51 protein-coding genes and 1 tRNA gene (1 of these 52 running past the window's edge) are annotated in these 56,927 nt (G+C 71.0%); 32 read left to right on the forward strand and 20 right to left on the reverse strand.

The genetic code is table 11. The features are described from left to right. Positions 1-50: 50 nt before the first annotated feature. A complete protein-coding gene (locus ABD250_RS16770) occupies positions 51-899 on the reverse strand; it encodes an MFS transporter (RefSeq protein ID WP_241730684.1) in 849 nt (282 codons plus the stop codon). A gap of 104 nt (positions 900-1,003) precedes the next feature. Between ABD250_RS16770 and ABD250_RS16775 the strand changes: the two genes are divergently transcribed. Continuing rightward, entirely contained in the window at positions 1,004-1,540 is a 537-nt protein-coding gene (locus ABD250_RS16775) for a hypothetical protein (protein WP_194306370.1), read from the forward strand. Positions 1,541-1,557: 17 nt separating this feature from the next. Here the strand turns inward: ABD250_RS16775 and ABD250_RS16780 are convergent, their stop codons facing one another. After that, complete coding sequence (locus tag ABD250_RS16780) at positions 1,558-2,577, reverse strand: TIGR03620 family F420-dependent LLM class oxidoreductase (RefSeq protein WP_182658849.1); 1,020 nt, start codon at positions 2,575-2,577, stop codon at positions 1,558-1,560. Between the two features lie 153 nt (positions 2,578-2,730). Here ABD250_RS16780 and ABD250_RS16785 point away from each other — a divergent pair, with 153 nt between their 5' ends. The 11 genes from ABD250_RS16785 (at position 2,731) to ABD250_RS16835 (ending at position 15,111) form a co-directional block, all read left to right on the forward strand. Further along, positions 2,731-4,023, forward strand: coding sequence for an acyl-CoA dehydrogenase family protein (locus ABD250_RS16785; protein WP_182658850.1), 1,293 nt, complete (start codon positions 2,731-2,733; stop codon positions 4,021-4,023). 133 nt (positions 4,024-4,156) lie between these two features. Next, positions 4,157-5,020, forward strand: coding sequence for an SDR family oxidoreductase (locus ABD250_RS16790; protein ID WP_241730685.1), 864 nt, complete (start codon positions 4,157-4,159; stop codon positions 5,018-5,020). A gap of 2 nt (positions 5,021-5,022) precedes the next feature. Continuing rightward, positions 5,023-6,927 carry a glycoside hydrolase family 15 protein gene (locus tag ABD250_RS16795; RefSeq protein ID WP_182658852.1) on the forward strand — a complete coding sequence of 635 codons (1,905 nt, stop codon included), beginning with the start codon at positions 5,023-5,025 and terminating at the stop codon, positions 6,925-6,927. Beyond that, complete coding sequence (locus ABD250_RS16800; protein WP_182658853.1) at positions 6,924-7,886, forward strand: TIGR03885 family FMN-dependent LLM class oxidoreductase; 963 nt, start codon at positions 6,924-6,926, stop codon at positions 7,884-7,886. Before ABD250_RS16795 ends, ABD250_RS16800 begins: the two co-directional genes overlap by 4 nt. Positions 7,887-7,968: 82 nt before the next feature. After that, positions 7,969-8,445 (forward strand): hypothetical protein, encoded by a 477-nt coding sequence (locus tag ABD250_RS16805; protein WP_182658854.1) that lies wholly within the window; start codon positions 7,969-7,971, stop codon positions 8,443-8,445. 444 nt (positions 8,446-8,889) lie between these two features. Beyond that, a complete protein-coding gene (gene atzF / locus ABD250_RS16810; protein ID WP_182658855.1) occupies positions 8,890-10,701 on the forward strand; it encodes an allophanate hydrolase in 1,812 nt (603 codons plus the stop codon). Then, positions 10,695-11,651 (forward strand): ABC transporter substrate-binding protein, encoded by a 957-nt coding sequence (locus ABD250_RS16815; RefSeq protein WP_182658856.1) that lies wholly within the window; start codon positions 10,695-10,697, stop codon positions 11,649-11,651. The genes atzF and ABD250_RS16815 overlap by 7 nt, the downstream gene beginning before the upstream one ends. A 48-nt stretch (positions 11,652-11,699) precedes the next feature. After that, a complete protein-coding gene (locus ABD250_RS16820; RefSeq protein WP_182658857.1) occupies positions 11,700-12,581 on the forward strand; it encodes an ABC transporter permease in 882 nt (293 codons plus the stop codon). 82 nt (positions 12,582-12,663) lie between these two features. Beyond that, positions 12,664-13,503 (forward strand): ABC transporter ATP-binding protein, encoded by an 840-nt coding sequence (locus tag ABD250_RS16825; protein ID WP_241730686.1) that lies wholly within the window; start codon positions 12,664-12,666, stop codon positions 13,501-13,503. Next, the gene (locus ABD250_RS16830; RefSeq protein ID WP_182658858.1) at positions 13,500-14,195 is read left to right on the forward strand and encodes a GntR family transcriptional regulator; all 696 of its coding nucleotides are present in this window, start codon (positions 13,500-13,502) and stop codon (positions 14,193-14,195) included. The genes ABD250_RS16825 and ABD250_RS16830 overlap by 4 nt, the downstream gene beginning before the upstream one ends. A gap of 28 nt (positions 14,196-14,223) precedes the next feature. After that, positions 14,224-15,111: a PhzF family phenazine biosynthesis protein gene (locus ABD250_RS16835; protein WP_344393428.1), complete on the forward strand. Its 888-nt coding sequence runs from the start codon at positions 14,224-14,226 to the stop codon at positions 15,109-15,111. A gap of 4 nt (positions 15,112-15,115) precedes the next feature. On the opposite strand, the gene ABD250_RS16840 is transcribed toward ABD250_RS16835, so the two are convergent. The 7 genes from ABD250_RS16840 to glnT all read right to left on the reverse strand — a co-directional run bounded on the left by ABD250_RS16840 (position 15,116) and on the right by glnT (position 23,082). Continuing rightward, complete coding sequence (locus ABD250_RS16840) at positions 15,116-16,378, reverse strand: NAD(P)/FAD-dependent oxidoreductase (RefSeq protein ID WP_241730582.1); 1,263 nt, start codon at positions 16,376-16,378, stop codon at positions 15,116-15,118. Between the two features lie 29 nt (positions 16,379-16,407). After that, a complete protein-coding gene (locus ABD250_RS16845) occupies positions 16,408-17,664 on the reverse strand; it encodes an allantoate amidohydrolase (protein ID WP_182658337.1) in 1,257 nt (418 codons plus the stop codon). Between the two features lie 193 nt (positions 17,665-17,857). Beyond that, positions 17,858-18,514, reverse strand: a complete 657-nt coding sequence (locus ABD250_RS16850) for a helix-turn-helix domain-containing protein (RefSeq protein ID WP_182658344.1) — start codon at positions 18,512-18,514, stop codon at positions 17,858-17,860. Between the two features lie 96 nt (positions 18,515-18,610). Continuing rightward, positions 18,611-19,993 (reverse strand): FMN-binding glutamate synthase family protein, encoded by a 1,383-nt coding sequence (locus ABD250_RS16855; RefSeq protein ID WP_241730583.1) that lies wholly within the window; start codon positions 19,991-19,993, stop codon positions 18,611-18,613. A gap of 33 nt (positions 19,994-20,026) precedes the next feature. Next, complete coding sequence (locus ABD250_RS16860) at positions 20,027-20,776, reverse strand: GltB/FmdC/FwdC-like GXGXG domain-containing protein (protein ID WP_182658338.1); 750 nt, start codon at positions 20,774-20,776, stop codon at positions 20,027-20,029. Positions 20,777-20,826: 50 nt separating this feature from the next. Then, a complete protein-coding gene (locus ABD250_RS16865) occupies positions 20,827-21,723 on the reverse strand; it encodes a class II glutamine amidotransferase domain-containing protein (protein WP_182658339.1) in 897 nt (298 codons plus the stop codon). Positions 21,724-21,789: 66 nt separating this feature from the next. Continuing rightward, entirely contained in the window at positions 21,790-23,082 is a 1,293-nt protein-coding gene (glnT, locus tag ABD250_RS16870; protein WP_241730584.1) for a type III glutamate--ammonia ligase, read from the reverse strand. A gap of 404 nt (positions 23,083-23,486) precedes the next feature. Here glnT and ABD250_RS16875 point away from each other — a divergent pair, with 404 nt between their 5' ends. Next, complete coding sequence (locus ABD250_RS16875; RefSeq protein ID WP_182658341.1) at positions 23,487-24,842, forward strand: ammonium transporter; 1,356 nt, start codon at positions 23,487-23,489, stop codon at positions 24,840-24,842. A gap of 94 nt (positions 24,843-24,936) precedes the next feature. Here ABD250_RS16875 and pntB read toward each other — a convergent pair whose 3' ends face one another. The 3 genes from pntB to ABD250_RS16890 form a co-directional block, all read right to left on the reverse strand. Further along, positions 24,937-26,361 carry a Re/Si-specific NAD(P)(+) transhydrogenase subunit beta gene (gene pntB / locus ABD250_RS16880; RefSeq protein ID WP_179524038.1) on the reverse strand — a complete coding sequence of 475 codons (1,425 nt, stop codon included), beginning with the start codon at positions 26,359-26,361 and terminating at the stop codon, positions 24,937-24,939. Between the two features lie 4 nt (positions 26,362-26,365). Then, positions 26,366-27,949: a Re/Si-specific NAD(P)(+) transhydrogenase subunit alpha gene (locus ABD250_RS16885; RefSeq protein WP_182615856.1), complete on the reverse strand. Its 1,584-nt coding sequence runs from the start codon at positions 27,947-27,949 to the stop codon at positions 26,366-26,368. A 420-nt stretch (positions 27,950-28,369) separates the two neighbouring features. Beyond that, positions 28,370-28,455 (reverse strand) — tRNA-Leu (locus tag ABD250_RS16890). Positions 28,456-28,644: 189 nt separating this feature from the next. On the opposite strand from ABD250_RS16890, the gene ABD250_RS16895 reads away from it, so the two are divergent. The 7 genes from ABD250_RS16895 to pknB all read left to right on the forward strand — a co-directional run bounded on the left by ABD250_RS16895 (position 28,645) and on the right by pknB (position 38,053). Then, a complete protein-coding gene (locus ABD250_RS16895; RefSeq protein ID WP_179524037.1) occupies positions 28,645-29,523 on the forward strand; it encodes an FHA domain-containing protein in 879 nt (292 codons plus the stop codon). A gap of 87 nt (positions 29,524-29,610) precedes the next feature. Continuing rightward, the gene (locus ABD250_RS16900; protein WP_107747200.1) at positions 29,611-30,069 is read left to right on the forward strand and encodes an FHA domain-containing protein FhaB/FipA; all 459 of its coding nucleotides are present in this window, start codon (positions 29,611-29,613) and stop codon (positions 30,067-30,069) included. Next, positions 30,066-31,562, forward strand: coding sequence for a PP2C family protein-serine/threonine phosphatase (locus ABD250_RS16905; RefSeq protein WP_344393435.1), 1,497 nt, complete (start codon positions 30,066-30,068; stop codon positions 31,560-31,562). Before ABD250_RS16900 ends, ABD250_RS16905 begins: the two co-directional genes overlap by 4 nt. Positions 31,563-31,565: 3 nt before the next feature. Then, the gene (locus ABD250_RS16910) at positions 31,566-33,008 is read left to right on the forward strand and encodes an FtsW/RodA/SpoVE family cell cycle protein (RefSeq protein WP_182644383.1); all 1,443 of its coding nucleotides are present in this window, start codon (positions 31,566-31,568) and stop codon (positions 33,006-33,008) included. Positions 33,009-33,015: 7 nt separating this feature from the next. Next, a complete protein-coding gene (locus ABD250_RS16915) occupies positions 33,016-34,488 on the forward strand; it encodes a penicillin-binding transpeptidase domain-containing protein (protein WP_182658563.1) in 1,473 nt (490 codons plus the stop codon). Beyond that, entirely contained in the window at positions 34,485-36,047 is a 1,563-nt protein-coding gene (locus ABD250_RS16920) for a serine/threonine-protein kinase (RefSeq protein ID WP_344393438.1), read from the forward strand. The genes ABD250_RS16915 and ABD250_RS16920 overlap by 4 nt, the downstream gene beginning before the upstream one ends. Next, a complete protein-coding gene (gene pknB, locus ABD250_RS16925) occupies positions 36,044-38,053 on the forward strand; it encodes a Stk1 family PASTA domain-containing Ser/Thr kinase (protein ID WP_344393440.1) in 2,010 nt (669 codons plus the stop codon). The genes ABD250_RS16920 and pknB overlap by 4 nt, the downstream gene beginning before the upstream one ends. 204 nt (positions 38,054-38,257) lie before the next feature. Here the strand turns inward: pknB and ABD250_RS16930 are convergent, their stop codons facing one another. Continuing rightward, complete coding sequence (locus ABD250_RS16930; protein ID WP_182653882.1) at positions 38,258-38,938, reverse strand: aminodeoxychorismate/anthranilate synthase component II; 681 nt, start codon at positions 38,936-38,938, stop codon at positions 38,258-38,260. Positions 38,939-39,027: 89 nt separating this feature from the next. Between ABD250_RS16930 and crgA the strand changes: the two genes are divergently transcribed. Together crgA and ABD250_RS16940 are read left to right on the forward strand one after the other, a co-directional pair. Next, a complete protein-coding gene (crgA, locus tag ABD250_RS16935) occupies positions 39,028-39,294 on the forward strand; it encodes a cell division protein CrgA (protein WP_179524031.1) in 267 nt (88 codons plus the stop codon). Positions 39,295-39,628: 334 nt separating this feature from the next. Continuing rightward, a complete protein-coding gene (locus ABD250_RS16940) occupies positions 39,629-40,165 on the forward strand; it encodes a PH domain-containing protein (RefSeq protein WP_241730820.1) in 537 nt (178 codons plus the stop codon). On the opposite strand, the gene ABD250_RS16945 is transcribed toward ABD250_RS16940, so the two are convergent. Together ABD250_RS16945 and ABD250_RS16950 are read right to left on the reverse strand one after the other, a co-directional pair. Continuing rightward, entirely contained in the window at positions 40,155-40,889 is a 735-nt protein-coding gene (locus tag ABD250_RS16945) for a rhomboid family intramembrane serine protease (protein WP_182659417.1), read from the reverse strand. The two genes, ABD250_RS16940 and ABD250_RS16945, sit on opposite strands and share 11 nt — an antisense overlap. Positions 40,890-41,022: 133 nt before the next feature. After that, positions 41,023-41,553 (reverse strand): peptidylprolyl isomerase, encoded by a 531-nt coding sequence (locus ABD250_RS16950; protein WP_179524029.1) that lies wholly within the window; start codon positions 41,551-41,553, stop codon positions 41,023-41,025. Between the two features lie 71 nt (positions 41,554-41,624). Between ABD250_RS16950 and ABD250_RS16955 the strand changes: the two genes are divergently transcribed. The 5 genes from ABD250_RS16955 to ABD250_RS16975 all read left to right on the forward strand — a co-directional run bounded on the left by ABD250_RS16955 (position 41,625) and on the right by ABD250_RS16975 (position 47,063). Then, on the forward strand, positions 41,625-42,338 hold the full coding sequence (locus tag ABD250_RS16955) for a hypothetical protein (protein ID WP_179524028.1): 714 nt from the start codon (positions 41,625-41,627) through the stop codon (positions 42,336-42,338). Between the two features lie 10 nt (positions 42,339-42,348). Beyond that, positions 42,349-42,831 carry a GNAT family N-acetyltransferase gene (locus tag ABD250_RS16960; RefSeq protein ID WP_182641097.1) on the forward strand — a complete coding sequence of 161 codons (483 nt, stop codon included), beginning with the start codon at positions 42,349-42,351 and terminating at the stop codon, positions 42,829-42,831. 40 nt (positions 42,832-42,871) lie between these two features. After that, entirely contained in the window at positions 42,872-44,227 is a 1,356-nt protein-coding gene (locus tag ABD250_RS16965) for a TrpB-like pyridoxal phosphate-dependent enzyme (protein ID WP_182610381.1), read from the forward strand. Positions 44,228-44,388: 161 nt separating this feature from the next. Further along, the gene (locus tag ABD250_RS16970; RefSeq protein WP_179524025.1) at positions 44,389-45,318 is read left to right on the forward strand and encodes an SDR family oxidoreductase; all 930 of its coding nucleotides are present in this window, start codon (positions 44,389-44,391) and stop codon (positions 45,316-45,318) included. A gap of 80 nt (positions 45,319-45,398) precedes the next feature. Further along, positions 45,399-47,063 (forward strand): alpha/beta hydrolase, encoded by a 1,665-nt coding sequence (locus ABD250_RS16975; protein WP_344393446.1) that lies wholly within the window; start codon positions 45,399-45,401, stop codon positions 47,061-47,063. Positions 47,064-47,137: 74 nt separating this feature from the next. On the opposite strand, the gene ABD250_RS16980 is transcribed toward ABD250_RS16975, so the two are convergent. Further along, positions 47,138-49,003: an ABC transporter ATP-binding protein gene (locus ABD250_RS16980; RefSeq protein ID WP_182609954.1), complete on the reverse strand. Its 1,866-nt coding sequence runs from the start codon at positions 49,001-49,003 to the stop codon at positions 47,138-47,140. Positions 49,004-49,232: 229 nt separating this feature from the next. Here ABD250_RS16980 and ABD250_RS16985 point away from each other — a divergent pair, with 229 nt between their 5' ends. Together ABD250_RS16985 and ABD250_RS16990 are read left to right on the forward strand one after the other, a co-directional pair. After that, positions 49,233-50,807: a fatty acid desaturase gene (locus ABD250_RS16985; RefSeq protein WP_194306918.1), complete on the forward strand. Its 1,575-nt coding sequence runs from the start codon at positions 49,233-49,235 to the stop codon at positions 50,805-50,807. 43 nt (positions 50,808-50,850) lie between these two features. Further along, the gene (locus ABD250_RS16990; RefSeq protein WP_241730643.1) at positions 50,851-51,486 is read left to right on the forward strand and encodes a TetR/AcrR family transcriptional regulator; all 636 of its coding nucleotides are present in this window, start codon (positions 50,851-50,853) and stop codon (positions 51,484-51,486) included. A 49-nt stretch (positions 51,487-51,535) separates the two neighbouring features. Here ABD250_RS16990 and ABD250_RS16995 read toward each other — a convergent pair whose 3' ends face one another. Continuing rightward, complete coding sequence (locus ABD250_RS16995) at positions 51,536-52,294, reverse strand: PaaI family thioesterase (protein ID WP_182658637.1); 759 nt, start codon at positions 52,292-52,294, stop codon at positions 51,536-51,538. 12 nt (positions 52,295-52,306) lie between these two features. Between ABD250_RS16995 and ABD250_RS17000 the strand changes: the two genes are divergently transcribed. After that, positions 52,307-53,128, forward strand: coding sequence for an SDR family NAD(P)-dependent oxidoreductase (locus ABD250_RS17000; RefSeq protein ID WP_187700525.1), 822 nt, complete (start codon positions 52,307-52,309; stop codon positions 53,126-53,128). 90 nt (positions 53,129-53,218) lie between these two features. On the opposite strand, the gene ABD250_RS17005 is transcribed toward ABD250_RS17000, so the two are convergent. From ABD250_RS17005 to ABD250_RS17015, 3 genes are read right to left on the reverse strand one after another with little or no spacing between them, the layout of a single operon-like run. Beyond that, positions 53,219-53,917: a PaaI family thioesterase gene (locus ABD250_RS17005; RefSeq protein ID WP_182617359.1), complete on the reverse strand. Its 699-nt coding sequence runs from the start codon at positions 53,915-53,917 to the stop codon at positions 53,219-53,221. A gap of 40 nt (positions 53,918-53,957) precedes the next feature. Continuing rightward, positions 53,958-54,689, reverse strand: a complete 732-nt coding sequence (locus ABD250_RS17010; RefSeq protein ID WP_304815966.1) for a PaaI family thioesterase — start codon at positions 54,687-54,689, stop codon at positions 53,958-53,960. Beyond that, positions 54,689-56,140, reverse strand: a complete 1,452-nt coding sequence (locus tag ABD250_RS17015) for an FAD-dependent oxidoreductase (protein WP_179524020.1) — start codon at positions 56,138-56,140, stop codon at positions 54,689-54,691. Before ABD250_RS17015 ends, ABD250_RS17010 begins: the two co-directional genes overlap by 1 nt. Positions 56,141-56,193: 53 nt before the next feature. On the opposite strand from ABD250_RS17015, the gene ABD250_RS17020 reads away from it, so the two are divergent. Together ABD250_RS17020 and ABD250_RS17025 are read left to right on the forward strand one after the other, a co-directional pair. Continuing rightward, positions 56,194-56,748: a nuclear transport factor 2 family protein gene (locus ABD250_RS17020; protein ID WP_182658638.1), complete on the forward strand. Its 555-nt coding sequence runs from the start codon at positions 56,194-56,196 to the stop codon at positions 56,746-56,748. A 10-nt stretch (positions 56,749-56,758) separates the two neighbouring features. Next, positions 56,759-56,927: the beginning of a hypothetical protein gene (locus ABD250_RS17025; RefSeq protein WP_182658639.1), read on the forward strand. Its footprint extends 302 nt past the window's final position; the window shows 169 of its 471 coding nt (coding positions 1-169); the start codon lies at positions 56,759-56,761; the stop codon falls past the right edge of the window.

Here is a 56,927-nt window from a genome sequence, read left to right on the forward strand (position 1 = left end):
CTAGGATTCAGAGACATATACGAACTCGCCGCTTAATTGCAGTGGCCACTTTAGCGGGAACACTCCAAGGCGATGTTGGTCAACAGGACCGGTCGGCGGGCCGCCACCCTCAGGTCGATGAGCGGGGACGGGTGACGCAGCACCCACCAGCCCCACACTGGAAACGCGACGGCCGCCAGCGCGAACAGCCCGAGGGTCAACGCCGAGAGCCAGCCCCAGTCCGCGCCTTTCGACACCGCCAGCAGGAGCGAGATCAGACCCACCGCGAGTCCCACGGCTCCGATCGGGTCCAGGGTCCCGTCGGGTTTGGCGGCCGGGAGCGACCGGATGCGCAGGGCCATCATGGCGATGATCCCCACGCCGAGCACCGCCGTACCCCAGAACATCCACTGCCAGGAGCCGTATTGGGCCAGCGCCGCGGCTGCCGGGAGCCCGAGCGCACCACCGACCCCCAACGAGGAGCTCATGAGGGCGATCGCCGGGCCGAGTCGCACGGCGGGCAGCACCTCGCGCATCGTCGCGATGCCGATCGGGATCACGCCGATCCCCACGCCCTGGAGCGCCCGCCCGATGAGCATCGGCCACAGCGAGGTGGACAGGGCGCACAGGACGGAGCCGACGACCATCACCGCGGTGACGCCGATCAGGACGTTCTTCTTGGGATAGAGGTCGCCGAGGCGGCCCATCACGGGGCCGGCCACCGCTCCGGCGAGCAGGGTCACCGTGACGACCCACGCGGCGTTGGTCGCCGAGGTGCCGAGGATGGCGGGCAGCATCCCCAGCAGCGGGATCACCAGGGTCTGGGTGAGGGACATGACGATCCCGCCGAAGGCCAGGACGACGATCAGTCCGTTCTGCTCCGCCCGAACAGCGTCCCCGCCCCGCGTCCTGCCGCCCATTGATGTGTCCTCTCGGAAACCCTTTAGTCGGACACTACAGACAGGTGTCGAACGCGTTCGCTGTCGACCCCGGACCCTTGTGATCCACCTCACCCGGTGCCAGCATGGGGGTGGTGAACACCACCGGCACGACCCGGCGGGCCATCCGCCGACCCACCGCCACCGTGACCGCGACCCTCGCCGCCACGGCAGTCGCACTGGCCGCCGCCCTCGCGGCCCCGGCCACCGCGAACGCACAGGACTCCTCCGAGGCCCTCGTCCAACTCCTGCCCGCCCCGAACCGTCTGGTCGCCTGGGGCGGATCTCCCACCGGTGCGTGCGCCGGTGCCGTGTCCACCTCACTGCGAGGTGACGGCTATCCCGGGTCGGCCAGTGTGAGCTGGGCCTTCGCGGTCGTCGGCGTGGGTCCGTGCGCACTGACCGCCACGCTCTCCTGGCGCAACCTGGACACCGGCACGAGCGGGCAGAAGGTCGCGCAGATCCCCCACCCGCGGATCTCCCTCGGGATCCCGGACCCCATCGCGCACCCCTACGACGCGATCATCCCCACCGGATCCGGCCGGGTCGAATACCGGCTCACCACCACCGGGGGTGCCGTGGCGGGACCGGTCGTCGTCGACACCGTCGCCTACACCGGCTGACCCCGCACCGGGTCCCGTCAGCCCAGGAGGCCCTCGTACGCGTGCCGCCAGTCCTCGACCGGCGGGACCAGGATGTTCTCCCCGAGCACCTGCACGAGCACCGTCGAGGCGCCCGCGTCCAGGTGTTCCTGTACCCGCGCCCGGGTGGCCTCGACCCCCCGGGTCACCATGGCCGACTGGAGGCGGTCGCTGCCGCCTCGGACGTAGTCGGACTCGTCGAAACCCTGGCGGGTCCAGGAGTTCCGGTAGTTGGGCAGCCCGGTGTAGATGTTCAGGTGGTCCCGGGCCCGCGACCGCCACAGCTCGTCGTCGTCCTCCACGCCGGCGGCGACCACCGCGGCGTGTTCCACGACCAGGGCCGGTCCGTCCTCCCCGGTTCCGCCGAGGATCTCGCGCGCCCGCGCCGTGTGCTCGGGGAGGGTCAGATAAGGGTGCGCGCCGGCGGTCCGGTCCCGGGACAACTCGAGCATCTTGGGTCCGAGCGCGGCCAGGACCACGGGCGGCATGGTGTCCTCCCCCGCCGCCATGGGCTGGGTCCGGTCGAGCGCGTCGAGGTACTCGCGCATCGCCGACAGCGGGCGTCCGTAGTTGTGCCCGCGGTGCCGTTCGACCAGCGGGGCGTGGGACACGCCCAGGCCCAGGACGAAACGGCCGGGGTGCATGGCCTCGATGGTGCGCGCGGCCGCCCCCGCCGCCGAGGCGTCCCGACCGTAGATGTTGGCGATGCCCGTACCGATGGCCATACGGCGGGTGGCCCCGAGGTAGAGCTGCGCGGCGGTGAACGCCTCGCGCCCCACGGCCTCGCCGAACCACAGCGACCCCCAGCCCTGCTCCTCGAGCTCGCCGAGCAGATCCGGGATCCCGGCCGGCGGCACGCCCTCCAGGGAGCCCGTCCACAGGCCGACCCTGCCCAGTTGGCCGCGGCCCGCCTGGTTGTCGCTGGCCCGGTTGACGCTGGCCCGGTTGTCGCCGGCCCGGGTGCCGCCCGCCTGGGTGTCGCCGGCCCGGTCGGATGCGTGGTCGAGGGAAGCACTCATGCACCCGAGTGTGCCCGACCGCGCGAAGGTTCTGCGGGGATCGCCCGGCGGGAGAGGTTTCACGGGAAACCCCGTCCCACGCCCCGGGGCGCGACAGACTGAACCGGAACATGTTCCAGCGGCGGCCTGGGGCACCGAGGAGACGAGACACCGATGTACGAGTGGTCCGAGACCGATCTGATGATCCGGGAGGCCGTGCGGGCCTTTATCGCCAAGGAGATCCGCCCCAATCTGGACGCCCTGGAGAGCGGGGAGATGCCGCCCTACCCGATCATCCGTAGGTTGTTCGCGGAGTTCGGGATCGACACCATGGCCGCCGACGGCGTGGAGAAGATGCTCGCCAGGCAGCGGGCGCGGGAGTCGGGAGCTTCGGAGACCTCGGCCGGGTCGGGCGGGTCGGGCGGGTCGGGCGGGTCGGGCGGAGCGTTCGAGGGCCAGGACTCGTTGATGGCGGTGGTGATCAGCGAGCTCGCGGGGGCCTGCATGGGCCTGGTGTCGGCGCTCGGGGTGAGCATCGGGCTGGGCGCCACGACCATCATGTCGCGCGGGACGTTGGCCCAGAAGGAACGCTGGCTGCCGGGCATCGTGACCATGGAGAAGGTCGCGTCGTGGGCGATCACGGAGCCGGACTCGGGGTCCGACGCGTTCGGCGGGATGCGGACCTACGTGCGGAGGGACGGCGACGACTACATCCTCAACGGCCGCAAGACGTTCATCACCAACGGCCCGCACGCCGACGTGATGATCGTCTACGCCAAGCTCGAGGAGGGCGCGGCGGCGGGTGCCGACGACCGCGACGCCGCGGCGGCCAAGCGCGACCGCAGGGTCCTGACCTTCGTCCTGGACACGGGGATGGACGGCCTCACGCAGAGCGCGCCGTTCAAGAAGATGGGTCTGCACAGCTCCCCCACCGGCGAGTTGTTCTTCGACGACGTCCGGCTCGGCCGCGACCGCCTCCTGGGGGAGACCGAGGAACACCGTGGTGGCGACGGTCGCGAGTCCGCCAAGTCCAGCTTCACCGCCGAACGCACCGGGGTGGCGATCATGGCGCTGGGCATCATCCAGGAGTGCCACCGACTGTGCGTGGACTACTCGCGCGAGCGCACCCTCTGGGGCCAGGAGATCGGGCGGTTCCAGCTGATCCAACTCAAGCTGGCCCGGATGGAGGTGGCGCGGATCAACGTGCAGAACATGGTGTTCCACTCCATCGAACGGGCCCGCGCCGGAAAGCCCCTGACCCTGGCCGAGGCGTCGGCGATGAAGCTCTACTCCTCCGAGGCGGCCACCGAGGTCGCGATGGAGGCGGTGCAGCTCTTCGGCGGCAACGGCTACATGGCGGAGTACCGGGTCGAACAACTCGCCAGGGATGCCAAGTCGCTCATGATCTACGCCGGTAGCAACGAGATCCAGGTGACCCACATCGCCAAGGGGTTGCTGGGTCGCTGACGCACGGGAGGTCGACGCCCGCTGACCCGCTCGGGGCCTCCGGACGCCGTCCGGCCCCGGTGGCGGAAGCGTCGGCTTTACGTACGTTGGAGATATGAGCACCACGAGCGATATCACACGACGCGCCGAGGAGATGACGAACGACAGCGGCGGGTTCCCGCCCCAGGAGCAGCGGCCCCCCGGGCTCAGCTCCGAGATGACCCCGGTGCCCGATCACGGGGAACAGACCTACCGCGGATCAGGCAAGCTTCAGGGGATGAAGGCCCTGATCACCGGTGGCGACTCCGGCATCGGGCGGGCCGCGGCCATCGCCTACGCCCGCGAGGGGGCCGATTTGGCGATCTCCTACCTACCGGAGGAAGAGTCCGACGCCCAGGACACCCGGGGCTGGATCGAGGACGCGGGCCGGCGGGCGGTACTCCTCCCCTGCGACCTGCGCGACGAGACCCAGTGTCGTCAGATGGTCCGGGATGCCGCCCAGCAGCTCGGGGGCTTGGACATCCTCGTCAACAACGCCGGTTACCAACACGCTCGCGGCGAGGGTCTGGAGACCATAGACAGCGAGAACATGGACCCGGTGTTCAAGACCAATCTCTACGCCACGATCTGGGCGAGCCAGGAGGCACTGGACCACCTCGGACCCGGGTCGTCGATCATCACCACCACGTCGATCCAGGCCTACCAACCGGCCCCGCCGCTGCTCGATTACGCGGCCACCAAGTCGGCCCTGAACAACTTCACCGTCAACCTCGCCTCCGAGCTCGGGCCCCGGGGCATCCGAGTGAACGCGGTCGCCCCCGGCCCCATCTGGACGCCGCTGCAGCCGGCCACGCAGCCCGGCGAGAAGCTGGAGGAGTTCGGTTCGGACACCCCGCTCGGTCGCGCGGGTCAGCCCGCGGAATGTGCGGGAGCGTTCGTCTTCCTCGCCTCGCCCGCCGACGCCGGTTACGTCTCGGGCACCGTGCTCGGGGTGACCGGCGGCAAGCCGGTCTTCTAGAGATGGCCGGCTCGACCCGCAGCACCCCCCTCGAGGACTACGCACTGCTGTCCGACCTGCGTACCGGAGCACTGGTGTCGCGGGGCGGGAGCATCGACTGGCTCTGCCTGCCCAGGTTCGACTCCCCCGCCGTGTTCTCGGCCCTGCTCGGCGGGCCCGAGGACGGCCGGTGGTGCCTTTCCGTGGTCGACGGCGAGGTGACCGATCGCCGGTACATCCCGGAGACCTTCGTGCTGGAGACGACCTGGCGGTCGCCGACCGGCACCGCCCGGGTGACCGACTGCCTCCTGCGCAGCGACTCCCAGGGGGACCTGATCCGCCGGGTCGAATGCCTCGACGGCGAGGTGACCGTCCAGCACGACCTCCGCCTCAGGTTCGACTACGCCCGGGCCACACCGTGGACCCGGGAGATCGCCAGGAACGGTCAGGACCGCGCGCTGCTGGCCCTGGCCGGGCCCGACGGCATCCTGGTCACCGGGCCGATGTTGCACTGGCCGGACGAGGACGACGACGACTCGTCGCCCAGCGACGACACCCATGCCCGCGCCGCCGTGCGCGACGAGGGCCGGTCACACGAAGGTGGGCGCGCCCGGCGACTCGAGGGGTCGTTCGATGTCCGCGCCGGAGAGCGGCTGGACTGGGACCTGACCTGGTTCCCGTCCCACGAGGAGGTCCCCGACCCGCCCGACGCCGACGAGACGATCGCCGCGACCATCAGCGCCTGGACCGAGTGGTCGTCCCAGCTGGAGGTCGACTGCGATCCCCAGCCCGAGGTGACCCGGTCGCTACTGGTCCTACGGGCGCTGACCAATCTGGACACGGGCGCCATCGTGGCCGCGCCGACCACCTCGCTGCCCGAGTACTTCGGCGGCGAGAGGAACTGGGACTACCGCTACACCTGGCTCCGCGACGCGGCCTTCACCATCGAGGTCGTGGTGGCGCACGGTCTCACCGAGGGTGCCGCGCTCTGGCGCGACTGGCTCCTTCGTGCGGTCGCCGGTGACGTGGACGACGTCAAGATCATGTACGGCCTGGGCGGGGAACGCCAGCTGATCGAGATGGAACTGGACCACCTCGACGGCTACGAGGACTCCCGGCCGGTGCGGATCGGCAACGGGGCGGCAGACCAGTACCAGGCCGACGTCGTGGGAGAGGTCATGATCGCCCTGCACGACCTGCGCGAGGCCGGTGTCCACGAGGACGAGTACACCTGGGGCCTGCAGAAGGGTCTCCTGCGCTACGCGGAGAAGCACTTCGACCGCGAGGACCACGGGATCTGGGAGATGCGCGGGTCCACCCACCACTTCACCCACGGGCGGGCCATGATGTGGGCCGCGTTCGACCGGGGCGTCCGCGCGGTCGAGGAGCACGGGCTCGACGGGCCCGTCGAACGGTGGCGCGAGCTCCGGTCCCGCCTGGCCGAGGAGATCGACGAGCACGGATTCGACGCCGAGCTGGGTAGCTTCACCCAGACCTACGACAACTCCGAGGTGGACGCCTCCCTCCTGCAGTTGCCCCACACCGGATTCCTGGACTATGACGATCCCCGGATGCTCGGCACGGTGGCGTGTATCGAACGTGACCTCGTCACCGAGGAGGGTTTCGTCCACAGGTACCGGGTGGACAGCGGGATCGACGGCCTGGAGGGTGGCGAGTACCCCTTCGTCCTCTGCACCTTCTGGCTGGTCGAGCAGTACGCCGGGAGCGGCCGCATCGACGACGCCCGGAGCCTCATGGAGACCATGGTGTCCCGGGGCAGCGACCTGGGTCTGTTCTCCGAGGAGTTCGACCCCGCATCCGGCCGCCTGGCGGGGAACTTCCCCCAGGCGTTCAGTCACATCGGGTTGATCCGGGCGGCCGACGCCCTGCAGGCAGCCCGGAAGCGACGACAGGAAGGCGAGCGATGACCACCTACGGATTCCACGCCTCACACGAACAGATCTCCCCGGGCCGGTTGCTGCGGGACGTGCAGCAGGCCGAACGCGCGGGCTTCCGGATCGCGATGTGCTCCGACCACTTCTCACCCTGGTCCACGCGCCAGGGCCACTCGGGCTTCGCCTGGTCGTGGTTGGGCGCCGCGCTGGCCACCACCGACATGACATTCGGCACCGTGTGCGCGCCCGGCCAGCGGTACCATCCCGCCGTCGTCGCACAGTCGTCGGCGACGCTGGCAGAGATGTTCCCCGATCGTTTCTGGGTGGCCTTCGGCAGCGGCCAGAACATGAACGAACACATCACCGGTGACAAGTGGCCCGACAAGACCACCCGGCAGGCCCGCCTGGAGGAGAGCGTCGACATCATCCGTCGCCTCCACCGCGGCGAGGAGGTCACCCACCACGGACTCGTCGACGTCGAGAGTGCGCGGGTCTACTCGCTCCCGGAGACACCACCCCGGATCATGGGCCCGGCGCTCACCCCGGGCACCGCCGCGCGGGCGGCGGACTGGGCGGACGGGCTGATCACCATCAACGACGAGCCGGAGTCGGTGGAGAAGATCCTGGAGGCCTACCGGACGGCGGGCGGCCGGGGGACGCTCGCCCTGCAGGTCCACGTGGCGATCGAGGACACCATGAGCCGCGCACGCGAGGTCGCCCGGGATCAGTGGCAGAACCACGCCGTGGACCCGCCGGTCGCCTACGACCTGCCCACCCCCGAGGAGTTCGACCTGGTCGCCCGGTACATCCCGGACGAGAAGATCGAGGAGTCCGTGATCGTCACCGACTCGACCGACCACCTCGTCGCCCGATTGCGCGAGTTCGAGGAACTGGGATTCGAGGAGATCTACCTGCACCACGTGTCCCAGGACCAGAGCGGGTTCCTGGAGCTGGCGGAGAACGAGCTGCTCCCCGCGCTCGAGCGCCGCTGATCCGACTGCCACCGATCCGGCGGTCGCCGGTCGGCGATCTCGCGCGGTTGCCGCTCCGCGAGGAGGACGTACCGTCGGACCCATGGCCACCGAGATGTTGCACACGTACATGCAGGACCACCACGCCGGTGCCGCCGCCGGGGTGGATCTCTTCCGACGTGTCGCCTCCGACCAGGAGGACCCCGAGATCCGGGCCGTCGTCTCACGGATCGGCGACGAGACAGAGGACGACCTGCACAGCCTCGAGGAGCTCATGACGCTGGCGGGGACGTCGCCGTCGGCACTCAAGGACCTCCCGGCCCAGGCCGCCGAGAAGCTGGGGCAGCTCAAGCCGAACCAACGGTTCGCCGAGAGGTCCCCGCTCAGTGATCTCCTGGAGTTGGAGGCGCTGACCATCGCGGTACGGGGCAAGGAACTCGGATTCAGGGCCCTGCTCGACATCCGGGATCCGCGGCTGCCCCGGCCCACCCTGGAGGCACTGGTGGAGCGCGCGGTCGAGCACGGTAGGCAACTCGAGGCGCTCCGCCTGCGGTGCACGGACGCGCTGCACGAGACCTGAGCCCGGCGAGGACAGGACGAGAGCCGGCCCCGCATCGCGGGTGCCGGCTCTCGTCCTTGACCGGAACCGCCCGAGGGGCGCTCCGTGAGATCGCGGTGAGCTCGCGCTGTCAGGCGCATCGGCTCAGAACAGCTCGGCGGAGCCGATGATGCCGGAGCCGGTGGTGATGGTCGTCGAACCGACCTGGAGGAGTCCGAGGCCCTGGTCAATGCTGCCCACGTGAACGTCCTCTCCTCGATGTCGCCGGTACCCACGCCGTAAAGCCGGGGGAGGAGTCCACCGGTCCGAACGACGGGCTCGGATCGGCAGTCCGCCGGCCACGGCCCCGGTGTTAACAGACCGGGGCGGTACGAAACACGGTGGATACGCAGGGCTCCCCTGGCGGTAACGCGTACACAGAATCGTATACAGCATCGTATCCCCGCAGTTCAGACAGGAAAACCGATGCTCACGCCACCGCCGCCGCCCCGGTCCAACCCGACCTGGATCCACCGTCGCCCCGACGCCCTGGTCACGACGTCCGTCGCGGACTCGCTCGAGCGCTCCCGCCGTGGCGAGCGGCTTCCGCTGGCGGGCCTGACCTTCGCCGTCAAGGACAACATCGACGTGGCCGGGGTTCCGACGACGGCGGGCTGTCCCTCCTTCGCGACCGTGCCGACCCGCAACGCGACCGTCGTCCAGCGCCTGCTGGACGCCGGCGCCACGTTCGTCGGCAAGACGAACATGGACCAGTTCGCGACCGGACTGGTGGGGACGCGGAGCCCGTACGGGGCGGTCCACGCCTCGGGGATGCCCGAGCACGTCGCGGGCGGTTCCAGTTCGGGCTCCGCGGTGGTGGTGGCCGACGGCGAGGTCGACCTCGCGCTCGGCACCGACACGGCCGGGTCGGGCCGCGTCCCGGCGGCGTTCAACGGGGTCGTCGGTCTCAAACCCAGCCCGGGCCTGGTACCCACGACCGGCGTCGTCCCCGCGTGTGCGGACTTCGACTGCGTGAGCGTGTTCGCCCGCACCGTCTCCGCCGCGACGCTGGTCCTCGCCGTGATCGCCGGGCCGGACGGGGTGGACCCGCGATGCCGGACCCGACGTGAGGACATCCCACTGGGCGCGCCCGCGCGGCCGGTGCTGGGTGTGCCCGACGAGCAGCACCTCAGAGCACTCTCCCCCGCGTACCGCGAGGCGTTCGCCCACACGATCGATCGACTCGAGGCGTCCGGGGTCGAGACCACCGTCGTCGACATCGCCCCCCTCCTCGACGTCGCCCGGTTGCTCTACGACAGCGCCCTGGTGGCCGAACGATACTCGGCCGTCGGCGACGCGGTGTCCCGCCGGTCACCGGACATCGACCCCACCGTCGCGGAGATCATCCTCGGCGGGCGGGACGCGGGGGCCGTGGAGTTCGTCGGGGATCTGGAATGCCTCGCCCACGCCGGATCACATGCCACCCGGATGCTCGCGGGAATCGACGGGCTGTTGCTGCCGACCACCACCGAGCACCCGACCCTCGCCGAGGTCGCCGCGGAACCCCTGGAGGTCAACCGCCGACTCGGGACGTTCACCAACTTCTGCAACCTCCTCGGTATGTGCGGCGTGGCGGTCCCCGGGGCCTCGACGACCGGCAGGTTCGGTGTGATGGTCCTGGCGGAACAGGACCACGACCAGGTAATCGCCGACCTCGCGGCCCGGATCCACGCCACGACCTCCGACGAGGCGGGCGGGGCCCTCGATGAGTCAGGGCCCCGGGACCCCGAGGCCTCCGCGCGCTCCGGGGCGGCCGGTGTTCCCGAGATCTGGCCTGACGACGACTGCCGGCTCGCGGTCTTCGGCGCGCATCTGCGGGGACAGCCCCTCCACCACCAGCTCGAGACCCTGGGTGCCCGGTGGACGGCCGACATCCGCACCTCCCCCGACTACCGACTGTTCAGTCTGCGGACCGAGCCTCCCAAGCCCGGGCTGGTGCCGGCCCGGCCCGGCGAGGGTGGAGGCTCGATCCACGGGGAGCTGTACCGACTTCCCCACTCCGCCCTGGGACGACTGCTCGCCACGCTCCCGGCGCCCATGAGCCTGACCAGCGTGACGCTCGAGAACGGCGACACCGTCGTCGGGTTCGGGTGCACCGCCGACGCGCTGCCCGGCGCCGAGAACATCACCGACTGGGCCGATTGGCGCAGCTACCGCCGCGGGACCACGTCCGTGGTGACACCTGCCGCCGCCCACTCCCCCTCCACCGATCCCCGAGAGGACAGCGTCCGATGCTGACCCCGTTCCGACGCCTCGTCATGGCACTCGTCGCACTGCTCACCCTGTCCGCGACGGCGTGCTCCACCATCGATTCCACCTTCACCACCCTCGGCTCCGGGAGCGACCTTGAGCGGGTGACCATCGGGACTCTCCGGGGGCAGCCCCACCTGTTCGCGCCGTACTACTACCAACAGTTCGCGCCCGACGTGACAATCGAGGTGGCCACATTCGACTCCTCGCCGGACATCAAGAACGCCCTCGTCAGCGGTCAGATCGACTTCGGCGTGGTCGGCATCCCGGCTTTGCTCGCCGGCGCCGCCGCGGGTGAGGACGTCCGACTGCTCGCCGTGGCCGCCGACGGCGGGTCCGGCCTGGTCGGCACCCCCGACATCCGTGAGGTCGAGGACCTGCGCGGTCGTACGGTCGGTTATCCGCGCGGTTCGTCCCAGGAGATCCTGCTCCGGCTGACGCTCGCCGCGCACGGCCTCGACGCGGACCGGGACGTCACCCTCGTCAACCTGCCCTTCTCCGACATGGCGACCTCCTTCGGTGGCGGACGAATCGACGCCTTCCTCTCCGCGGAGCTGGGCCCGTCGACCGCGCGGGAGAAGTCGGGGGCGGTGGAGATCGCCTCGCCGTACGAGACACCGGTGGGCAAGGTCAACATCGGCCTCGGGGCGACCCAACGGACCATCGACGCCGACCCGGACATGGTCGAGATGATCGCCGGGGTCCACCGTCGGGCCGTGGAGTACATGGGCGCCAATCGCGGGGACTGGCAGCACCGGGTGGCCGAGCAGTTCTCGCTCGACCCGGACGTCACCGCCCTCGCGGTGGCCAACACGTGGCCCCGCTGGGAGATCGACGACGAGTTCCGCGCCCAGCTCGCGGCCCTGGCCGACCAGATGGTCCGCGTCGGACACATCCCCACCGCCCCCGCCATCGAGACCTTCGTCCACACGAGCTGACGCCCTGCCCGCTCAGCGCACCAGTCCTTTCCAGAAAGAGTCCCGGACATGACCACTCTCTCCCCCGCGGCGATCGACCGACGGACCACCTCGACGCCCCACGTCGTCCCCGCCACCGCGACACGACGTCGCCACGGCGGCCTCCGCCGGCTGCTGCTGGCCCTGCCCATACCGTTGGCGATCCTCGCCCTGTGGTGGATCGCCGTGCGACAGCAATGGGAGCTCCCGTTCGGTATCGACATGCGGTTCCTCAGCGATCCCGTCACCGTGGCGCAGACCTGGGCGGGGCTGGCCTTCGGCACCGCCTCGGACTCCCTGTCCGGTTCGCTGTGGCGCCACACCGCGGCGAGCGCCCTGCGGGTGCTCAACGGGTTCCTGCTCGCGGCGGTGCTGGCCATCCCGCTCGGCATCCTCATGGGTCGCCTCCGGGTGGTCCGGGAGCTGCTCGACTCGACCATCGGGATCCTCCGCCCCATCCCCGTCACCGCCTGGGCCCCCCTGAGCCTGCTGCTGATCGGGTACGGCGACCGCTCGACGATCTTCCTGGTCTTTCTCGCCGCCTTCTTCCCGATCCTCATCAACACCATCGCCGGGGCCCACGCGGTGCCACCGCGGCTGCTCGAGGCCGCCCGGATGCTGGGGGTCGACCGGGTCCGCATCCTGGTCGACGTGGTCCTGCCGTCCGCGATGCCGTCGATCACCGCGGGCCTGCGGGTCGCCCTGGGCCTGTCCTGGGTCGTCCTGGTGGTCGGCGAGACCGTGGGCATCACCACTGGCCTCGGCGCCCTGATCACCCAGGCCAGGGACATGAGCCGCACCGACGTGATCATCGCCGGGATGCTCACGATCGGCGTCGCCGGGATGCTCTCCGACGCGGCCCTGCGCCGGGTCCTGTCGCTGATCACACGTGGTCGACCCGGGCTCACCTGACCGGTCCCGCCCCGGACCCACCTGTCGGCCCCGCCCCGGCAGCACCACTCACGCACCACCATCCACCCGAAGGGACACCACCATGACCACAGGATTCGCCCCCCGCCCCACCGGCCTGTCGACCCCCTCGCCCGCCACGGGCGCCCCCACCCGCGGCGCCGCGATCTCCGTCCGCGGGGTGGAGATGCGGTTCCCCGGCAAGGACTCCGACGTCCTCGCGCTCTCCGGGCTCGACCTGCGCATCGAACAAGGTCAGTTCGTGAGCATCGTCGGCGCCAGTGGCTGCGGCAAATCCACGCTCCTCCGCCTGCTCGCGGGTTTCGAGACCGCGACGGACGGCGTGATCGAGCTCGACGGCGTCCCCGTCCGCGGGCCCGGACCCGACCGCGGCGTCGTGTTCCAGGACTACGGGCTCTTCCCCTGGCGGACCTCCCTCGAGAACGTGGCCTACGGCCCCCGGCGGAACGGCATGTCGAGGAGGCAGGCCTCGGCGGTGGCGCAGGAGGCGCTCGCCCTGGTGGGGCTGGACACCGCCCGCGATCGGTTTCCCGGTCAGCTCTCCGGCGGGATGCAACAGCGGGTCGCGATCGCCCGCGCCCTCGCCAACCGGCCGAGCGTTCTCCTGATGGACGAACCGTTCGGGGCTCTGGACGCGATGACGCGCAGTTCACTGCAGACCGAGCTCACCCACATCCACGAGAGCACGGGGACCACCACGGTGTTCATCACCCACAGCGTCGAGGAGGCCGTCAATCTCTCCGACCGCGTCGTGGTGATGGCCGGCGGCGCGGGTTCGGGGTTGTGCGGCCACGTGATCGCCGACATCCCGATCGACCTGCCCCGTCCGAGGGACGTGACCGCGGCCGCGTTCAACGAGTACGAACGCGCCATCTCCGACCTCATCCACGGGGACGGGTCATGACGACCCCGGGCGGCAGCGCCCCGTCGCAGTCCGTCCGGGCGTTGGAGGGTCTGCGCGAACTGGTGCTCGCCGGACACTTCCAGCCCGGCGAGAGGCTGGTGGAGGGCCGGCTGTGCGACCAGGTGGAGGTCTCGCGGACGCCACTGCGGGAGGCACTGATCCGCCTCGACGCCGACGGTCTCCTGGAACGACGCGAGGACGGCTACTACGTCGCCCGGTACGACCTCGCCGCGCTGCGCGACCTCTACGAACTGCGGGTGGTCCTGGAACTGCACGGGCTGCGCCGGATCGCGCAGAACCCCGGGTTGCGGCTCGACCTCGAGCTACTGGCCGAGCAGCGTGCGTTCTGGGACCGGCTGCTCTCGACGCCCCCCGAGCCCGGACCCGAGTTGGTGCGGGCCGACGAGACGTTCCACGTGAAACTCTCCGCAGCCTCCGGCAACGCGGCCGTCACCGATCAACTCCGGGCGGTGAACGCCCGCATTCGACCTTTACGGATGTATGACTACTCCACCGCCGAGCGGGTCCACGCGACGACCGTCGAGCACCTGGCCGTCCTCGACTGTGTGCTCGACGGGGACGTCGAGGGCGCCGTGGTGCTCCTCCGGCAGCACGTCGGCGACTCCCTGGCCGAGGTGGAGGACAAGGCCCGCCGGTCGCTCACCAACCACGCTCTGCACGCCGTGGGCTAGCCAAGGCTCGCGGCGTAGCGTCGGGGAGATGAGGTTCTCACAGGTCGACGTCTTCTCCCGCGTCGCGTTCCGGGGCAACCCCCTCGCCGTGGTCCACGATGCCGACGGGTTGTCCGAGGCAGAGATGGCGGAGATCGCCCGGTGGACCAACCTCTCCGAGACGGTGTTCCTCCTCACGCCGACCAGCGGGGCGGCCGACTACCGGGTCCGCATCTTCACCCCGGCCGGGGAACTGCCGTTCGCGGGTCACCCCACCCTCGGCTCGTGCGCCGCGTGGCACGCGGCGGGAGGCCGGCCCCGGGTGACGGGCCGGATCATCCAGGAGTGTGCGATAGGGCTGGTCACCGTCCGCGACGAGGGCGACGGAGACTGGTCGTTCGCCGCGCCGGAGCTGATCCGGTCGGGCCCCCTGGAGGAGTCGGAGGTGGCGCGACTGGCCGCTGGATTGGGGCTGGAGGACGACGACGTGGTGGACCACGCCTGGATGGACAACGGCCCCGGCTCCTGCGCTCTGCTCCTGCGCGACGCCGACGCCGTCCTCGCCGCCAGACCCGACATGCAGGCGCTGGCCGGAGACCGGGTCGGCCTCGTGGACCCCCACCCGGTGCGCGAGCGGCCCGGCACCGGGGACGAGGTGCCGCGCGAGGTCGAGGTGAGGTTCTTCCCCGTCTCGGCCGGGATCGCCGAGGATCCCGTGACCGGCAGCTTCCAGGCCGGGCTGGCCGTCTGGCTCACCGGCAACGGGACGCTGCCCCCGCGCTACACCGCCCGGCAGGGCACGGCGCTCGGCCGCGAGGGGCGTGTGCGCATCACCGCCGGGTGCGAGGACGCCCCCGGCACCGGTATCTGGGTCACCGGCCACGTCGCCCACCTCGTCGAGGGCCGGATCCACGCCGGCCGACCAGCGGCAGGGTGACCGGTCAGCGCATCTCTCCCGCGCCCACGTACGGGTTGAGGCTGGTGGTGGGCCTGCCCTCGGCGAATCGGGAGAAGCGGCAGTCCGCCGGGTCGACACCCGACATCGTCGTCGTCCCGTCGAGCAGCAACTCCGCGACCAGCCGACCGACCGCGGGCGCCATCTTGAACCCGTGCCCGGAGAAGCCGACCGCCAGGAACAGCCCGTCTACCGGCGAGGGGCCGATCACCGGGTTGTAGTCGGGCGTGGTGTCGTACGCCCCGACGTAGCTGCCGGTGATCGTGGGGTCCGGCATGTCGGGCAGGCGGTGCATGAGCCGCTCCACGACCTTCTCGACGGTCGAGGTGTCGGCCCGGTTCGAGTAGCCGTCGGGATCGAGGTACTGCGGCGAGTGGTGGTCGGAGTTGCCGGCGAGGATCTCCCCGTTCGGCTCACGGCACAGGTACTGCAGGCCCACCAGGTCCGACAGGGTGGGCACGTGCTGCACCGGTTCACCCTGATCGACCAGCACCAACTGCGCACGCTGGGCCCGGACAGGGATGTCCAGGCCGACGGTTGCCCCGAGCTGCGGCGCCCACACGCCGGTCGCCAGGATCACCTGCTCGGCGTGGACGGTAGTGCCGTCGGCGAACTCCGCTCCGACCACCCGGTCACCGCGCCCCCGCACCAGCGCCGTGACGCGGACGCTCTGGCGCACGCGGACCCCACGCCGGCGGGCGGCGGCGCCGAAGGCCATCCCGGTCATGTACGCCTCGCCCCGACCACCGCGCGGCTCCCACGCCGCCGCCGCCACGTCGTCGACGTTCAGCCCGGGCCACAGCTCCGCCATCCGGTCCGGGGCGATGATCTCGGTTTCGATTCCCAGGCTCTGCTGCATGGCCACGTTCGCCCGGAGCGGGATCACGTTCTCCTCGCCCACGATCACGGCGTAGCCGCACTGACGGAAGGCCATGTCGTCGCCCAACAGCTCGGTCGCGTTCTCGAACACCGGGATGCTGTGCCAGCTCAGGGCCGCCATGGTGGGCGAACCGTAGTGGCAGCGGACGATGCCGCTGGACTTGCCGGTCATCCCGGAACACAGGGTGTCCTTCTCCACCACGAGCACGTCGGTCTCGCCGCGCTCGGTCAGGTTCCAGGCGATCGACAGCCCCTCGAGGCCACCGCCGATGACGAGGAACTTCACGGTGTCGGCCCGTTGAGGCGTGTCGGCCCGTTGAGCGGTGTCGGTCGGGTGCGCTGTGTCGGTCGGGTGCGCTGTGCCGGTCATGGGGATCACTCTCTCGTGGTGCGTGGTGGTCAGGACGCGTCGGTCGCGGAGGTGTCATCGCAGGTGAGCAGGTCGGCCAGGACGTCGGCCAGGGCCTCGGCGCCCCGCTCGGCGTCGGCGTCCTCCACGTGCTCCTCCGGGGAATGCGACACCCCGGAGGGGTTGCGGACGAACAGCATGGCGGTGGGGACGTGCGAGGCCAGCACACCCGCGTCGTGGCCGGCCCCCGTGGCCAGGACGGGGACGCCGGGCAGGTCGTCGAGCAGTCGGTCGCGGAACACCGGGTCGAAGGACACCGAACCGCTGAGCGACTCCTGCACGATCGTGCTCTCGCACCCCTCGTGCGCGGCGGCCATCGAGGCCGCCTCCGTGATCTCGTGGACGATCCGCGCGGTCACGGCGTCGTCGGGGTGCCGCACGTCCAGCCAGAGGTCGACCCTGGAGGCGATGACGTTGGTGCCGCCGGGGGTGGGCACGATCCGCCCTACGGTGGCCCTGGCACCCCGGTAGACGCGGGAGATCCGGCGGACGTCGAGGACGGTGCGGGAGGCCGGGATCATCGGGTCGCGGCGGTCCGCCAACAGCGTGGTGCCGGCGTGGTTGCCCTGGCCGGTGAAGGTCACCCGCCAGCGCCCGTGGCCGATGATCGACGAGGCCACCGCCACCGGGTTGCCCAGGTCGATCAGACCTCGGCCCTGTTCCACGTGGAGTTCCACGAATCGGCCGATCCGCCGCAGCGCCTCCTCGTCACGCCCCAGGCGCGCCGGATCCAGCCCGTTGGCCACGCACAGCTCGGCGTAGGTGGTGCCGTCGTCGTCGGTCAGTCCCGCGGCCGTGGCCGGGTCCATCGCCCCGGTGAGCAGCAGCGAACCCAGGCACGCCCGGCCGAACCTCGACCCCTCCTCCTCGGGGAAGACGGTGAGGGCCAGCGCCCGCCGCGGCCGCAGACCCCGGGCCCGCAGGAGGTCGACCGCCACCAACGCCGAGGCCACGCCGAGAGGGCCGTCGAAGGCCCCTCCCCCGGGCACGGAGTCCAGGTGACTGCCGGTGACGACCGCGCCCTCCAGCGGATGGCCGGCCGGATTCCACCAGGCCCAGATGATCCCGTTGCGATCGGTCTCGGTGTCCAGGCCGCGGGCGGCCGCCTCGGCCAGGAACCACTCGCGCAGCTCCACCTCGGCCGCGGAGTAGACGGGGCGGCTGTATCCGCCCCTCGTCGGGTCGGTCCCGACGCCCGCGATCGCGGACATCAGCGAGGTGACGGTGGTGGTGACCGATGTGGTCATGACGGGCTCCTCGGGGTGCGGGAGGGTGGGGACGGTACGGGGGCGCCACGGCCGCGGTGGGGCGTGGGGAACGGGGGCGCGGTGAACGGGTGCCTGGTGACGAGAAGCGACGTGAACGGGGCGCCGGAAGAGGTGGTGTCGTGAGTGGTGGTGTCGTGAGTGGTGGTGCCGCGGCTCCGCGGAACCGGGCGGGTCAGCCGTCGACGCCGTCCGGGTAGGCGGTCACCGAGAGGAACCGGATGGGTAGCTCGAGCATCGCCACCGGGCCGTGGACGCCCTCGCCGTCGAGGAGCAACGAGTCGCCCGGGCGGAGTCGGTACTCGGACTCGGCATGGTGGTAGATCATGTCGCCGGAGAGCATGTAGAGCAGCTCGGTGCCCGGGTGCTGGAAGCGGGGATGCGCCTCCGACTCGGCGGTCAGGGTCACCAGCACCGGCTCGATGCGCTTGTTGGACCCCCGCAGCGCACCGAGCAGCTCGTAGTCGTGGCCCGCCGAGGTGCCGCGGCCGACGATCGTCGCGCCCTGCCCGTCAGGGGTGAACACCGCGTCACGTCTGGTGTCCGCGCCGCGGAGCAACGAGGTCACCGGGACGTCGAGTCCGGTGGCGAGTTTGGCGAGCATGTTCAGCGAGCACGAGGTCTGCGCGTTCTCGATCTTGGACAGCATGGCCTTGGAGATGCCGATCCGCTGGGACATCTCCGCCACCCCCAGGCCCTCCGCCAGGCGCAGCCTGCGGACGTGGAAACCGATGATGCGCTCGAGATCGTTGCCGGTGGGCACGTCCTCCGGGAGCTCGCGCGGCGTCGCCTGGTGGACGACCCTCCGCACGTCATCCCGGCCGACTCCCATGCCCTCGACGGTAGTCATCGTCTCGTCCCGGTGGAAGTGGGCACCCGTCGCCGGCGCGGGCCCGGTCGCGGTCCGGTCGTCCGACACGACGGTCACCTACAGTTCCCGTCCCGCGCGGCCGGGGATCCAGTCGGTCCCGGCCAACGGCACCCGCGCCATCGCGGCGGCCTCCATCGTCAACGCCACCAGGTCGTCGGGCTCCAGGTGGGTCAGGTGGGACTTTCCGCAGGCCCGGGCGATGGTCTGCGCCTCCATCGTGAGCACGTGCAGGTAGTTGGCGAGTCGTCGACCGGCCGCCTCCGGGTCCAACCGTCGCGCCAACTCCGGATCCTGGGTGGAGATCCCGGCCGGGTCGCGGCCGTCCTGGAAGTCGTCGTAGAACCCCGCCGCCGAACCGAGTGCGCGGTACTCCTGCTCGTACCGGGGGTCGTTGTCCCCCAGCGCGATCAGCGCCGCCGTCCCGATCGCCACCGCATCCGCGCCCAGGGCCATGGCCTTGGCCACGTCCGCCCCCGAGCGGATCCCGCCGGAGACGATCAGCTGCACCTTCCGGTGCATGTCCATCTCCTGGAGGGCCTGCACGGCCTGAGGGATCGCGGCGAGGGTGGGGATGCCCACGTGCTCGATGAACACGTCCTGGGTGGCCGCGGTGCCGCCCTGCATGCCGTCCACCACGACCACGTCCGCGCCTGCTTTTACCGCGAGCTTGACGTCGTAGTAGGTGCGGGTGGCCCCGACCTTGACGTAGACGGGCTTCTCCCAGCCGGTGATCTCGCGAAGTTCGAGGATCTTGATGGCGAGGTCGTCGGGGCCCGTCCAGTCCGGGTGCCGGCAGGCCGAACGCTGGTCGATCCCCTTGGGCAGGGTCCGCATCTGCGCCACCCGGTCGGAGATCTTCTGCCCCAGGAGCATGCCGCCGCCACCGGGCTTGGCGCCCTGTCCCAGGACCACCTCGATGGCGTCGGCCTTGCGCAGGTCGACGGGGTTCATCCCGTAGCGCGAGGGCAGGTACTGGTAGACGAGCCTCGAGCTCTGGCCGCGCTCCTCCGCGGTCATCCCGCCGTCGCCGGTGGTCGTGGAGGTGCCCGCCGCGCTGGCCCCGCGACCGAGGGCCTCCTTGGCCTGCGCCGACAGGGCCCCGAAGCTCATCCCGGCGATGGTCACGGGGATGTCCAGGTGGAGGGGTTTCGAGGCGTATCGGGTGCCCAGGGTGATGTCGGTGTCGCAGCGTTCGCGGTAGCCCTCCAGCGGGTACCGGGACATCGAGGCGCCCAGGAACAGCAGGTCGTCGAAGTGCGGCACCTTGCGCTTGGCGCCCCAGCCGCGGATGTCGTAGATCCCCGTCGCGGCGGCGCGCTGGATCTCGTGGATCACCGCACGGGGGAAGGTGGCGGACTCGCGCAACGTCGGGTCGTCGGTTCCGGGTCGGATCTGCGGCGGGGACGCCTGGTCGGATCGGGTATGTCCGTCGAAGGGCATGTCGGGCTCCTGTCGGGGAGGGCGGCGGGGCGGTCAGTAGGCGGAGGCGTTGTCCACGTCAAAGCTGTAGAGGGTGCGAGCGGAGCCGTAGCGCCGGAACTCCCCGGCCGAGACCCCGGTGACGCCGGCCCGGTCGAGCAGCTCCCCGAGCTCGGTGTGGTGCTCGGGCCGCATTTCCTTTTCGACGCAGTCGGCGCCGAGGGACTCGACCCGGCCCCGCACGTAGATGTGGACCTCGTAGAGGGAATCGCCGAGGGCGTCACCGGCGTCGCCCAGGACGACCAGGCGCCCGGCCTGGCCCATGAAGCAACTCATGTGGCCGATCGAGCCGCCGACGACGATGTCCACCCCCTTCATGGAAATGCCACACCGGGCGCCGGCGTCCCCCTCGATCACCAGCAGCCCGCCGTGGGCCGTCGCCCCGGCCGACTGGGAGGCCGACCCGGTGACCCGCACCGTCCCCGACATCATGTTCTCGGCCACCCCGACCCCCACGTTCCCGTTGACCGTGACGAGGGCGCCGTCGTTCATTCCCGCGGTGTAGTACCCGGTGGGGCCGTCGATCACGACCTCGTCCGGCTTCTCCAGGCCGACCGCGAGCGCGTGCGCCCCCCTGGGACCGGTGAGCAGGTATCTGCCGGTGCCGTCGGAGTCCTGGAGGATCCGGTTGGTCTCGCGCAACCCGGTCTCCCGGACGTCGATCACGTGCGGGGCGGTGGTCGGCGCGTCGCCGAGGGGTCCGAGCTCCTGCGGTGCGAAGGCCTGTTCCGGCGTGACGGTCATCGTTCTTCCTTCCTGGTGGGGTGCTGCGGTGCTGCGGTGGTGCCGGGGGTTCAGCGGCGCCAGTGGTACACGCGGCCCGGCTCGGGCTCGTAGAGGTGCGCCTGGTCGATGCCCGGCAGGTGCGCCATCGCCCGGTACTCCGAGGCCATGGCCACGTAGCGGTCGGTCTCGGCGATCACTGCGGGCTTGCAGGCGATCGGGTCTCGCACCACCGCGAACTCCTCGGCCGTGGACACCAGGAGGGTGTAGAAGCCGTCGAGGACGCCGGCCATCTCTGCCAGTGCCTGGTCGATCTCCGCACCGCGGGCGATCTGCTCCGCCACGAAGCGAGCGGCCACCTCGGTGTCGTTGAGGGTGTCGCAGTGGATGTCGCGACGGGCCAACTCGCGGCGGACCGAGGCGTGGTTGGAGAAGGAGCCGTTGTGGACGATGCACTGGTCCGGGCCCACGGAAAAGGGATGGGATCCGGCCGGGGTGACGGCGGACTCGGTGGCCATGCGGGTGTGCCCCACGCCCTGCCATCCGGATGCCCCCGGTAGGCCGAAACCCGCGGCGAGCTCCAGTGGCAGGCCGACGCCCTTGAGGACGGCGAGCTCGCTGCCCAGGCCCACCAGGACCGCCTCCGGAACGGCCGTGCGGACGGCGGAGGCCAGGGTCTCGGGGTCGGTCCCGGCGGACAGGAGCACGGTGGCGCCCAGCTCCCGGCCCGACACCTCGCAGCCCAGGTGGGTGCCGACACGCGAGGCCAGCGCCGGCGCGTCGACGCCGTCGGCCAGCACGGTGACGGTGGCCGAGCCGGCCGGGGTCCAGTCGGGGTTGCCGTAGACGGCGACGCCGGCCGAGTCCGAACCGCGGTCGGTCATCTCGCCGAGCATGGTGGTGAGCAGGTCTCCGAGCCGTGGTTCGAGCTCCGGGTCGCGCAGGTGGAGTCCGACGATGCCGCACATGGGGTTCTCCTGGTGTTGTCGGGTTGAGGGGGTGGAACCGGGCGGCCGGAAGGCCGCGGTCACGCGTCAGAGCGCGGTCAGGTACTCGTCGATCTCCCACTGGGTGACGGTGTTGTGCCAGGAGATGAACTCCTCGCGTTTGAGGTCGGCGTAGTACGCGGCCACCCCGTCCCCACCAATGTCCAGCGCGGCGCGGACGACGTCGTCCCGGCCCATCTCCTCCACGGCGTGCAGCAGGGTCGGCGGCAGGGTGTGGGTGGCCTCGCCGACCGTGGCCGGTACGCCGGGATCGAGTTCCCGCCGCACGCCGTCGAGGCCGGCGGCCAGTTGCACCGCCACGGCCAGGTAGGGGTTGGCCGAGCCGTCGCCGCCGCGGAGCTCGACGCGATTGCCGTCGGGGACGCGCAGGTAGTGGGTGCGGTCGTTGCCGCCGTAGGTGGCGTCGGTGGGCGACCACGTGGCCCCCGACGCGGTCGTGCGCGCCCCAATACGTTTGTAGGAGTTGATGGTGGGGCACAGCACCGCGTGCATGCCGGCGGCGTGGGTGAGGACGCCCGCGATGAACGAGTACGCGGTGGGCGAGAGCCCCAGTCCGTACCGGTCGTCGCCGACCGCGGGGAACACCGGGTGTCCGTCGCGCCAGAGGGACATGTGCAGGTGCATCCCCGATCCGGTGCGGTCGGAGAACGGCTTGGGCATGAAGGTGGCGATCATGTCCCGCTGTTCGGCCAGCATGGAGATGATGTAGCGCAGCGTCATGACCCTGTCGGCGGTGACCATCGCCTCGTCGTAGGCGAAGTTCTGCTCGAACTGCCCGTTGCCGTCCTCGTGGTCGTTGGCGTAGTTGGCCCAGCCGAGCACGTTCATCGCGTCCGAGACCCCGGCGAGGTGCTCGAACATCCGCGTCACGCCCCGGGCGTCGTAGCACGGGTGGGACTCGTCGTCCTTGGGATCGGCGGTGCACAGCGACCCGTCGGCGTTCTTGCGGACCAGGAAATACTCGACCTCCGCCCCGACCTTGAGCTCGAGACCGTCGGTCGCGGCGTCCGCGAGCATCCGTCCCAGGATGACGCGCGGCGCGAAGCGCCACGGCTCCCCGCTCACCCAGGGGTCGCAGTGCACCAGGGCCAGTCCGGGTTTGATGAAGTCGAGGGTGGTGAAGGAGCGGGGGTCGGGGACGACGAGGAGGTCGGGGTCCCTGGGCTGTTGGCCGATCGCGTCGGCGGCGTACCCGGCGAAGCCCAGCTCCCCGGCCTCCAGTTGGTCGACCGCGGAGGCCGGGACGAGCTTGGCGCACGGCTTGCCCCGGAGGTTGGTGAACACGGCCAGGACGAATCGCGTCCCGGTGTCCGCGACCATCCGGGCGAGGGTGCCGGGCGCGCTCTCGGCCTCCCGGGCGGCGTCGAGCGTCGGGAACGACGACCGCCTGCTCTCGCCGTTCGCACGGTCGGCGACCCCGACGGAGGGGTCTGCGGTGACTGTCATGACGTCTCCTGATCCGAGGGTTTCTGCGTGGTGGTCATAATGTACTGCTGTTAAACCTGCGGCTGGTTACCGCGATGTAACGGGATTCGGCAGGCGAAAAGCCGCGTCTAACTGCGTACTTCGCTGCGTTCTCGACTCAGGGCGCGGTTCGCCCCCGCGGCGGTAACCGAATGGAAACGATCGCGGTACCTGCCAGTAAGCAACACCGGATCACACTGTGAAACGCACGGTCCCCACGTCGCCCCGCCCGGGAGTGGCCTCACAGAGAAGAGAGAAACATGGACGTAGCCATAGCGGCGGCCGACACCGCCTGGGTGCTCGCGGCCATGGTCGCGGTGGCCTTCATGGTCCCCGGCCTGGCCCTGTTCTACGGCGGCATGGTCAGCATCCGCAGCACGCTCAACATGATGATGATGACGATCGGCGCGGTCGCCGTGATGGCCGTGCTGTGGGTCCTCTTCGGCTACTCGCTGACCTTCGGCGACTCGGTCGGGGGCGCCGGTGTGCTGGGCGATCCGCTCGAGTACCTGGGCCTGAGGGGCATCATGGCCGAGCCCGAGACGCCAGGCCTGCCGCCCGCCCTGTTCGCCGGGTTCCTCCTGCTCTTCGCGGGGATCACCGTCGCCCTCGTGGCCGGCGGGGTGGCGGACCGTATGCGCTTCTCCACCTGGCTGGTCTTCGCCATCGTGTGGCCGGTACTGGTGTTCTTCCCCGTGGCCCACTGGGTGTTCGCCTTCGACTCCGACGACGGGTCGGTCACGGGTGGGTGGATCGCCAACAACCTGGGGGCCATCGACCTCGCGGGCGGCACCGCCATCCACATCAACGCCGGTGTCGCGACGCTCGCGCTGGTGCTCGTGCTCGGTCGACGAGCCGGCTTCCCCACGATCAGCAGACCGCACAGCGTTCCCCTGACGTTCCTCGGCGCCGGCATGCTGTTCGCCGGCTGGATCGGCTTCAACGCCGGCTCCGCCGTCGCCGCGGGCAACACGGCTGCGGTGGCCGCGCTCAACACCGTGGTCGCCGGACTGTGTGGCGCGCTGGCCTGGATGATCACCGAGCAGGTCCGCGCCAAGCACCCCACGACTCTGGGAGTGGCCTCCGGGCTCGTGGCCGGTCTGGTGGGCATCACCCCGGCCGCCGCCGCGGTCAGCCCGCTCGGTGCCATCGCGATCGGCCTGATCTGCGGCGTGGTCTGCCACTACGCGGTGGGCCTGAAGTACCGCCTCGGCTACGACGACTCGCTCGACGTGGCCGGGCTACACATGGTCGCGGGCATCATCGGCACGCTGCTCATCGGTGTGATCGCCGATCCCGCCTCCCCCGTCGGCGAGGCCGGACTGCTGTTCGGCGGCGGGTTCGGGCAGCTCGGGGCCCAGGCCCTGGCCACGGCGGCGGTGCTGGCCTACTCCTTCACCGTCACGCTGCTCATCGCCTTCGTCCTGGACAAGACGATGGGCCTGCGGGTCACCGAGGAGGACGAGCGGGAGGGCCTGGACAAGGCCTACCACCGCGAGATGGCCTACTTCCAGGACGCCCTCGAGGGCGATGGGCTCGGCACCGACGCCGTGGTCGTCACAGGGAAAGAGGAGCCGGAGGCGGCCACCGCGGCCCCGCCCACCTCCTCGACCTAGTCAACCTGATCGACCGTTCCACCCGAACAGTGACGAGGAGGCGGTCCCGCGTGGGACCGCCTCCTCGTCGTCGTACCGGGTTATCCGGCCGGTTCTAGCGGCCCACCCCGACCGGCTGCTCCTTGAGCGCGCCCAGGATGTCGTCGACACGGTCCTTGGCGTCGCCGAACAGCATCTGCGTGTTGTCGCGGAAGAACAACGGGTTCTGCACGCCGGCGTATCCGGCGGCCATGGACCGCTTGAACACGACCACATCGGCGGCCTCCCACACGTGGAGCACGGGCATGCCGGCGATCGGGCTGCCCGGGTCCTCGGCGGCGTCCGGGTTGACGGTGTCGTTGGCGCCGATCACCAGGACCACGTCGGTGTCGGCGAAGTCGTCGTTGATCTCGTCGAGCTCGAACACGATGTCGTACGGCACCTTGGCCTCGGCGAGCAGCACGTTCATGTGCCCGGGCAGACGACCGGCGACGGGGTGCACGGCGAAGCGGACGTCGACGCCCCGCTCGCGCAGGGTGCGGGTGAGATCTGCGACGGGGTACTGCGCCTGCGCCACGGCCATGCCGTAGCCCGGGGCGATGATCACCTTCGAGGCGCCCGCCAGCAGCTCGGCGGCGCCGGCGACGTCGATCTCGCTGTGCTCCCCGTGGTCCTTGCCCTCGCCCGAGGCGGCCTCGATGCCGAAGCCCCCCAGGATGACGGAGAAGAACGACCGGTTCATGGCCTTGCACATGATGTAGGACAGGTAGGCGCCCGACGAGCCGACCAGTGCGCCGGTGACGATGAGCAGGTCGTTGCCGAGCAGGAAGCCCGTCGCGGCGGCGGCCCACCCGGAGTACGAGTTGAGCATCGAGACCACGACCGGCATGTCGCCGCCGCCGATGCTTGCCACGAGGTGCCAGCCCAGGGCCAGCGCCAGCACCGTGACCAGCGCGAGCATCCACAGTGCCGGGCTGATGACGAACGCCGCGGTGAGCGCGATGAACGCCACCAGGATCCCGGCGTTGATGAGGTTCTTGCCCGGCAGCACCAGCGGCGCGGACTTCATCTTCCCCGAGAGCTTGAGGTAGGCCACGATCGAGCCGGTGAAGGTGATGGCGCCGATGAACACGCCGATGAACACCTCCGCGTGGTGGATGTCCAGCAGCGAGCCGGTGAGCTCACCGTGCAGTTCGGGCTCGAGGTAACCGTTCCAGCCCACCAGCACCGCGGCCAGGCCCACGAAGGAGTGGAGCAGGGCGATCAGCTCGGGCATCTCGGTCATCTGCACCCGGCGGGCGCGCAGCAGCCCGAGGGTCGCGCCGATCAGCACCGCCACCACCATGAGGACGATCCCGATGGTGGCGGGCTGGTGGTCGATCACCAGCGCGACGGTGGCCAGGAGCGCCAGCGCCATGCCGGCGATGCCGAAGCTCAGGCCCCGACGGGCGGTCTCGTGCTTGGACAGGCCGGCCAGGGACATGATGAACAGCAGCGCGGCGACGAGGTAGGCCGCGTTGGCGGCGGTCACGAGTGACATCTACTCAGGCTCCCTTCGAGAACATGCCGAGCATGCGGCGCGTCACGGCGAAGCCGCCGAAGACGTTGATGGACGCGACGAGGATCGCGATGGTGGCCAGGACCAGGCCGGCGGTGTTGTCGATCCCGATCTGCAGGAGCGCGCCCACGACGATCACACCGGAGATCGCGTTGGTCACCGACATGAGCGGTGTGTGCAGCGCGTGGTGGACGTTGCCGATCACGTAGTAGCCGATCACGATCGCCAGGACGAACACGGTGATGTGGCGCGGGATGTCACCCGGCGCGACGGCCGTGAGCAGGAGTAGCACCGCCATGCCCACGGCGATCAGTCCGAGCCTGGCGCCGGGAGACATCTTCTTCTTCTCCGCGCGCGGCTCGAGCGGAGCGGCAGCCGCCGCCGCGGGGGCGGCGCTGACCTGAACCGGCGGGGGCGGCCACATGACCTCGCCGCCCTTGGCCACGGTCACCCCGCGTTGGACGACGTCGTCCAGATCCAGCGCCCACCGACCGTCCTTCTCCGGGGTGACGAGCTTGGTGAGGTTGACCAGGTTGGTGCCGTACAACTGCGATGCCTGTGCGGGCAGGCGCCCGGCGAGATCGGTGTACCCGATGATCGTCACGCCGTTCTCGGTCACCACGACCTCGTCGGCGACGCTGCCCTCGACGTTGCCGCCCTGGGCGGCGGCCATGTCCACGATGACCGAGCCGCGCTTCATCGACGCCACATCCGCGGCGGTGAGCAGGCGCGGGGCCGCCCGGCCCGGGATCAGCGCGGTGGTGATGACAATGTCCACGTCGGCCGCCTGGGCCGAGTACAGGGCCGCGGCGGCGCGGTCGTAGGCCTCGCTGGTGGCCTTGGCGTAGCCGTCCGTGGAGACGACCTTCTCCTCGTCCGGGACCTCGACGGGCAGGTATTCGCCGCCGATCGACCCCACCTGGTCGGCCACCTCGGGCCGCGGATCGGTGGCGCGGACGATCGCCCCGAGGCTGCTGGCCGCACCGATCGCCGCCAGACCGGCGACCCCAGCCCCGGCCACCAGCACCTTGGCCGGCGGGACCTTGCCCGCCGCGGTGACCTGTCCGGTGAAGAACCGGCCGAAGTGGTGGGCGGCCTCGATCACGGCGCGGTAGCCGGCGATGTTGGCCATGGAGCTGAGCACGTCCATCGACTGGGCCCGGGAGATCCGCGGGACCGCGTCCATCGCCAGTGCGGTGACCCCGCGCTCGGCCAGGACGGACAGCAACCGCTCGTTCTGGGCGGGCGCCAGGAGTCCCACGAGGGTCGCACCGGACCGCATCCGGGCCACCTCGGACTCCGTGGGCACCGCGACCTTCAACACGACGTCGCTCGACCAGGCCTCGTCACCCTCCACCAGGTCGGCACCCGACTCGGCGTAGGCCGCGTCCGAGAATTCGGCGCGCGTTCCCGCCCCGTTCTCCACCACGACCCGGTACCCCAGGCCGATCAGCTTGGCGACGGTCGCCGGGGTGGCGGCCACCCGCCTCTCCGCGGGATCGGACTCGGCGACCACGCCGATCACCGAGGGGGCGTCCGCGGTGTCCCGGATGTCGGTCTCCGGGGTCATATCGGGGATCTCTTCGAGGCTCGAGGCCATGTGGGGGTTCCTTCGACAGCGTTGTGGAGAGCCGACGCGCGTGCACCGACCCAGACAATGTCCGTTCATTACATCGTGTTCGGGACCCGGGGTGGGATCGTCCGCTGATCGCGTCGGGCACCGATGGGGATCCGAGCTGTGGGATGCGGGCTCACGGGTGGCGCGGGCGAGAGGGTGATCTCTGCTCCGTCCACCATGAGGACGTTGCTCTCCGGTCCGTCGGCATGGTGGCGCCGACCTCCGGGAGAACTTCCGCGTGAGCCTACGTCACGCCGATTATTGAACCCGATTCAGGTGACGTGTGCAACGCCCGCGCCCCACTCCCCGGCCCGAAATGCGAAGAGCCGGCCTCTCGGCCGGCTCACGGGTGCACCCTCGGCTGCACTCGGCTGGTGGGCGAAGGGGGACTTGAACCCCCACGTCCCGAAGGACACTGGCACCTGAAGCCAGCGCGTCTGCCATTCCGCCACTCGCCCGAGTAACGCCCGAATACGTTAACACGCGCCACACCGGCCGTACCAATCCGCTGGTGGAGCCTCACCCCGCGACCTCCGGGGATGCGGGACACGTGCTTCGGGCCGCCCCCGCCTCTATGATCGACCGGATGCCGCCGACACGCGCGGCGGCCGGACGTCCGGACACGTACCAGGGAAGAGGAGGCGCTCGTGGGAATCGTCGGCAAGTTCGAACGCACACTCCAGGGCGCGGTCGGGGACGCCTTCGCCCGTCTCTTCGGCGGCAAGGTGGTGGCGGCCGAGGTGGAGGCGCAGCTGCGGAAGCAGTCCGAGGCCTCTCTCAAGGTGGTCGACGGTCACCTGCTGGTCTCCAACAGCTACACCATCACCCTCGCCCGGTCGGACTACGCGTCCTTCACGGAGGACGAGGCCCTGGCCGTCAAGACCTTCTCGCGCCACCTCTCGGACCACATCGCCGAGCAGGGGTGGGAGACCTACGGCCCCGTCACCGTCACCTTCGTCGAACGCGACGACCTCCACACCGGGCAGATGCGGATCAACGGGGTCGTGGACCCCGACGCCGTCCCGTTCCACATCTCGGCCGCCGCGCCGGCACCGGCACCGGGCCATCCGGCTCCGTCGTCGCCGTCCCCCGCGTCGCCGAGCGCCAGTCAGGAGAAGAACCCCATGCAGGCACCCGCCTCCAACTACCCCGTCGCCACGCGGTCCGGGTCCGCCGGCCAGAACACCGGCTGGGGTGGTCCGTCCGACGCCCCCACGCAGATCACCCAGGGTCGCGCCTCGCTCACGGTGACGCTGCACCTCGAGGACGGTTCCGGGCGCACCTTCCGCCTCCAGCGCGGGTCCAACCTGCTCGGACGCGGCCAGGACGCGGCCTTCCGCCTCCCGGACACCGGGGTGTCCCGGCAGCACGCGGACATCCGGTTCGACGGCCGCGAGGCGGTCCTCACCGACCTCGGCTCCACCAACGGGACCACGGTCAACGAGGGCCCGGTGCAGGACTGGCAGCTGGCGGACGGCGACGTCATCCGCGTCGGACACTCGGAGATAACCGTCCGGTTCGACTAGCCTCGACAGGCATGGACCCCCGGGAACCTCCAGGGGCGATCACACGTTGCCCGAGGTGACCTGACCGGAGAGGGGAGGACCGAACTCGTGCAGGGACTCGTCCTACAACTCTCGCGTGGCCTCCTCCTGGTGCTGTTGTGGCTGTTCATCTACCTCGTCCTGCGGGCGCTGAAGACCGACGTCTTCGGCAACGTCGGGATGCGGTCGGGCGGCCAGGGTGAGCGCCGGGGCGGCTTCCTCGGCCGCGGCACCAAGGCGATCCGCCACCTCGTCGTCACCCAGGGCGCCCTCGCCGGGACGCGCATCACGCTGTCCGAACAGCCGGTCCTGCTCGGCCGGGCCGACTCGTGCACCCTGGTGATCGACGACGACTACGCATCCAACCAACACGCCAGGCTGTCGCCCCACGGGCCGGACTGGTTCCTGGAGGACCTCGGTTCGACCAACGGCACCTATCTGGACAGGACGCGGGTGACGACCCCGGTCAAGGTGGCCGCCGGCACGCCGATCCGGATCGGCAAGACCGTGATCGAGCTGCGCGCGTGACCCCCGCGCTCAGTTACGCCGCCCGCTCCCACACGGGGATGGTGCGGGACAACAACGAGGACTCCGCGTACGCCGCGCCCCGGGTCCTCGTGCTGGCCGACGGCATGGGTGGCCACGCCGCGGGCGAGTTGGCCAGCCAGATCATGGTCGCGACCCTGGCCAAGCTCGACGAGGACCAACCGGGGTCGGACCTCGCCGGCGCGCTCAGCCGGGCAATGCACGAGGGCAACCAGGCGATCGCCGCGCACGTCGAGGCGCATCCCGAGGCCGAGGGCATGGGCTGCACCCTCACCGCCCTGCTCTTCGACGGCCGGCGCATGGGACTGCTCCACGTCGGCGACTCGCGCGCCTACCTGCTCCGCGACGACGTCCTCACGCAGATCACCAAGGACGACACCTTCGTCCAGTCGCTCGTCGACCGCGGCGAGCTCACCGCCGAGGAAGCGCACGTGCACCCGCGGCGCTCGCTCATCCTCAAGGCGCTCACCGGAGATCCCGTCGAGCCCACCACCGCCGTCCGGGAGGCACGGGTCGGCGACCGCTACCTGCTGTGCTCGGACGGCCTGTCCGACCCGGTGAGCGCCGAGACCATCGCCGAGACCCTCGGGACCGGGTCCGCCGACGCCGCCGCCGAGCGGCTCGTCCAGCTCGCGCTGCGGTCCGGTGGCCCCGACAACGTCACGGTCGTGGTGGCGGACGTCGTGGACTCCCCCCGCGGCGGCACGGTCGTGCCCGTGGTCGTGGGCGCGGCCTCCACCGACGAGCCGGGGGAGATCGCGGTGCACGCCGACACCGCCGCCGGCCGGGCCGCGGCGTTCTCCCGCTCCCGGGTCGCCTCGCAGAACGGTGCCGGTGAGGCGTCCGGTGAGGGCCCGGGGTCCGGGACCGGGGACGGGTCCGACGACGACGAGGTGGACCGCCCCGCCCCGCGCGGCACCCGCTGGCGTTTCGCGCTGAGCGTCGTCGGGGTGCTCGTACTGATCGCGGGGATCGTCGGCGTCTCCGCGCTGCTCGTGCGGAGCAACTACTTCGTCACCGAAGAGGACAGCCAGGTGGTGGTCAAGCAGGGCATCTCCGGCGAGGTGTTCGGCATCTCCCTCGCCTCGGTCAGTCAGGTGGCGTGTCTGTCCGCGGACGGTGCGCTCACCCTCCACGACCCGGATGCGATCCCGTCCGGGTGCGACGTCTTCACCCTCGGCGACCTGCGCGAGCCCGCCCGCGAGTCGGTGCGCGCCGGGATGCCGTCCGGCAGCCTCGCCGATGCCAACGCCCAGGTCGCCCGCCTCGCGCAGGACAATCTGCTGCCGGCGTGCGAGCCCCGGGAGCGGGGCCAGGACCGGCGGTCGGAGCCGGCGGAGGCGACCCCCTCGCCGTCGTCCCCCACCACGTCCCCCCGTCCCGCCCCGGAACCGTCCCCGGAACCGTCCCCGCAGCCCACACCCCCGCCCGCCCCGGCCCCCGTGCCGGGAGTCGACTGCCGGGCGGTGAGCTGACCCGTGGCCGCCCCCGCACCCGGAACGCAGGCGGCTCCGGCCCCGCCCCGCCGCGGCAAGGAGCTCGTCCTGCTGGTCGCCGCGTCGGTGATCGTCGGCTTCGCGCTGCTCCTGGTCCAGTTGGCCCAGGAGCAGGAGCTCAGCCTCACACTGCTCTGGCTCACCCTCGCCTACCTCGGCCTGTGCGGGGGCGCCCATCTGCTGATCCGATGGTTGGCGCCCTTCTCTGACCCCGTGCTCCTGCCGGCCGTCGCCCTGCTCAACGGCCTGGGCCTGGTGCTGATCTACCGCCTCGACCTGGCGTACGCGGCGCGCGCCGTCGCCAACGGCACCGACCCGCCAGGGATGGACGTCACCCGGCAGCTGCTGTGGACCCTGATCGGGTTGGCTTTCATGGCGGCCGTGTTGTACTTCCTCCGGGACCACCGGGTGCTGTCCCGGTACGGCTACACCATGGGTTTCGCCGGACTGGTGCTGCTGGCGATCCCGGCGGTGCTGCCCGCCCGGTTCTCCGAGATCAACGGCGCCAAGAACTGGATCATCCTGCCCGGCTTCACCATCCAGCCCGGCGAGTTCGCCAAGATCCTGCTCATCATCTTCTTCGCCTCGATCCTGGTCGAGAAGCGGGAGCTGTTCACCAGCGCCGGCCGGCGGATCCTCGGCGTGGACCTGCCCCGCGGGCGTGACCTCGGTCCGATCATCGTGGCGTGGTTCCTGTCCCTGGGCGTGCTGGTGTTCAACACGGACCTCGGCATGGCGCTCCTGCTCTTCGCCACCGTGCTCACCATGCTCTACGTGGCCACGGAGCGCGTCAGCTGGTTGCTCATCGGCGTGGTGCTGGTGGGTATCGGTGGCGTGCTGGCCTACGCCCTCTTCGGGCACGTGCGGGTGCGGTTCCAGATCTGGCAGGACCCCTTCGCCTACTTCGACACCGGCGGTTATCAGAGCTCGCAGGCACTGTTCGGTCTCGCCTCCGGCGGCATGGGCGGCACCGGACTCGGCAACGGGCGGCCGGACCAGGTGCCGTTCGCGGGCACCGACTTCATCACCTCCACGATCGGCGAGGAACTGGGCCTGATCGGCCTCGCCGCCGTGCTGATGATCTACACGATCATCGTCCTGCGCGGGATCCGCGTGGGTCTGACCATCAGGGACAGCTTCGGCAAACTCGTCGCCGTCGGCCTGGCCTTCACCGTGGCCATCCAGGTGTTCGTGGTGGTCGGCGGGGTCTCCACCCTCATCCCGCTCACCGGGCTCACCCTGCCCTTCATGGCCTACGGCGGGTCGAGCCTGCTCGCCAACTACGCCCTGCTGGCCATCCTGCTCCGGTTGTCGGACGACGCCCGGCGGCCGCTGCCGACCCCGCGTCAGACACCCGCGCTCGCCGAGGCCGCCACGGGCATGATGCGGACCCCGCTGCTGGCCCGCGTCCGGAAGTCCGGGTGAGCGCCGCGTGAACGCCGCCATCCGCAGGATCGCGATCGCCGCCATCGTCATGGTGGTCGCGCTGCTCCTGCAGCTCACCTGGGTGCAGGTCTTCCGCGCCGACGACCTGCGCGCCGACCCCCGCAACACCCGGATGCTGCTCGACGAGTACTCCCGCCAGCGCGGGCAGATCACCGCCGGCGGCCGGGTGCTGGCCATGTCGGTCCCCTCCGAGGGCAGGTACGAGTTCGAGCGCACCTATCCCACCGGTCCGACCGCGTTCGGCCCGACGGTCGGGTACTACTCCCTGCAGTTCGCCACCTCGGGGATCGAACAGTCCCAGGACGCGTTCCTCAACGGGTCCGACCCGCGGCTGCTCTCCCAGCGCATCTCGGGGCTCATCTCCGGGCGCACCCCCCAGGGCGGTTCGGTGGAGCTGACGCTCGACCCCGTCGCCCAGGAGGTCGCCTACGCGGCGCTGCAGCGGGGCGCGGGCCAGGGACCCTTCGTGGGTTCCGTGGCGGCGGTCCGACCCTCCACCGGCGAGGTCCTGGCGCTGGCCTCCAGCCCGTCCTTCGATCCCAACGCCCTGTCCAGCCAGGAGCAGACCGTCCGCACGCAGGAGATGGCGCGGGTCGAGCAGAGCCCCGACCGGCCGCTGCTCAACCACGCCACCCAGCAGTCCCTGCCTCCCGGGTCCACCATGAAGGTCATCACCACCGCCGCCGCCCTCGAGTCCGGGATGGGACCGGAGACCCCGGTCTCCGGCGCGGACCGCACCCTGCTGCCCGGGACCTCCACGTTCCTGCAGAACTACGCCGGCCAGGCCTGCGGGGGCGGCACCGTGACCCTCCGCACCGCGTTCGAGCTCTCCTGCAACGTGCCCTTCGTGGAGCTCAGCCAGGAGATCGGTGCCGACGCGTTCACCGAGATGGCCGAGCGCTTCGGTGTGGACGGCGGTGAGCCGGACGAGCTCGGGATCCCCGCGGCGCCGTCCGGGCTCGGCCAGATGGAGGACGCCGCCCAGCTCGCCATGAGCTCGATCGGTCAGAGCGATGTCCGCATGACCACGCTGCAGAACGCCATGGTGGCCGCGACCGTGTCCAACGGCGGGGTGCGTATGCAGCCGAAGCTGATCCGTTCGCTCACGGCGCCGGACCTCTCCGTGGTGCAGGGGTTCACCCCCGAGGACGCCGGACGCGCCCTCACCGACGAGCAGGCCGGCACCCTCACCGAGCTCATGGAGGGCGCGGAGCGCAACGCCGGGGGCGGCCTGCCCGGGGTGACCATCGCCTCCAAGACCGGCACCGCGGAGCACGGCGTGGACGCCGCGGAGTCCGTCCCCTACACCTGGTACATCGCGTTCGTACCCGGGCAGGACGTGGCCGTGGCCGTGGCGATCGAATCCGGGCCGGGCGTCACCCGCGACACTGTGGGCTCCACCTACGCCGCCCCCATCGGGCGCGAGGTCCTCGGTGCCCTCCTCGGGGGAGCCGGATGAGCCTCAACTCCGGAGCGCTCCTGTCCGGCCGGTACCGCCTGTTGCGCCTGATCGCCACGGGCGGGATGGGTCAGGTCTGGGAGGCCGCCGACGCGGTGCTGGACCGGCACGTGGCGGTGAAGGTGCTCAAGGCCGAGTTCTCCTCCGACCAGGAGTTCGTCGAGCGGTTCCGGTCCGAGGCCAAGGTGACGGCACGGATCTCGCACCCGGGGATCGCGACGGTCTACGACTACGGGCAGATCGACGACCCGGCCTCGGGTAGCCCACTGTCCTACCTGGTCATGGAGCTCGTGGTGGGCGAGCCGCTGTCCGACGTCCTGTCCCGCGAGGGGTCGCTCCCGCTGCGCCACACCCTCGACATGCTGGAGCAGACCGGTCGCGCGCTCAACGCCGCACACGCGATCGGGTTGGTGCACCGGGACGTCAAGCCGGGCAACATCCTCATCACGCCCTCCGGGCAGGTCAAGCTCACCGATTTCGGCATCGCCAAGTCGATGGGGTCCGCGGCGGTCACCCAGGCCGGGATGGTCGTGGGCACCGCCCAGTACATCGCCCCCGAGCAGGCCATGGGGCACGAGACCACCCCGGCCGGTGACGTGTACTCGCTCGGCGTGGTGGGGTACGAGTGCGTCTCCGGGCGCAGGCCGTTCGTGGCCGATTCACCGGTGAGCGTGGCGATGATGCACGTCCGGGAGACGCCGCCACCGCTGCCCGACTCGGTGCCGCCGCCGGTCCGCAGGCTCCTCGCCGACGCCATGGTCAAGGACCCGGCTCGCCGGTACCCGGACGGCGAGGCCTTCGCCGAGGCGGTGGCCGACGTGCGCGCCGGGCGCGACCCCCGACCGCCGGGGGCGTTCGTCGCCGCGGCCGCCGCCGGAGGGGTCCTCGGCGGAGCCGCGGGCGCCGCCACCGCCGCCACCACCGTCCTGCCCGACGAGACCCCCCGGCCGGGGAGCGGCCCGGGTCCGGACCCCACCAGGGCGTACACGAGACTCCAGCAGGGGCCGAACGCTCAGACCGGGGCCCGGCCGCAGTACCGGACGGAGCGGGCGCCCGCGCAGCCACCCGCGCACTCGCCCGCGCACTCGCCCGCGCGCCGTCACCCCGCGCCGCCGGTCACCTCGCGGCCGCGCCGGCGACGCGGCGGGGCGGGGTGCGCCGGCTGGTTCCTCATCGCGGTGATCCTGCTCGCGGCGCTCGCGGTCGCGGTCGCGATCGCGCTGTCCAACGCGGGGGTCTTCGGGCCCGGCGGGCTGTTCGGTGGGACCACCCCGTCGACGCCCCCCACGACGTCGGCGCCGCAGACCCAGACCACCCAGGCGCCGGCCCCCGCCCCGGCCCCCGAGCCCACACCGCCGCCCCAGCCGGTGCCGTCGCCGACCGTCATCCCGCCCGCGCCGGACCTGCAGGACATGCTCGATTCGCTGACCTCCGAGTTCAACTCCTTCGTCCCACCGGGCCAGGCCGGCGAGGGCGACGGTGGCGGCAACACCGGTGGCAACGCGAACCCGAACGCGGGTGCGGCCGCGAACAACGGCAGGGGAGGTGACGGCGGATGACGACACCTCACCTGCTGGCGGGCCGGTACGAGATCGGCGAGGTCCTCGGGTTCGGCGGCATGTCCGAGGTCCACCGGGGGCGGGACACCGTCCTCGGCCGTGACGTGGCGGTCAAGATCATGCGGCCCGAGTTGGCCCGCGACGAGACCTTCTACCAGCGCTTCCGCCGCGAGGCGCAGAACTCGGCGTCGCTCAACCACCCCTCCATCGTGGCGATCTACGACACGGGCGAGGAGCGCACCGATGACGGCGCGTTGCCCTACATCGTCATGGAAGTGGTCGAGGGCGACACGATCCGGGACATCGTCAAGATGGATGGTCCGTTGGAGGTGGAACGCGCACTCGGGGTGATGGCGGACGTCTGCGGCGCCCTCGACTTCTCCCACAAGAAGGGGATCATCCACCGGGACGTCAAGCCGGCGAACATCATGATCTCGCGCGACGGGGCCGTCAAGGTCATGGACTTCGGGATCGCGCGCGCGGTCAGCGACGCCAGCTCGACCCTCACCAACACCTCGTCCGTGCTCGGCACCGCCCAGTACCTCAGCCCCGAGCAGGCCCGGGGCGAGACGGTGGACGCCCGATCGGACCTGTACTCGGCCGGCTGCGTCCTGTACGAGATGGTCGCCGGAGCCCCGCCGTTCACCGGCGAATCCCCCGTCGCCGTGGCGTACCAGCACGTCCGCGAGTCACCGCAGCCGCCCTCCGCGATCAACCCGGAGGTCGGCCGGTACGTCGACGCCGTGGTCATGCAGGCGATGGCCAAGAACCCCGAGAACCGGTACGACACCGCCGGGGACATGCGCACCGACCTGCTCGCCGTCCTGAGCGGCGGCCGGCCGGCCGCCCCGCTCGTGCTCTCCGACGACGAGCTCGACGACGGACAACGACCCGACGCCCCCCACGGATTCGCCGGGGCGGGCTACGGCTCGGGCCGCGCCGACCGGATCCCGCCGTCCGAGGCCCCGACCGAGGCGCACGCGCTGCCCGGGCTGGCCGCCGGGACCGCCGCCACCTCGCGGGCACCGGACCCCGCCGACCGCGGCGGGGATGGCAGGCGCCCCCGCGCGGTGACGATCGCCCTCGCGGTCCTGCTGGTCCTGGGTGTCGTGGCGGCGGTCTCCATCTGGGCGGCGTCCGACCGGAACGGCGGCGTGGTCCAGATCCAGGAGGTCACCGTCCCGGAGGTCGCACAGCGGCCCGTGCAGGAGGTGATCGACGAGCTCACCGCCCTGGGCCTCGAGCCGGTCCAGAACCTGCAGCCGGACCTGCGGGTCCCCGAGGGTCTGGTGGTCGCCTCCGATCCGATCGCCGGCAAGCGCCTGCCCGTCGGGTCGGAGATCACCCTCGTGGTGTCCACGGGTAAGCCCATCCTCTCCGTGCCCAACGTCATGGGGATGTCCCCGGTGGACGCCCGGCTAGCCCTGGAGGAGGCCGGGTTCCAGGTGGTCCCGGAGAACGAGGCCCGCCCGTCCACCGCGGAGGACCAGGACAAGGTCGTGGACACCGATCCCGCCCCGGGCGCCCAGGTGCCGTCCGACCGCCCCGTCAGGTTGACGGTGGGGTCCGGTCCCGAGCAGTTGCAGGTGCCGGGGGTGGTGGGCCAGTCAATCGACTCGGCCCGGGCGACCCTCGAGGGCCTCGGATTCCGCGTGGACACCCGCAGGGTCGACGGCACCGCGCCGGAGGGTGAGGTGGTGGACCAGTCCACCCCGGCCGGGCAGACCCAGCTCAAGGGCGCCACGATCACGCTGCAGGTCTCCGCGGGAAACCGCTTCCTCATGCCCAATCTCGTGGGCGACACCGTGCCCGAGGCCTTGGGCGAGCTCGAGCGGGCCGGCTGGCGGGGAGGACGCGGTCAGCTGGTCGAGCTGCCGCAAAACGACCCCGACCTCACCCGCGTGGGCCAGATCTTCTCGCAGCAGCCGCCGGTCGGCGAGGCCGGGGTCAACGACCAGGTCGTGGTCCGCGTGATCCGCTTCGGGCTCGTGCCCGGCCCCGGCTGAGCCCCGCCGAGCGACCCCGCCCCGCCCCCCATCGAGAAGAGAGTTCCGCACGCATCGGCCGAGTGGATCTGTGCGGAACACTCTTCTCGACGCGGGCGCCGGGCCGCCGGGCCGCCGGGCGTCGGGGAGCGGGCGCTGGGCCACCGGGCGTGGGCGCGGGCGTGCGGGGACTCGGCGCGCGGGGACTCGGCGCGGTGCGGCCTGTCAGGCGAGCGCGGCGCCGCGGGCCCGGTCGAGCTCCTGCTCCAGACCCGCCACCAGGGTCTCCGCAGGCTGCTCGCCGCACATGCCCAACCAGTTGGCGAGCATGCGGTGGCCGCCGTCGCTCATCACGGACTCGGGGTGGAACTGGACCCCGTGGACGGGCAGTTCGCGGTGCCGCATCGCCATGATCAGCCCGGACCCGGTCCACGCGGTGGGCACGAGTTCCTCCGGGACGGTCTCCGGGAGCACCGTCAGCGAGTGGTAGCGCGTCGCCGTGAACGGGCTGGGGATCCCGGCGAGGACGCCCGAGTCGTCGTGGGTGACCCGGCTCGTCTTGCCGTGCATGAGTTCAGCGGCCCGGTCGACCGTGGCGCCGAAGGCCTCACCGATCGCCTGGTGTCCCAGGCACACGCCCAGCACCGGGACACCCGCGCGCCCACAGACCCCGATCAGCGGGATCGTCGCTCCCGCCCGGTCCGGCGTCCCCGGGCCCGGGCTCAGCAGGACGCCGTCGAACTCGGCGACCACGCCCGCGAGCGACGCCGGGTCGTAGCCGCCGTCCGGGCCGGCGAGTCTCTCGTCGTCGTTCCGCCACACCTCGCACGTCGCGCCCAGCTGTCCCAGGTACTGGACCAGGTTGTAGACGAAGCTGTCGTAGTTGTCGACGACGAGGATGCGCATAGATGCAGCGTACTGCTGTCGTCGGGATGAACGTCCCCGGCGGGTCTTGGTAGAGTGGCCTGGATCAGCCCCACCAGTGCGAGGACGTCATGCCCAAGTCAAAGGTCCGGTCGAAGACCGAGTACACCGACGCGGCCGTCAGCCGCACCCCCGTCAAGGTCAAGGGGACGCCCACCGCGCAGTGGTACCTGATCGTGATGTTCGGTCTCATGATCCTGGGCCTGGCGTGGTTGGTGACCTACTACATCGCCGGTGAGCGGATCCCGTTCATGCAGTCCCTCGAGACCTGGCAGAACTTCGCCATCGGTTTCGGGCTGGCCGTGGTCGGGCTGCTCATGACCATGAACTGGCGCTGACACCCGTTCTACCGGAACCCCGTTCCCCGCATTCCACAGCTTAATTCACAGGTCACCCCCCGCACGACGCGGGGGGTGACCTGCATTTTCTCATCGAATTGACATCCATGCAGGTCACGGTGGTGTATTCGGCGAAGTGACCGGTGTTAGCGATGCCCGCGCCCGCGCACACAGGCTGTGGACAACTCCCTCCACACTGGGGATAAACCCTCGACGACGACGACGAGGACGACGCCGCAGGTCGGGGTGCTGCCCTCTCGAACGCGGATCGAACTCCACCCGTGTGATTCATCCACACTGTGGATTCCGCCTGTGGATAAGGGAGGATGGCGGGATGAGTGAGACAACGGCGTCCACCGGCGGACACCAGGCCGCGTCGTGGGGCCCGGGGACCCTGTGGCCGGCCGCGCAGATCGCCCTCGGGGTCGGTGCGGTGGTGGTGGGACTGACCAACCGGGATCCCCTGGGGCTCATCCTCACCGGGCTGCTGGCGCTGCTCGTGGTCCCCGCGGGGGTGATGCAGTTGATGCGGCGTCCCCGGATAGAGGTGGTGGACGGACAGCTCGCGATCAAGAAGCTCGGTGGCGTGGTGTTCGTGCCGCCGGCGCAGGTCGTCGAGGCGCGCGCGCTCGGGGTCGCGAGATGGGGCGTGCGCCAGCACCTCATGCGACTGGAGTACGTGGACGACCGGGGGCGGGAGCAGCTCGACGTGTTCACGCGGGGAGACCTGGGGACCGATCCGCGTGAGGTGAGGGAGAGGCTGGTGGGCCTGGGATTCGGGGGGACCCGGGGGCCGGGGGCCGGCGGCTCGGATGCCACGGGGTCGGATACCGGCGGGTCGGATACCGGCGGCCCCGGATCTATCGCCTGAGGACGTAACCCCACTGCATGGTGTCGGCCGCGTACCAGGCGGCCACGGCGACGAGCGCCACCAGTCCCAGGTAGGCGAGCCACGACACGGTCTCCCGACCGCCACGACCCACCCGTCCCGGCAGTCGACGGGGCAGGACCACCAGGACGACCGCTCCGAGCGCGCCCACCACCAGGCCGCCCAGGTGGGCGGCGAGGGAGATGCCGGGAACGAGGAAGCTCACGCCGATGTTGAGCACCAGCAGTATCCCGATCCCCTTGACGTCGAGGCGCATCGACATCGCGACGATCGCGTAGGCACCCATGAGGCCGAAGATGGCGCCGGACGCCCCGGCCGTGAGCGCGTTCTGGCCGTAGAACATCACGGCGACGGAGCCGCCGAAGGCCGAGACCAGGTACAGCGCGAAGAACCGGGCGTGTCCGATGCTGCGCTCGATGCCCAGACCGAGGATCCACAGCATGTACATGTTGAGCAGGAGGTGCATCGGCCCGAAATGCTGGAAGGCCGAGGTCATCAGGCGCCACCACTCGTCCCGCGCCGCGACCAGCGGCGGATAGAGCGCCGTGGCCTCGAACAGCGCCGAGGTGTGGTTGCCGAGCATGCTCCGCGACTGGGCGACCGTGGCGGCGTAGACCGCGAGGTTGGCGGTGATGAGCCACGCGGTCACCGGCTGGCGTCGGAAGAAGCGGGAGACGGCGCCGCCGCTGTGCGTCTGGGTGGTCATGGGCTGGTGTGCTGTCACCGTTCCTGGATCGTCGTGGATAGACCGACGGCGCGGGACCGGTGTTCCGGTGCCCGCGCCGCTGGCCGGGCCGTGTCGCCACGACCCTGTGGATCAGGAGTCAGGAGATCAGGAGTCAGGAGATCTCGATCGACTCGATCACGATGTCCTCGACCGGGCGGTCCATGGCGCCGGTCTTGGTGGTGGCGATGGCGTCGATGACCTTCTGCGAGTCGGCGTCCGCGACCTTCCCGAAGATGGTGTGCCGGTTGTTCAGGTGCGGAGTCGGGCCCACGGTGACGAAGAACTGCGAACCGTTGGTCCCCGGGCCGGCGTTGGCCATGGCCAGCAGGTACGGCTCGGTGAACTGGAGCTCCGGGTGGAACTCGTCCTTGAACTGGTAGCCCGGGCCGCCGCGGCCGGTTCCCGTGGGGTCGCCGCCCTGGATCATGAACCCGGAGATGACGCGGTGGAAGATCGAACCGTCGTAGAACGGGCCGGACTTCTCGCCCTTGGCGTTGGCCTGGGAGTAGTCCTTCGACCCGTCGGCCAGACCGACGAAGTTCGCGACCGTCTCCGGGGCGTGGTTGCCGAACAGATCGACGACGATGTCGCCCTTGTTCGTGTGGATGGTTGCCTTCTGCGTTGCGATGCTCACGACGACCATCCTGCCACGCGGTCCCGGTGGATGTCGGCGAGGTGGTGGTCGCTGTCCGAGGGCTGTGCCACCATCTACCCATGAGCACACGAAGCGATCGCGCCGCCGAGCGTAAGGCCATCAAGTCCGCCGAGAAGGACCTGAAGAACGCCGGCACCGCCGCCCGGAAGGCGTTCGACCTCAAGGATCCCCGCTTCCTCGGGGAGGCCGCCGTGGCCGCCACCCGCGGGCCCGCGGGCCTGGCCCTCTTCGGCGCGAGCCGCGGTATCCAGGTGCTGCGGGACCGCCGCGCGGAACAGGCGGAGATCCTGGGCAAGCTGGCCGCGGACGCCAAGCAGCACGCCGAGGACCTCCGGGAGCAGTCGTCCGTTCTCACCGCCCCGCAGGAGAAGCCCAAGTCCCGTCGCCGCCTCGCCCCCCTGTGGATCGTCGGGCTCGCGGGCGGCGCGGCCGTCGCGGGTGCCGCCGCGTACTTCCTGCGCGACCAGGAGCGTTCCGGTGCCGCGCCCGTGACCACTCCGAGGACGACGGCCTCCACCGAGCCCGCGGGAGCGTCGACCTCCGGGACCCCGTCGGCGCCGCCCTCCGACTCGACTTCCGGTTCCACCGCCGCCGGTGAGTCCGAGACCGGCGAGGACCTCACCATCGACTCCCCCGATCCCGAGGGGCCCGCGGACCAGTCCGACGGCACCTCTCCCGCGGCCGGCAGCGCCGCGCCGGGTGCGGCCGCCGGCTCCGCGCCGCAGCCCTCGGACGACGATCCGGCCGGTGGTACCCCGGCCGACAAGCCCTGACCTGCGGACGGTGAGTGAGCACGACTCTCCGTGGAGAGTCGTCGCCTCTCCCTTGGCCGGGCTGGGTCCGCTGGACGTCCACGCGCTGTACAAGCTGCGCGTGGACGTCTTCGTCGCCGAGCAGGACTGCCCGTACGCGGAGATCGACGAGGTCGACGCCGACCCCGGCACCACGCACCTGTTGGCCTGGGCTCCGGCCACCGAATCCGGTCCGGACGAGTTGGTGGCCACCCTGCGCGTGTTCGGGTCGGGGGTCCATGGTGGGGTCATGCACCTCGGCCGGGTGTGCACGGCTCCCGGGTGGCGAGGGCGGGGGATCGCCGGTGTCCTGATCCGTCGCGGACTCGAGCTGTGCGGCGAGCTGCCCGTCGAGATAGGCGCCCAGTCCCACCTCGAGGGGTGGTACGAGCAGTTCGGGTTCCTCCGTTGCGGACCGGACTACCTGGATGAACGGATCCCGCACCTCCCCATGAGGCGCGACCTCCTAAGATGAGGTGTGGCTCACCCCTCCCCACATCTCCCGAGGACACCATATGACGTCTGACGCTGCATCCGGTTCACACTCCGCATCCGGTTCGCTGGTCACGGCACCTCTGGTCAAGGCACTTCTCCCCGAGAGCGAGATGCCGACCCACTGGTACAACATCCAGGCCGACCTGCCCGAGCAGATGGCGCCGCACCTGCACCCGGGCACGAAGGAGCCGCTCGGTCCGGAGGACCTGGCGCCGTTGTTCCCGATGGCGCTCATCGAGCAGGAGGTCACCGGGGAGCGGTACGTCGAGATCCCCGAGGAGGTGCGGGAGATCTACCGGCTGTGGCGGCCCTCGCCCCTCATCCGGGCCCGCCGACTCGAGAAGGCCCTCGGCACCTCGGCGAGGATCTACTACAAGTACGAGGGCACCAGCCCGGTCGGCTCACACAAGCCCAACACGGCCGTGGCCCAGGCGTACTACAACGCCGCGGAGGGCATCACCAAGCTCACCACCGAGACCGGCGCCGGTCAGTGGGGCGCGTCGCTGGCGTTCGCCGGTCAGGCCTTCGGCATCGAGGTGGAGGTCTGGCAGGTCAAGGCGTCCTTCGAGTCCAAGCCGTACCGCCGGATGCTCATGGAGACCTTCGGCGCGTCCGTCCACCCGAGCCCCTCCGACCTGACCGAGGCGGGCCGGTCCTTCCTCGCCAAGGACCCCCACACCCCCGGTTCGCTGGGTATGGCGGTGTCGGAGGCGGTCGAGGTGGCGGCGGGCGACCCCGAGGCCCGCTACTCCCTGGGTTCCGTCCTCAACCACGTGTGCCTGCACCAGACGATCATCGGCGAAGAGGCCCTCAAACAGCTCGAGATGTTCGGGGAGGCCGCGCCCGACTACGTCTTCGGGTGCGCCGGGGGCGGCTCCAACCTCGCCGGTCTGGCGTTCCCGTTCATCCGCGAGAACCTGGCCGGGGCGCAGACGAGGATCGTGGCCGTCGAACCGACCGCCTGCCCGTCCATGACCGAGGGCGAGTTCCGATACGACCACGGCGACGTGGCGGGTCTGACCCCGCTCATGAAGATGTACACGCTGGGCCAGGACTTCGTCCCGGACCCCATCCACTCGGGCGGTCTCCGGTACCACGGGATGGCACCGCTGGTCAGTCACGTCAAGCACCTCGGCCTGCTCGACTCGATCGCGGTGGAACAGAACGTCGCCTTCGCCGCCGGTGTCGAGTTCGCCAAGGCCGAGGGCATCGTGCCCGCGCCCGAGTCCACCCACGCCCTCGCCGGCGCGTTCGACGAGGCCCGCAGGCACACCGGGGAGGCGGGCACGGGCCCGTCCATCGTGATCGGCCTGTCCGGTCACGGCTTCCTCGACCTCCCGGCCTACGAGTCGTACGTCCGCGGCGAGCTCGGCTGACCGGCGCCGACGCGGGGCGATCCGGTCCACCGCGTCCCCTGCCGCGGGGCCGTGTGTGAGCCGGAGCCCGGAGCCGACAGGGTCCCCGCGCGGTCACGGCCTCGTCGCAGCACAGCCACCCACCAACTGAACCGACCCCCTCTCAACACCAGGAGTCACCCATGGTCAATCCCATCGATTTCACCGACCGCGTCGCGATCATCACCGGCGCCGGAGGCGGCCTCGGCCGCGCCTACGCCCTCGCCCTGGCCGAGCGCGGCGCCAAGGTCGTCGTCAACGACCTCGGCGGCGACGTCCACGGCGAGGGTGGCACCACCTCCCCGGCCCAGCGCGTCGTCGACGAGATCGTCGCCACCGGCGGCGAGGCCATGGTCGACGGCAACGACATCACCGACGAGGCCGCGGTCGACGCGCTGGTCTCCTCGGTCATCGACAAGTGGGGGCGCATCGACATCCTCATGAACAACGCCGGCATCCTGCGCGACAAGTCGTTCGCCAAGATGGACAACGACGATTTCCGCAAGGTCCTCGAGGTCCACCTCATGGGCTCGGTCAACTGCACCAAGGCCGTCTGGCCACACATGGCCGAGGCCGGATACGGCCGCATCCTCATGACCACCTCGTCCTCGGGTATCTACGGCAACTTCGGCCAGAGCAACTACGCCGCCGCCAAGTCCGGCCTGGTCGGCCTGATGAACGTGCTCGCCATCGAGGGCGCCAAGAAGAACATCAAGGTCAACTCCATCGCCCCCACGGCCGCCACCCGCATGACCGAGGACCTGCTCCCACAGCGGGTCCTGGACATCATGGGCCCGGAGACCATCGCGCCCGGCGCCCTGTTCATGGTCAGCGAGGACGCGCCCACCAAGACCATCCTCGGTGCCGGCGCCGGCGTGTTCGCCGTCTCCCAGATGGTCGAGAGCCGCGGGGTCTACCTCCCGGACAACGCCCGCACCCCCGAGGTCGTGGCCGAGCGGTGGAACGAGATCGCCGACGTCACCGACGCGAACCCCCTGGAGTCGGCGTTCGAGCAGACCTCCAAGTACGCCGCGCTCGCGGCGCGCGAACTGGGGCTCCACCTCGAGAGCTGAGCCGCGGGGCGCGTGCGCGGGGATAGACTCCGCTCACGCGCCTGGCGCTCCGCCACGGTCTTCTCACCCCTGGACCGGTCTTGACCACGACACCGTCGACGGAGACGATCCGCGGCTTCACCCGTTCCCTGCACCCGGTCGGACTGGCCGTCGCGCTGCTGTTCTTCGTGTGGTCCATGACGCCCTCCCTGTTGCCGCGGGTGTGGCCCCTGCAGGCCGTGGCGACCGGGATCAGCCTCGCGACCGGGTACGGTCTGGGCTGCCTGATCGCATGGGCGGTCCGCTCCTGCGGGGTCTCCCCGGACCATTCCGCCCGCCTGCGCAGGATCGGGTGGTGGTCCCTGGCCGTCACGGCCGCGGTGACCGTCCCGACGTTCCTGGTCCTGGGGTCCTGGTGGCAGCAGATCACCCGGGACCTGGCCGGCGTCGAGCGCATCGACCGCGCCAACTACCTGCTCGTCCTGGTGCTGTCACTACTGGTCGCGACGGTCATCCTCGCGGCGGCCAGGGGGATCCGGCGTGGCACGGCGGCGCTGACCCGGATCGCCGCACCTCACGTCCCGGCCCCACTCGCCCGCGTCGTGGCGCTGGGTCTCGTGGTCCTCATCGCCGTGCTGTCGATCAACGGGCTCGTCCACCGCGGGGTGATCGGCCTGGCCGACAGGACGGCCTCCGCCGCGGACCACGGCACCGCCGAGGGCGTGCGGCAACCCCGCGCCGCCGAGAGGTCGGGGTCGCCGGCGTCCGCGCAGGCGTGGGAGAGCCTGGGCAGGGAGGGCCGGACCTTCGTCGCGGGCGGGCCCACCGCGAGTGAGATCGAGGAGGTGACGGGGCGGGCGGCGCGCACCCCGATCCGTGTCTACGCCGGGCATGACGCGGCCGGCACCGTCGAGGAGGCCGCCGACCTCGTGGTGGCCGAGCTCCACCGCACGGGAGCCTTCGACAGGTCCGTGCTGGCCGTCGCCACCACCACCGGGCGCGGATGGGTCAACCCCCGCGTGGCCGGGGCCCTCGAGTACACCACTGGCGGAGACTCCGCGATCGCGGCCATGCAGTACTCGTTCCTGCCCAGCCCCCTGGCGTTCGTGGCCGATCGGCAGTCGCCCCAGCGCGCGGGACGCGCCCTGTTCGAGGCGGTGGAGCGCGCCGTCGCGGACGTGCCCGAGGCCCGTCGCCCCGCACTCGTCGCGTTCGGGGAGAGCCTCGGCTCCTTCGGGGGGCAGACCGCCTTCGGTGGTGCCCAGGACATGGTGGCCCGGACCGACGGCGCGCTGTGGGTGGGCACGCCCAACTTCTCACCGCAGTGGTCCTACCTCACCGCCCACCGCGATGCGGGCTCGCCGGAGCGACTACCGGTGATCGACGGCGGTGAGCACGTGCGCTTCGCCGCCGGCGGGCCGGATCTGGATCTCGACGGCGCGCCCTGGTCCTCTCCGCGGATCGTCTACTGGCAGCACGCCTCCGATCCCATCACCTGGTGGTCGCCCGACCTCCTGCTGCAGCGCCCGGACTGGCTGCGGGAGCCACTGGGCCCCGATCTCGACCCAGGGGTGCGGTGGACCCCGTTCGTGACGTTCTGGCAGGTCACCCTGGACATGGTGTTCTCCGCGGAGGTCCCTGCCGGCCACGGTCACACCTTCGGGCCGGACGCCGCGCAGATGTGGGCCCGGATCCTGGACCCCCCGGGCTGGGCCGACGCCGACACCGACCGGGTCCACGACGCGATCGCCGGGGGACGCTACTGACGGGGGTGCTGTCGACCGGTGAGAGTGCTGCTGACCGGTGGGGGTGCTGCTGACCGGCCCCGCCGACGCGGCTGCTACTCCTGGTCCGCGAACTGGGTCTCGTACAGCTCGGTGTACCGCCCACCCGCGGCCAGCAGCTCGGGGTGGGTGCCCGACTCCACCACGCTGCCGCCCTCGAGCACGAGGATGCGGTCGGCGGCGCGCACGGTGGACAGTCGATGGGCGATCACCAGGGACGTCCGGTGGGACATCGCCTCGGTGAGGGCCTCCTGGACCGCGGACTCGTTGGTGGAGTCCAGTGCGCTGGTGGCCTCGTCCAGCACCACCACGGAGGGCTCCGCGATGAGCAGCCTCGCGATGGTCAGGCGCTGCCTCTCGCCGCCGGAGAGGCGGTAACCGCGGTCGCCGATGACGGTGTCCAGCCCGTCGGGCAGCGACCGGACCAGCTCCTCCAGCCGCGCCCGGCGCAGGGCGTCCCACACCAGCTCGTCGGTCACCTCCGGACGGGCGAAGGTCAGATTGGACCGGATCGTGTCGTGGAAGAGGTGGCCGTCCTGGGTGACCATGCCCACCGTCCGACGCAACGACGACGAGGTGACCTCACGCACGTCGAGGCCGGCCACCCGCACCGCCCCCGAGTCCACGTCGTACAGCCGCGGGAGCAGCGACGCGATGGTCGACTTGCCCGCGCCCGACGATCCGACCAGTGCGATCATCTGCCCCGGTTCGGCGTGGAAGCTGACCCCGTGCAGGACCTCCTGCCCGCCGCGGGTGTCGAGTACGGCGACCTCCTCCAGCGAGGCCAGGGAGACCTTGTCGGCCGAGGGGTAGGAGAACCGGACGTCGTCGAACTCGATGGCGGCGGGGCCCTCGGGCACGTCGACGGCGTCGGGGGCGTCCTTGAGCAGCGGGTCCAGGTCCAGGACCTCGAAGACCCGCTCGAAGCTCACGATAGCGGTCACCACGTCCATCGGTGCGTTGGCCAGCGAGGTCAGCGGGCCGTACAGGCGGGTCAGGAGGAGGGCGAGGGCGACGACGGACCCCGCGTCCATCCCGCCGGTGAGGGCGAACCAGCCGCCGACGCCGTAGACCAGCGCGAGGGCCAGGGTGGAGACCAGCGTCAGCGAGTTCATGAACACGCTCATGAGCAGCGCGGTGCGGACCCCGATGCCCCGCACCCGACCCGCGCGGGAGGCGAACTCCGCGGACTCGGCGTCGGGGCGGCCGAACAACTTGACGAGGGTCGCGCCGCCGGCGTTGAAACGCTCTGTCATCTGGTCGTTCATCGACGCGTTGAGGTCGGAGGCCTCGCGACGGAGCCTGGCCAGGCGCCTGCCCACGTAGCGGGCGGGGAAGAGGAACACCGGTAGCAGCAGCACCGACATGAGGGTCAGCTGCCAGTTGATCCCGGCCATCACCACCAGGGTGAGGATGAGCTGGACGAGGTTGGACACGACCCCGGAGAGGGTGTCCGAGAAGGCCCGCTGGGCGCCCAGGACGTCGTTGTTGAGCCGACTCACCAGCGCACCGGTGCGGGTACGCATGAAGAACGCGACCGGCATGGTCTGGACGTGGTCGAACACCGAACGGCGCAGGTCGAGGATCAGACCCTCGCCGATTCGCGCCGACCAGAACCTGGTCACGACGTTGTTGACCGCCTCGACGATGCCGATCACCGCGATGGCGGCGGCGAGGAGGAACACCACCCGTACCGCGGCGCCGTCCACGATCGCGGTGACCACCCGGCCGGCGAGCAGCGGGGTCACCACGGCGAGGGAGGCCCCGAACACGGACAGGATCAGGAACAGGACGATCAACCGGGTGTGCGGTCGCGCGAACTGACCGATCCGGTGGAAGTTCTCGCGGGTGAAGACGCTGCGGTCGAGCGTGATGTTGTTGTTCTCGGCCCGCATCAAGGTGCGCATGGCGGCCTGCTGCATCGTCACGTCCGCCACTCCTCCCGCGTCGGAGTGGATCCGACGACCTGTCGGTACAACTGCGCGGACCGCCCCCTTATTCCGCACCGGCCGGTGGAACGGATGGCCTCGTCGTCGTCCTCCCTGGACAAAATCAGACCCCATGTCTAGACATGGCCCGGGAATTTGTCTAATCTTGTCTCCAGACAGTGGCGTAGGCCACATCACCAGTGATCTTTGGAGGTCGTTGACGATGTCCAGCACCGAGTACATCCGCCCCCGGGGCGCAGACGAGCGTCCCGACCGGGACCCCACGACGGACCCCACGACGGACCCCGCCGCCCGGGACGCCGCCGCCCAGGACACCGCCGCGGTGGGTGACGCCACCGACGCCGCGGTCGAGCCGTACGCGTGGACCGACGCCAAGCGGTACCTGTGGCTGCTCGGCCTGATCCCGGCGATGGGGCTGTTCCTCTCGATGCCGTTCGTCATCGGGTTCAACGGGCTGGGTCTGGGCTGGGCCGCCACCGCCGCGTGGTTCCTGCTCCCCGTCCTGGTCTACGTCGCCATCCCCCTCGGCGACCTGGCGGTCGGAGCCGACGGCCAGAACCCGCCGGACGAGGTGATGGACCGGCTCGAGGCGGACCCCTTCTACCGCTGGTGCACCTACCTGTACATCCCCTTCCAGTACGCGTCCCTCATCGTCGCCTGCTACCTGTGGACCGCCCAGGACCTGTCGTGGCTCGGCTACGACGGCGGGCTCGGGATCGCCGCCTCGATCGGTGTGGCCTGGACGGTGGCCATCACGGGCGGGATCGGGATCAACACCGCGCACGAACTCGGCCACAAGATCGCCGGGAGCGAGAAGTGGCTGTCCAAGGTCGCCCTGGCCACCACCGGGTACGGACACTTCTTCATCGAGCACAACCGTGGGCACCACGCCCGCGTCGCCACTCCCGAGGACCCGGCCAGCTCGCGCTTCGGCGAGTCGTTCTGGGCGTTCCTGCCGCGCAGCGTCGTGGGATCCGCACGGTCGGCCTGGCACCTCGAGTCCGAGCGGCTCGGTCGCCTGGGCAAGAGCCCGTGGACGATCCGCAACGACAACCTCAACGCGTGGCTCATGACCGTCGTGCTCTTCGGCGGACTGATCGCCGTGTTCGGCTGGGAGGTCGCGCCCTGGCTCCTCGTCCAGGCGGTCTTCGGCTTCTCGCTGCTGGAGGTGGTCAACTACCTGGAGCACTACGGCCTCAAGCGGCAGAAGACCTCCGCCGGCCGCTACCAGCGCTGCCGCCCGGAGCACTCGTGGAACTCCGATCACCTGGTGACCAACATCTTCCTGTACCACCTGCAGCGCCATTCGGATCACCACGCCAACCCGATGCGCCGCTACCAGGTCCTGCGCAGCTTCGAGCAGGCCCCGCAGCTGCCGTCCGGGTACGCCACGATGATGGTCCTGGCCTACGTGCCGCCGCTGTGGCGCAAGGTCATGGACAAGCGGGTGCTGGCCCACTACGACGGTGACATCACCCGGGCCAACATCCAGCCGTCCAAGCGCGAGAAGATCCTCGCCCGCCACGGGGTCGATGCGGCCGCCGCCGGCTCCACCGCGGTGGCGGAGAAGGTGGTCGCGGACACCGACATCGCCGCCGACCAGACGTCGCCGACCGGCGAGTACGTGTGCCCGAACTGCGGGCACCACTACTCCGAGGCGGCCGGCGAGCCGCGTGAGGGATTCCCGCCCGGGACCCCGTGGTCGGCGATCCCCACCACCTGGCGGTGCTCGGACTGCGGCGTCCGCGACAAGGTCGACTTCCTGCCCGTGAAGTAGCCCTCCACCACCCGCGGACGCCAGATCAGGAACAATGGACCTCATGCCGCGCCGCCCCTCCACCAGTGACCGACGCTCCTCCGGGGATTCCCAGGGGGAGCGTTGGTCGCCTCGCCTCACCGTCTTCGACGCGATGCACGAACTGTTGGAGTCCCGTGACTGGTCGGCCGTGACCATGTCCGACGTGGCCAAGGCCGCAGGACTGAGCCGCCAGACGCTCTACAGCACGTTCGGCAACCGTCAGGGCCTGGCCCAGGCGTACGCGCTCCAGCTGTCGGAGACCTTCGCCGGCGAGATCCGGGACTCCATCATCAGGCATCCCGGGCAGATCGAGCTGGCCCTGAGTGAGGGGATCAACGGCTTCCTGCGGTCCAGCAGTCGTGACCCGCTCATCCGGGCGCTCGTGACGGGGGACATCAAGCCGGACCTGCTGCGGCTGATCACCACCGAGGCGGGGCCGCTCATCGAGCGCGCCACCGAGGTGCTCGTGCCGGCCCTGTCCGAGAGCTGGATGCGGATCGAGGCGAGCCAGGCCCGGCTGGCGGCCTCGATCATCGCCCGGATCGGCATCAGCTTCATCTCGCTCCCGCCCGAGGACCCGGACCAGTTGGCCTCGGGCCTGACCGAGGTGATCGCCCCCTACCTGCAGAAGGTCGTGCAGGTCGACCTCCAACACTGAGTCGGCGGCGCCCCGGGGTCGACAAACCGGGGCCAGGTGTCGGGTCCGGTCAGGCTCCGTCCCCCACGGTCGACCGCCGATCCGGGTGACCCGGTACCGCGACGCTCGCCTCGAGGAAGAGCCCGCGGGCCTCGACGCACAGCCGGTCGCCCGCGTGGATGGTCGCCTTGGTCCAGGTCTTGCGGCCGTCCACCTCGTCCACCCACGAGCGGAACGTCAGCGGCCGCAGCAGCGGCGTGGGTGACCGGTAGTCGATCTCGTAGTGGGCCGTCATGCCGTAGCGGCCTCCCCAGTGGTTCGCGAAGCCCATCATGTGGTCGATGATCAGCGCGCTGATCCCTCCGTGGACGCACCCGGGAGGGCCCTGGTAGGCCAGTCCGAGCGTGACCTCCGCCGTCACCGACCCGTCGTCACACCCGAAGAACCGCACCGGCGGGGCGATCGGGTTCTCCGGACCGCCGACGGGGTTGGCCCGGCGGGACCCGGCGCCGGTCCACATGGCCTCCAGCCGACGGGCCGGCTCCGGCACGCGGGGCTCGAGGAGGTCCGCGGCCTCGGCCAACCGGTCCGCGATGTCCCCCAGCTCGACCTCCGAGTGGGCGAGCCCGGCGATCGCCTCACGCAGCCTGCGCAGCTCCGCCACCGAACGATCGAGATCGGGATCCGGCGTGGGCAGGTCGGGGACCGCGATCGGATCGAAGGTGTCCCCCAGTCGCTCCCGCATGCTGCTCAACTGGAAGTCGTCCACGCCCTCGATCCTCGGGAGCGGACCTCGGCCGATTTCAGGACTGTCGCTGTCGTTGGTCATACTCTGGAGACTATGTCGACACCCGTCAAAAAGAAGCAGATCGATCCGTCCACGTACGGCCCCTGGGCTCTGGTCGTGGGCGGCAGCGAGGGAGTGGGTGCCGAGATCGCCCTCCGCCTGGCCGACGCCGGCGTCTCGTCCGTGCTGGTCGCCCGCCGGAGCGGACCCCTCGAGGAGACCGCCGAGGCCGTCCGCGCCCGGGGCGTGGAGTGCCGCGTGCTCTCCGTCGACCTCACCGGGCCCGGTGCCGCCGACGGGATCGCCGCCGCCTGCGAGGGACTGGACGTGGGGCTGGTGGTCCTCAACGCCGGGGCCAACACCTACGGCGCGGAGTTCGCCGAGTCGGACATGGAGCGGGTCCAACAGGTCATCGACCTCAACATCACCTCGCCGCTGGCGGTCATCCGGCACTTCGCCCCCGCGCTCAAGGCCCGCGGCCGGGGCGGCATCGTGGTCATGGGGTCGATGGCCGGCTACCTCGGACACGCGGACATGAGCATCTACTCGGCGGCCAAGGCGTTCAGCCGGGTCTTCGTGGAGGGGCTGTGGCTGGAGATGCGCGAGCACGGGGTCGACGTGGTCGAGGTGATCCTCGGCGTGACCCGGACCCCGGCCATGATCCGCGCCGGTCTGGACATGGATCTCCCGGGCATGACCGTGAGCGAGCCCGCCGACGTCGCCGACGAGGTGCTCGCGTCGATCGGCGAGGGCCCGGTCCACGTCTGCGGCGGGGAGGGCAATCTCAAGGGCGTCGAGTTCAGCTCCGGAGTGGAGCGCGGCCGGATCGTGGCCGGGGCGCACAAGCGGATGAAGGCCCTACGCGGCGAGGGCTGAGCGGCTCCACCGACGCGTCGCGTCCCCGCCCCCCGGGACCGGACGCCGGCCCGCTCAACCCGGGACCGGACGCCGGCCCGCTCAGCCCGGTCAGCCCTCGATGGGACGGTCCCGCTGCGCGTCCGAGATCCCCCGGGGTTCGATGAACAACGCCTCGGCGCGCGCGCACAGCGTCTCGCCGGTGTACACGGTGGCGCTGGCCCAGATCTTGCGGCCCTCCACGCGGTCCTGTCGCGCCTCGAACCGCAACGGGGCGTACAGCGGGGTCGGCGAGATGTAGCTGACCCTCAGGTCCGCGGTCAGGCCGACGCTCTTGGCGGCGGCGTTGGCCAGGCCCAGCATCTCGTCGAAGACCAGCGCGACGATCCCCCCGTGCACGCACCCGGGAGGGCCCTGGTACTCGATGCCCAGTCGCAGATCCGCCCGCACGGTCGCGTCGGGCAGAACTACCGGCTCGAGCGGCGGGGAGACCGGGTTACGGCTGCCGATCGCGGGGTTGGAGGCGAGATGCTCCGGAACGCCCCAGGTCGCGTAGTCGGAGGGACGCACCATGGTGCCGACGGCCTCGAGATGGTCGGCGAGCTCCCGGACGGTCCTGACGGCGTCGTGGACGTCGTCGAAGCGAGACCCCGCCACGAGTCCCCGCACCCGGCGCAGTTCTCGGGCCAGGTCGGTGGACCCGGAGGCGTCGTCGTCCTGGCGCAGGAACGGGGCCCCCTCCTCGCCGGCCGAGGCGGGATCGGTCGTACCGAAGGGGCGGTCGTCGGTGGCGGAGGTATCGGTGGTCACGAAAACCGAATCTACTCCGCATTCACCCGGTCGCCGCCGGTCACCCTCCCGCGAGGCGGCGCCGGTTCTCCAGGAGCAGGCCACCGGGTTCGACGAACATGCCCTCGGCGGTCGCACACAGTCGATCGCCCGCGTGGATGGCGCCCTGCGCCCAGATCTTGCGCCCCTCCACTCTGACCTGCCGACCGGTCACCACGATCGGCTCGAGGACGGGGGTGGGGCTGCGGTAGTCGACGTCCAGGTAGACGGTCATCCCGGTGGTACCGGCGTGGAAGTTCGCCCGGCCCAGCACCACGTCGAACAGCAGCGAGACCACTCCGCCGTGCACGCACGCGGGCGGGCCCTGGTACTCCAGACCCAGCGTCACCTCGCCGCGGAGGGTCCCGTCGGCCAGGATGTCGAACCCGATCGGCGGGGCGAGGGCGTTGGAGCGGCCCACCACCGGGCAGTTGGTGACGTAGTCACCCGACGACCACGTGACCGCCTGCCTGCGCTCCGTGCTCGCCGAGGCCGCCTCCAGCCGGTCGGCCACCTCACGCAGCCGGTCGGTCAGCGGGGCCAGGTCGGTGTCGAACAACCCCCCGGTGGTCAGCGCGCGGATACGACGCACCTGCTCCACCAGCGCGTAGAGGCCGGCCTCGTCGTCGTCGACCTCGTCGATCCGTTCCCCGCCCCCGCGTGACGGGTGCAGCGGACCCGTCTCCACCACGGGTCGTGCCCGCCGCGGGACGGCCACCGGACCGGTGGCCCCGCCACCCGGGTGATCGGTCACTACCCGGTCCCCTGCGCCGCCCCGCGACCGGCGCGGCGGCCGAAGAACGAGCCGTCGCCCAGGGACGTGCCGGAGATGTAGCCCTCGCCGTGCAGGCCGTGGGTGCAACGGCCGGCGGCGAACAGGCCGGGGATCGCCTCACCCGCGCGGTCCAGCACCCTCGACTGCAGGTCCGTGTGCAGCCCGCCCAGGGTGAATCCCTGTGGTTTGAGGGGGAGTCCGTTGAACGAGTCCGGGCCGCCCGCCCCGGTGGGGTAGGCGCCGAACGGGGGCTCGAGCGGGCGGACCCAGCGTGAGCTCTTCCCGAACTGGGGATCCTGGCCGTCGCGCGCACCGGCGTTGTAGCGGCGGAGGGTGTCGGCCAGAGCCTCCGCCGGCAGCCCGCAGTCCGCGGCGAGTTCCTCGATGGTCTCCGCGGCGTGCATGGGCTGCATCCCCCACAATTCGCTCTCCGGGACGTCCTCGATGCCCTTCTCGTCGATGATCACCCACACCGGCGGCCGGCGGTGGTGCACGGCCGCGTGGCAGTACAGGCCCGGGTAGACCTCCTCGTTGATGAAGCGCTGGCCGTCGCCGTCCACGAGCATCGCCCCCACCGCCAGCCGCGGGATGATGAGCATCGCCGTCTCGGTCTGGTGCATGCGGCGCACGGCGGCGCCGACGTCCATGCCCATCTCGATCCCGGAGCCGTCGTCGCGGCCGTCGGAGACCTTGTCCTTGCCCACCTGCTGCGGAGCCCACTGCTCGAGCATGCGGTCGTTGTCGACGAACCCGCCGGTCGCCAGGACCACCCCGCGCGTGGCGCGGTACTCGCGCTCCTCGCCGAACTCGGTCGCCCGCACGCCCACCACCCGGCCGTCGGCGACGATCAGCGATCGCGCCCTGACATCGCAGTGCAGCGTCACGCCGGCCTTCCGCGCGGTGGCCACCAGGGCGTCCATCAGCACGTTGCCGGCGAAGTTCGGGGCGGGCGGGCGATGTCCTCGCGCCGCGGGCCGCGCGATCGAGGCGTAGGGCTCGGCCCGCTCACCCATCCACATCAGTCCCGAGTCGTCCCCCGGCATCCACGTGGGGGTGTCCCAGAGCTTGTGGTTGAACTCCGCACCGTGCGCCACCAACCAGTCGTGGTGCTCGACCGCGCCCGCGCAGTAGTCGGCGATCTTGGCCTCGTCCGCGTTCGGACCCAGTGCCGCGGTGAGGAAGGCGCGCATGTCCTCCTCGGTGTCCTCCACCCCGAGCGCCCGCTGGGTGGCGGTGCCGCCGCCCAGGTAGACCTCGCCCCCCGACTGCGAGGACGACCCCCCGGGGCCGGACGCGCCCTCCAGCACGACGACCGTCGCGCCGGCCTCGGCCGCCTCGATCGCCGCGCACGCCCCCGCGATGCCCATGCCGATCACCACCACGTCCGCGGTGTGTGGCGATGGACGAGTGTCTGGCCTGGTGTCCGTCATGGCCGAAACTATAACGTGTTCATCGCCTGAGACGGCGCATTAGTGTAGTGCTCATGACTTCCCCTCCCGCCACGTCCCGCCTCGACGCCCTGGAAGCCCGCCTCGCGTCGGCCGAGACCCGGATCACCGACACCCGCGCCCGGCTCGACGCCGCCCAGGACGAGCTGGCCGTCCTGCGGATCCTCGCCGCCTACTCCCCCCGGGTCGACTCCGGGGACGCCGAGGGCGTCGCCGAGCTCTGGACCGCCGACGGGGTCTACGACGTGGACACCGGAGTGCTCGAGGGCCACGAGGGTCTGGCGGGGATGGTGCGCGGTGCCCCCCACCAGGACCTCATCGCCCACGGGTGCGGTCACGTGCCCGGCCTCCCGGTGGTCCTGCTCGACAGCGACAGGGCCGTGGCCACGGGCTACACCCAACTGGTGGTCCGATCCTCCCGGCCGGGGCGCTACACCGTGATGCGCGTGACGGCGAACCGCTGGGAGCTCGAGCGCCTCGGTCCGGTGGACGCGCCCGACCGCGGCTGGCGGGTAGTGCTGCGGACCGCCCGGGCGGTCACCGACGACGGCGAGGGCCGACGCCTGCTCGGCAGGTCCCGCGAGGGGTAGCGTGAGCCCCATGCTCCGCCGACACCCCGCGGTCCCCGACCCCACCCTCCGCGCGGGACGGCTCGCGCTGCTCACCACGTGCGCGGCCCACCTGGGATTCCAGTCGATGGTCACCTCGGTCGTCTACCCGACCCTGTTCGAGGGTCCGACGATGGGGATCGCCGAACGCCAGGCCGAAC

The sequence above is a fragment of the Dietzia cercidiphylli genome (genome assembly GCF_039531545.1).
Lineage (GTDB): Bacteria > Actinomycetota > Actinomycetes > Mycobacteriales > Mycobacteriaceae > Dietzia > Dietzia natronolimnaea.

Excerpts from the sequence above, each read along its gene's own strand:
- ABD250_RS17000 (WP_187700525.1), top strand. The coding sequence starts at position 52,307 with ATGTCGACACCCGTCAAAAAGAAGCAGATCGATCCGTCCACGTACGGC.
- ABD250_RS16965 (WP_182610381.1), top strand. The coding sequence starts at position 42,872 with ATGACGTCTGACGCTGCATCCGGTTCACACTCCGCATCCGGTTCGCTG.
- ABD250_RS17020 (WP_182658638.1), top strand. The coding sequence starts at position 56,194 with ATGACTTCCCCTCCCGCCACGTCCCGCCTCGACGCCCTGGAAGCCCGC.
- ABD250_RS16805 (WP_182658854.1), top strand. The coding sequence starts at position 7,969 with ATGGCCACCGAGATGTTGCACACGTACATGCAGGACCACCACGCCGGT.
- ABD250_RS16885 (WP_182615856.1), bottom strand. The coding sequence starts at position 27,949 with ATGACCCCGGAGACCGACATCCGGGACACCGCGGACGCCCCCTCGGTG.
- ABD250_RS16950 (WP_179524029.1), bottom strand. The coding sequence starts at position 41,553 with ATGGTCGTCGTGAGCATCGCAACGCAGAAGGCAACCATCCACACGAAC.
- ABD250_RS16955 (WP_179524028.1), top strand. The coding sequence starts at position 41,625 with ATGAGCACACGAAGCGATCGCGCCGCCGAGCGTAAGGCCATCAAGTCC.
- ABD250_RS17015 (WP_179524020.1), bottom strand. The coding sequence starts at position 56,140 with ATGACGGACACCAGGCCAGACACTCGTCCATCGCCACACACCGCGGAC.
- ABD250_RS16945 (WP_182659417.1), bottom strand. The coding sequence starts at position 40,889 with ATGACCACCCAGACGCACAGCGGCGGCGCCGTCTCCCGCTTCTTCCGA.
- ABD250_RS16860 (WP_182658338.1), bottom strand. The coding sequence starts at position 20,776 with ATGACCGTCACGCCGGAACAGGCCTTCGCACCGCAGGAGCTCGGACCC.
- ABD250_RS16825 (WP_241730686.1), top strand. The coding sequence starts at position 12,664 with ATGACCACAGGATTCGCCCCCCGCCCCACCGGCCTGTCGACCCCCTCG.
- ABD250_RS16800 (WP_182658853.1), top strand. The coding sequence starts at position 6,924 with ATGACCACCTACGGATTCCACGCCTCACACGAACAGATCTCCCCGGGC.
- ABD250_RS16985 (WP_194306918.1), top strand. The coding sequence starts at position 49,233 with ATGTCCAGCACCGAGTACATCCGCCCCCGGGGCGCAGACGAGCGTCCC.
- ABD250_RS16930 (WP_182653882.1), bottom strand. The coding sequence starts at position 38,938 with ATGCGCATCCTCGTCGTCGACAACTACGACAGCTTCGTCTACAACCTG.
- ABD250_RS16785 (WP_182658850.1), top strand. The coding sequence starts at position 2,731 with ATGTACGAGTGGTCCGAGACCGATCTGATGATCCGGGAGGCCGTGCGG.
- crgA (WP_179524031.1), top strand. The coding sequence starts at position 39,028 with ATGCCCAAGTCAAAGGTCCGGTCGAAGACCGAGTACACCGACGCGGCC.
- ABD250_RS16920 (WP_344393438.1), top strand. The coding sequence starts at position 34,485 with ATGAGCCTCAACTCCGGAGCGCTCCTGTCCGGCCGGTACCGCCTGTTG.
- ABD250_RS16850 (WP_182658344.1), bottom strand. The coding sequence starts at position 18,514 with ATGGGAGTCGGCCGGGATGACGTGCGGAGGGTCGTCCACCAGGCGACG.
- ABD250_RS16770 (WP_241730684.1), bottom strand. The coding sequence starts at position 899 with ATGGGCGGCAGGACGCGGGGCGGGGACGCTGTTCGGGCGGAGCAGAAC.
- ABD250_RS16855 (WP_241730583.1), bottom strand. The coding sequence starts at position 19,993 with ATGCCCTTCGACGGACATACCCGATCCGACCAGGCGTCCCCGCCGCAG.
- pknB (WP_344393440.1), top strand. The coding sequence starts at position 36,044 with ATGACGACACCTCACCTGCTGGCGGGCCGGTACGAGATCGGCGAGGTC.
- ABD250_RS16835 (WP_344393428.1), top strand. The coding sequence starts at position 14,224 with ATGAGGTTCTCACAGGTCGACGTCTTCTCCCGCGTCGCGTTCCGGGGC.
- ABD250_RS16815 (WP_182658856.1), top strand. The coding sequence starts at position 10,695 with ATGCTGACCCCGTTCCGACGCCTCGTCATGGCACTCGTCGCACTGCTC.
- ABD250_RS16940 (WP_241730820.1), top strand. The coding sequence starts at position 39,629 with ATGAGTGAGACAACGGCGTCCACCGGCGGACACCAGGCCGCGTCGTGG.
- ABD250_RS16775 (WP_194306370.1), top strand. The coding sequence starts at position 1,004 with ATGGGGGTGGTGAACACCACCGGCACGACCCGGCGGGCCATCCGCCGA.
- ABD250_RS16875 (WP_182658341.1), top strand. The coding sequence starts at position 23,487 with ATGGACGTAGCCATAGCGGCGGCCGACACCGCCTGGGTGCTCGCGGCC.
- ABD250_RS16980 (WP_182609954.1), bottom strand. The coding sequence starts at position 49,003 with ATGCAGCAGGCCGCCATGCGCACCTTGATGCGGGCCGAGAACAACAAC.
- ABD250_RS16845 (WP_182658337.1), bottom strand. The coding sequence starts at position 17,664 with ATGACCACATCGGTCACCACCACCGTCACCTCGCTGATGTCCGCGATC.
- ABD250_RS16865 (WP_182658339.1), bottom strand. The coding sequence starts at position 21,723 with ATGTGCGGCATCGTCGGACTCCACCTGCGCGACCCGGAGCTCGAACCA.
- ABD250_RS16820 (WP_182658857.1), top strand. The coding sequence starts at position 11,700 with ATGACCACTCTCTCCCCCGCGGCGATCGACCGACGGACCACCTCGACG.
- ABD250_RS16830 (WP_182658858.1), top strand. The coding sequence starts at position 13,500 with ATGACGACCCCGGGCGGCAGCGCCCCGTCGCAGTCCGTCCGGGCGTTG.
- glnT (WP_241730584.1), bottom strand. The coding sequence starts at position 23,082 with ATGGTCGCGGACACCGGGACGCGATTCGTCCTGGCCGTGTTCACCAAC.
- ABD250_RS16970 (WP_179524025.1), top strand. The coding sequence starts at position 44,389 with ATGGTCAATCCCATCGATTTCACCGACCGCGTCGCGATCATCACCGGC.
- ABD250_RS16790 (WP_241730685.1), top strand. The coding sequence starts at position 4,157 with ATGACGAACGACAGCGGCGGGTTCCCGCCCCAGGAGCAGCGGCCCCCC.
- ABD250_RS16990 (WP_241730643.1), top strand. The coding sequence starts at position 50,851 with ATGCCGCGCCGCCCCTCCACCAGTGACCGACGCTCCTCCGGGGATTCC.
- ABD250_RS16840 (WP_241730582.1), bottom strand. The coding sequence starts at position 16,378 with ATGACCGGCACAGCGCACCCGACCGACACAGCGCACCCGACCGACACC.
- ABD250_RS16795 (WP_182658852.1), top strand. The coding sequence starts at position 5,023 with ATGGCCGGCTCGACCCGCAGCACCCCCCTCGAGGACTACGCACTGCTG.
- pntB (WP_179524038.1), bottom strand. The coding sequence starts at position 26,361 with ATGTCACTCGTGACCGCCGCCAACGCGGCCTACCTCGTCGCCGCGCTG.
- ABD250_RS16780 (WP_182658849.1), bottom strand. The coding sequence starts at position 2,577 with ATGAGTGCTTCCCTCGACCACGCATCCGACCGGGCCGGCGACACCCAG.
- ABD250_RS16995 (WP_182658637.1), bottom strand. The coding sequence starts at position 52,294 with ATGACCAACGACAGCGACAGTCCTGAAATCGGCCGAGGTCCGCTCCCG.
- atzF (WP_182658855.1), top strand. The coding sequence starts at position 8,890 with ATGCTCACGCCACCGCCGCCGCCCCGGTCCAACCCGACCTGGATCCAC.